This is a genomic window from Actinoplanes sp. NPDC049668 (assembly GCF_044465445.1).
GTDB lineage: Bacteria > Actinomycetota > Actinomycetes > Mycobacteriales > Micromonosporaceae > Actinoplanes.
The window spans coordinates 1-55,819 of record NZ_JBITLR010000011.1 but is presented as its reverse complement, the minus strand read 5'-3'; the positions used below and the strand labels follow the sequence as shown (position 1 = coordinate 55,819).

Annotated in this window: 51 protein-coding genes (1 of these 51 cut by a window edge); 29 read left to right on the top strand and 22 right to left on the bottom strand. The window is 73.9% G+C overall.

Annotated features, from left to right (window positions below; all coding sequences use genetic code 11):
- Positions 1–311, bottom strand: the 5' portion of a protein-coding gene (locus ACIBSW_RS37760) for a hypothetical protein (protein WP_354720226.1). Its footprint begins 211 nt before the window's first position; only the first 311 of its 522 coding nucleotides appear in the window; its start codon is at positions 309–311; its stop codon lies beyond the left edge, outside the window.
- 267 nt (positions 312–578) lie between these two features.
- Between ACIBSW_RS37760 and ACIBSW_RS37755 the strand changes: the two genes are divergently transcribed.
- Positions 579–1,094, top strand: coding sequence for a DUF1269 domain-containing protein (locus tag ACIBSW_RS37755; protein WP_354720224.1), 516 nt, complete (start codon positions 579–581; stop codon positions 1,092–1,094).
- A gap of 42 nt (positions 1,095–1,136) precedes the next feature.
- Here ACIBSW_RS37755 and ACIBSW_RS37750 read toward each other — a convergent pair whose 3' ends face one another.
- Complete coding sequence (locus ACIBSW_RS37750) at positions 1,137–3,284, bottom strand: phage holin family protein (protein WP_354720222.1); 2,148 nt, start codon at positions 3,282–3,284, stop codon at positions 1,137–1,139.
- Positions 3,285–3,393: 109 nt separating this feature from the next.
- Here ACIBSW_RS37750 and ACIBSW_RS37745 point away from each other — a divergent pair, with 109 nt between their 5' ends.
- The 3 genes from ACIBSW_RS37745 to ACIBSW_RS37735 all read left to right on the top strand — a co-directional run bounded on the left by ACIBSW_RS37745 (position 3,394) and on the right by ACIBSW_RS37735 (position 6,748).
- Positions 3,394–4,818 (top strand): DUF2252 domain-containing protein, encoded by a 1,425-nt coding sequence (locus ACIBSW_RS37745; protein WP_354720220.1) that lies wholly within the window; start codon positions 3,394–3,396, stop codon positions 4,816–4,818.
- Positions 4,819–4,931: 113 nt separating this feature from the next.
- Positions 4,932–5,420 (top strand): DUF6069 family protein, encoded by a 489-nt coding sequence (locus ACIBSW_RS37740; protein WP_354720219.1) that lies wholly within the window; start codon positions 4,932–4,934, stop codon positions 5,418–5,420.
- A 17-nt stretch (positions 5,421–5,437) separates the two neighbouring features.
- A complete protein-coding gene (locus tag ACIBSW_RS37735) occupies positions 5,438–6,748 on the top strand; it encodes a diacylglycerol kinase family protein (RefSeq protein ID WP_354720217.1) in 1,311 nt (436 codons plus the stop codon).
- 79 nt (positions 6,749–6,827) lie between these two features.
- On the opposite strand, the gene ACIBSW_RS37730 is transcribed toward ACIBSW_RS37735, so the two are convergent.
- Both ACIBSW_RS37730 and ACIBSW_RS37725 read right to left on the bottom strand, forming a co-directional pair.
- Positions 6,828–7,088 carry a hypothetical protein gene (locus ACIBSW_RS37730; protein ID WP_184995105.1) on the bottom strand — a complete coding sequence of 87 codons (261 nt, stop codon included), beginning with the start codon at positions 7,086–7,088 and terminating at the stop codon, positions 6,828–6,830.
- 77 nt (positions 7,089–7,165) lie between these two features.
- On the bottom strand, positions 7,166–9,064 hold the full coding sequence (locus ACIBSW_RS37725) for a glycoside hydrolase family 15 protein (protein ID WP_354720215.1): 1,899 nt from the start codon (positions 9,062–9,064) through the stop codon (positions 7,166–7,168).
- A gap of 238 nt (positions 9,065–9,302) precedes the next feature.
- Between ACIBSW_RS37725 and ppk2 the strand changes: the two genes are divergently transcribed.
- Together ppk2 and ACIBSW_RS37715 are read left to right on the top strand one after the other, a co-directional pair.
- Entirely contained in the window at positions 9,303–10,280 is a 978-nt protein-coding gene (gene ppk2 / locus ACIBSW_RS37720) for a polyphosphate kinase 2 (protein ID WP_354720213.1), read from the top strand.
- Positions 10,281–10,326: 46 nt separating this feature from the next.
- Positions 10,327–11,763: an aldehyde dehydrogenase family protein gene (locus ACIBSW_RS37715; protein ID WP_354720212.1), complete on the top strand. Its 1,437-nt coding sequence runs from the start codon at positions 10,327–10,329 to the stop codon at positions 11,761–11,763.
- Between the two features lie 3 nt (positions 11,764–11,766).
- Here the strand turns inward: ACIBSW_RS37715 and ACIBSW_RS37710 are convergent, their stop codons facing one another.
- On the bottom strand, positions 11,767–12,285 hold the full coding sequence (locus tag ACIBSW_RS37710) for an Lrp/AsnC family transcriptional regulator (protein WP_404799595.1): 519 nt from the start codon (positions 12,283–12,285) through the stop codon (positions 11,767–11,769).
- Positions 12,286–12,362: 77 nt separating this feature from the next.
- On the opposite strand from ACIBSW_RS37710, the gene ACIBSW_RS37705 reads away from it, so the two are divergent.
- The 5 genes from ACIBSW_RS37705 (at position 12,363) to ACIBSW_RS37685 (ending at position 17,171) form a co-directional block, all read left to right on the top strand.
- Entirely contained in the window at positions 12,363–13,454 is a 1,092-nt protein-coding gene (locus tag ACIBSW_RS37705) for a thiamine pyrophosphate-dependent dehydrogenase E1 component subunit alpha (RefSeq protein WP_354720210.1), read from the top strand.
- A complete protein-coding gene (locus ACIBSW_RS37700; RefSeq protein WP_354720208.1) occupies positions 13,451–14,440 on the top strand; it encodes an alpha-ketoacid dehydrogenase subunit beta in 990 nt (329 codons plus the stop codon). The genes ACIBSW_RS37705 and ACIBSW_RS37700 overlap by 4 nt, the downstream gene beginning before the upstream one ends.
- Positions 14,437–15,705, top strand: a complete 1,269-nt coding sequence (locus tag ACIBSW_RS37695) for a dihydrolipoamide acetyltransferase family protein (RefSeq protein WP_354720206.1) — start codon at positions 14,437–14,439, stop codon at positions 15,703–15,705. The genes ACIBSW_RS37700 and ACIBSW_RS37695 overlap by 4 nt, the downstream gene beginning before the upstream one ends.
- Positions 15,706–15,859: 154 nt before the next feature.
- Positions 15,860–16,417, top strand: a complete 558-nt coding sequence (locus ACIBSW_RS37690; protein WP_354720333.1) for a Uma2 family endonuclease — start codon at positions 15,860–15,862, stop codon at positions 16,415–16,417.
- A gap of 124 nt (positions 16,418–16,541) precedes the next feature.
- The gene (locus ACIBSW_RS37685; protein ID WP_354720331.1) at positions 16,542–17,171 is read left to right on the top strand and encodes a class I SAM-dependent methyltransferase; all 630 of its coding nucleotides are present in this window, start codon (positions 16,542–16,544) and stop codon (positions 17,169–17,171) included.
- Here ACIBSW_RS37685 and ACIBSW_RS37680 read toward each other — a convergent pair.
- The 4 genes from ACIBSW_RS37680 to ACIBSW_RS37665 form a co-directional block, all read right to left on the bottom strand.
- Positions 17,150–17,506, bottom strand: coding sequence for a nuclear transport factor 2 family protein (locus ACIBSW_RS37680; protein ID WP_354720205.1), 357 nt, complete (start codon positions 17,504–17,506; stop codon positions 17,150–17,152). The genes ACIBSW_RS37685 and ACIBSW_RS37680 overlap by 22 nt on opposite strands.
- A gap of 21 nt (positions 17,507–17,527) precedes the next feature.
- The gene (locus ACIBSW_RS37675) at positions 17,528–17,962 is read right to left on the bottom strand and encodes an SRPBCC domain-containing protein (protein WP_354720203.1); all 435 of its coding nucleotides are present in this window, start codon (positions 17,960–17,962) and stop codon (positions 17,528–17,530) included.
- Positions 17,959–18,288, bottom strand: a complete 330-nt coding sequence (locus ACIBSW_RS37670; RefSeq protein WP_354720201.1) for a metalloregulator ArsR/SmtB family transcription factor — start codon at positions 18,286–18,288, stop codon at positions 17,959–17,961. Before ACIBSW_RS37670 ends, ACIBSW_RS37675 begins: the two co-directional genes overlap by 4 nt.
- Before the next feature lie 61 nt (positions 18,289–18,349).
- A complete protein-coding gene (locus tag ACIBSW_RS37665; protein WP_354720199.1) occupies positions 18,350–20,050 on the bottom strand; it encodes an MFS transporter in 1,701 nt (566 codons plus the stop codon).
- 103 nt (positions 20,051–20,153) lie between these two features.
- Between ACIBSW_RS37665 and ACIBSW_RS37660 the strand changes: the two genes are divergently transcribed.
- Entirely contained in the window at positions 20,154–20,813 is a 660-nt protein-coding gene (locus ACIBSW_RS37660; RefSeq protein ID WP_354720197.1) for a helix-turn-helix domain-containing protein, read from the top strand.
- A 6-nt stretch (positions 20,814–20,819) separates the two neighbouring features.
- Here the strand turns inward: ACIBSW_RS37660 and ACIBSW_RS37655 are convergent, their stop codons facing one another.
- Complete coding sequence (locus ACIBSW_RS37655; protein ID WP_354720195.1) at positions 20,820–22,277, bottom strand: gamma-glutamyltransferase; 1,458 nt, start codon at positions 22,275–22,277, stop codon at positions 20,820–20,822.
- Positions 22,278–22,369: 92 nt separating this feature from the next.
- Here ACIBSW_RS37655 and ACIBSW_RS37650 point away from each other — a divergent pair, with 92 nt between their 5' ends.
- Positions 22,370–23,071, top strand: coding sequence for a ThuA domain-containing protein (locus ACIBSW_RS37650; protein WP_354720193.1), 702 nt, complete (start codon positions 22,370–22,372; stop codon positions 23,069–23,071).
- Complete coding sequence (locus ACIBSW_RS37645; protein ID WP_354720191.1) at positions 23,056–24,150, top strand: Gfo/Idh/MocA family oxidoreductase; 1,095 nt, start codon at positions 23,056–23,058, stop codon at positions 24,148–24,150. The genes ACIBSW_RS37650 and ACIBSW_RS37645 overlap by 16 nt, the downstream gene beginning before the upstream one ends.
- Here ACIBSW_RS37645 and ACIBSW_RS37640 read toward each other — a convergent pair.
- Together ACIBSW_RS37640 and ACIBSW_RS37635 are read right to left on the bottom strand one after the other, a co-directional pair.
- Positions 24,147–25,649, bottom strand: coding sequence for a glycosylase (locus ACIBSW_RS37640; RefSeq protein ID WP_404799582.1), 1,503 nt, complete (start codon positions 25,647–25,649; stop codon positions 24,147–24,149). The genes ACIBSW_RS37645 and ACIBSW_RS37640 overlap by 4 nt on opposite strands.
- Positions 25,650–25,750: 101 nt before the next feature.
- Complete coding sequence (locus ACIBSW_RS37635; RefSeq protein WP_354720187.1) at positions 25,751–26,149, bottom strand: hypothetical protein; 399 nt, start codon at positions 26,147–26,149, stop codon at positions 25,751–25,753.
- A gap of 539 nt (positions 26,150–26,688) precedes the next feature.
- Between ACIBSW_RS37635 and ACIBSW_RS37630 the strand changes: the two genes are divergently transcribed.
- The 5 genes from ACIBSW_RS37630 (at position 26,689) to ACIBSW_RS37610 (ending at position 32,106) form a co-directional block, all read left to right on the top strand.
- Entirely contained in the window at positions 26,689–27,618 is a 930-nt protein-coding gene (locus tag ACIBSW_RS37630) for a diacylglycerol kinase family protein (RefSeq protein WP_354720185.1), read from the top strand.
- A gap of 202 nt (positions 27,619–27,820) precedes the next feature.
- Entirely contained in the window at positions 27,821–29,401 is a 1,581-nt protein-coding gene (locus tag ACIBSW_RS37625) for a lectin (RefSeq protein WP_354720183.1), read from the top strand.
- A 75-nt stretch (positions 29,402–29,476) separates the two neighbouring features.
- Entirely contained in the window at positions 29,477–30,127 is a 651-nt protein-coding gene (locus ACIBSW_RS37620) for a DedA family protein (RefSeq protein ID WP_354720181.1), read from the top strand.
- Positions 30,128–30,173: 46 nt separating this feature from the next.
- The gene (locus ACIBSW_RS37615) at positions 30,174–30,821 is read left to right on the top strand and encodes a nucleoside/nucleotide kinase family protein (protein WP_354720180.1); all 648 of its coding nucleotides are present in this window, start codon (positions 30,174–30,176) and stop codon (positions 30,819–30,821) included.
- 337 nt (positions 30,822–31,158) lie between these two features.
- Positions 31,159–32,106: a hypothetical protein gene (locus tag ACIBSW_RS37610; protein ID WP_354720178.1), complete on the top strand. Its 948-nt coding sequence runs from the start codon at positions 31,159–31,161 to the stop codon at positions 32,104–32,106.
- Between the two features lie 31 nt (positions 32,107–32,137).
- Here the strand turns inward: ACIBSW_RS37610 and ACIBSW_RS37605 are convergent, their stop codons facing one another.
- Entirely contained in the window at positions 32,138–33,970 is a 1,833-nt protein-coding gene (locus ACIBSW_RS37605; protein ID WP_354720176.1) for an ATP-binding protein, read from the bottom strand.
- Between the two features lie 129 nt (positions 33,971–34,099).
- Here ACIBSW_RS37605 and ACIBSW_RS37600 point away from each other — a divergent pair, with 129 nt between their 5' ends.
- Positions 34,100–34,681, top strand: a complete 582-nt coding sequence (locus tag ACIBSW_RS37600; RefSeq protein ID WP_354720174.1) for a hypothetical protein — start codon at positions 34,100–34,102, stop codon at positions 34,679–34,681.
- Here ACIBSW_RS37600 and ACIBSW_RS37595 read toward each other — a convergent pair.
- The 3 genes from ACIBSW_RS37595 to ACIBSW_RS37585 form a co-directional block, all read right to left on the bottom strand.
- Positions 34,653–35,282, bottom strand: a complete 630-nt coding sequence (locus ACIBSW_RS37595) for an NADPH-dependent FMN reductase (protein WP_354720172.1) — start codon at positions 35,280–35,282, stop codon at positions 34,653–34,655. The two genes, ACIBSW_RS37600 and ACIBSW_RS37595, sit on opposite strands and share 29 nt — an antisense overlap.
- 29 nt (positions 35,283–35,311) lie before the next feature.
- Positions 35,312–36,379, bottom strand: a complete 1,068-nt coding sequence (locus tag ACIBSW_RS37590) for a glycoside hydrolase family 43 protein (RefSeq protein WP_404799581.1) — start codon at positions 36,377–36,379, stop codon at positions 35,312–35,314.
- Between the two features lie 88 nt (positions 36,380–36,467).
- Complete coding sequence (locus tag ACIBSW_RS37585; RefSeq protein ID WP_354720168.1) at positions 36,468–36,872, bottom strand: hypothetical protein; 405 nt, start codon at positions 36,870–36,872, stop codon at positions 36,468–36,470.
- Between the two features lie 118 nt (positions 36,873–36,990).
- Between ACIBSW_RS37585 and ACIBSW_RS37580 the strand changes: the two genes are divergently transcribed.
- Both ACIBSW_RS37580 and ACIBSW_RS37575 read left to right on the top strand, forming a co-directional pair.
- Positions 36,991–37,587 (top strand): hypothetical protein, encoded by a 597-nt coding sequence (locus tag ACIBSW_RS37580; RefSeq protein WP_354720166.1) that lies wholly within the window; start codon positions 36,991–36,993, stop codon positions 37,585–37,587.
- A 24-nt stretch (positions 37,588–37,611) separates the two neighbouring features.
- Positions 37,612–38,889: an acyltransferase family protein gene (locus tag ACIBSW_RS37575; RefSeq protein ID WP_404799580.1), complete on the top strand. Its 1,278-nt coding sequence runs from the start codon at positions 37,612–37,614 to the stop codon at positions 38,887–38,889.
- A gap of 40 nt (positions 38,890–38,929) precedes the next feature.
- Here ACIBSW_RS37575 and ACIBSW_RS37570 read toward each other — a convergent pair whose 3' ends face one another.
- Entirely contained in the window at positions 38,930–40,813 is a 1,884-nt protein-coding gene (locus ACIBSW_RS37570) for a DUF6345 domain-containing protein (RefSeq protein ID WP_354729321.1), read from the bottom strand.
- Between the two features lie 96 nt (positions 40,814–40,909).
- Entirely contained in the window at positions 40,910–43,528 is a 2,619-nt protein-coding gene (locus ACIBSW_RS37565; protein ID WP_354729323.1) for a CHAT domain-containing protein, read from the bottom strand.
- Positions 43,529–43,654: 126 nt separating this feature from the next.
- Here ACIBSW_RS37565 and ACIBSW_RS37560 point away from each other — a divergent pair, with 126 nt between their 5' ends.
- The 5 genes from ACIBSW_RS37560 (at position 43,655) to ACIBSW_RS37540 (ending at position 47,330) form a co-directional block, all read left to right on the top strand.
- Positions 43,655–44,974, top strand: a complete 1,320-nt coding sequence (locus ACIBSW_RS37560) for a S8/S53 family peptidase (protein WP_354729325.1) — start codon at positions 43,655–43,657, stop codon at positions 44,972–44,974.
- Positions 44,971–45,615 carry a sigma-70 family RNA polymerase sigma factor gene (locus tag ACIBSW_RS37555; RefSeq protein WP_354729327.1) on the top strand — a complete coding sequence of 215 codons (645 nt, stop codon included), beginning with the start codon at positions 44,971–44,973 and terminating at the stop codon, positions 45,613–45,615. The genes ACIBSW_RS37560 and ACIBSW_RS37555 overlap by 4 nt, the downstream gene beginning before the upstream one ends.
- The gene (locus tag ACIBSW_RS37550) at positions 45,593–46,069 is read left to right on the top strand and encodes a hypothetical protein (protein WP_354729328.1); all 477 of its coding nucleotides are present in this window, start codon (positions 45,593–45,595) and stop codon (positions 46,067–46,069) included. Before ACIBSW_RS37555 ends, ACIBSW_RS37550 begins: the two co-directional genes overlap by 23 nt.
- Positions 46,070–46,186: 117 nt before the next feature.
- Positions 46,187–46,777: a sigma-70 family RNA polymerase sigma factor gene (locus ACIBSW_RS37545; RefSeq protein ID WP_354729330.1), complete on the top strand. Its 591-nt coding sequence runs from the start codon at positions 46,187–46,189 to the stop codon at positions 46,775–46,777.
- A 52-nt stretch (positions 46,778–46,829) separates the two neighbouring features.
- Entirely contained in the window at positions 46,830–47,330 is a 501-nt protein-coding gene (locus ACIBSW_RS37540) for a hypothetical protein (RefSeq protein WP_354729332.1), read from the top strand.
- Between the two features lie 13 nt (positions 47,331–47,343).
- Here ACIBSW_RS37540 and ACIBSW_RS37535 read toward each other — a convergent pair whose 3' ends face one another.
- The gene (locus ACIBSW_RS37535) at positions 47,344–48,687 is read right to left on the bottom strand and encodes a S8/S53 family peptidase (RefSeq protein WP_354729333.1); all 1,344 of its coding nucleotides are present in this window, start codon (positions 48,685–48,687) and stop codon (positions 47,344–47,346) included.
- A 120-nt stretch (positions 48,688–48,807) separates the two neighbouring features.
- On the opposite strand from ACIBSW_RS37535, the gene ACIBSW_RS37530 reads away from it, so the two are divergent.
- Both ACIBSW_RS37530 and ACIBSW_RS37525 read left to right on the top strand, forming a co-directional pair.
- Entirely contained in the window at positions 48,808–51,357 is a 2,550-nt protein-coding gene (locus ACIBSW_RS37530) for a CHAT domain-containing tetratricopeptide repeat protein (protein ID WP_354729334.1), read from the top strand.
- Positions 51,358–51,366: 9 nt separating this feature from the next.
- The gene (locus ACIBSW_RS37525) at positions 51,367–51,858 is read left to right on the top strand and encodes an N-acetyltransferase family protein (protein WP_354729336.1); all 492 of its coding nucleotides are present in this window, start codon (positions 51,367–51,369) and stop codon (positions 51,856–51,858) included.
- Here ACIBSW_RS37525 and ACIBSW_RS37520 read toward each other — a convergent pair whose 3' ends face one another.
- The 3 genes from ACIBSW_RS37520 to ACIBSW_RS37510 all read right to left on the bottom strand — a co-directional run.
- Complete coding sequence (locus ACIBSW_RS37520) at positions 51,859–53,724, bottom strand: lectin (protein WP_354729338.1); 1,866 nt, start codon at positions 53,722–53,724, stop codon at positions 51,859–51,861. It abuts the gene before it with no gap.
- Complete coding sequence (locus tag ACIBSW_RS37515) at positions 53,724–54,905, bottom strand: ROK family protein (protein WP_354729340.1); 1,182 nt, start codon at positions 54,903–54,905, stop codon at positions 53,724–53,726. The genes ACIBSW_RS37520 and ACIBSW_RS37515 overlap by 1 nt, the downstream gene beginning before the upstream one ends.
- 115 nt (positions 54,906–55,020) lie before the next feature.
- On the bottom strand, positions 55,021–55,819 hold a 799-nt coding region (locus ACIBSW_RS37510; RefSeq protein WP_354729342.1), incomplete at its 5' end, for an alkaline phosphatase PhoX.

Below are 55,819 nucleotides of genomic sequence, written 5' to 3'. Positions count from 1 at the left end.
GCCGGCGGGAACGTCGCCTGCAGCAGCGGCCACTCGAGCCGCGCGACCCGAATGATCTCCGCCCCGCTGATGGTGGTGCGATGAATGCGGTCGCCGACCAGTCGGGCGAACGCGTGCGCCAGCCAGAAGACCACGCCGGTGGCGACGAGCAGCACCGCCAGCCGCACCGGCGTGGGACCGTAGCTCTGCCCGATGCCGCCGCCGACGACCACCGACGCCGCCAGCATGGAGCCGTAGATCGCGCCGGCGTAGTCCGCCTCGTTCGCCTCCGGTCGCACCATGACGCGCTCGGCGTCGTCACCCTGGGTCATGTCCGGTCCAGGTCAAGCATCAGGCACCTCCGGGAAACGGGAGTTCCATCGTGTCGCGCCGCGACCGATGGAACGTCACCCCGGGTGGGTGAGCGCGATCTCGAGGCGGGCGTCGTGCCGGCGTACCCGTGACGGAGGCTCATCCGGGCGGGATGAGCCGCCACCGCGCCGCCGTGCGATTCCCTCTGGTGGGGGTCCTGCGACTCGTGAGCAGGAACCGCTCGGGCGGCGTTCGCCGGCCGGGCAGGGAACTAGGGAAGGATCCGCATGTCCACTCTGGTCGCCATCGGGTACCCGGACGAGACGACCGCCGCGGAGGCGGCGGGTGAGGCGCGCCGACTTGCCAGGGATCTCATCATCGAGCCCGAGGCAATCGCGGCGATCAGCCGCGACACGGAGGGCAGATTCCACGTCAGCACGAGCCACCACCCCGTGACCGGCGGTGCGTCGTGGGGCATGTTCTGGGGCCTGCTGTTCGGAATGCTGTTCTTCATTCCGTTCTTCGGCATGGCCGTCGGCGCCGGCCTCGGCGCCCTGATGGGAAAGGTCGCCAAGAGCGGCATCCACAAGGACTTCCAGGATCGGGTACGCGACCAGCTCCAGCCGGGCACGTCGGCCCTCTTCCTGGTGGTCAGCCACGCCACTCCTGACAAGGCGGTCGAGGCGCTGAGCCGCTACGGCGGCACCGTGCTCAAGTCGTCGCTGTCCAAGGAGACCGAGGAGGAGCTGCAGGAGGCGCTGCACGGCTCCCCGGACGCCGCCAGCACCCCGCCGACCGCCTGACGGCAGCCGGCGCGACGGTGTTTCGGGCCGCGGTGGGGCCGGTCAGCTCCCGCCGCGGCCCTGCGGCGTGTCCAGGACCGGGTCGTCGGTGCGCAGGTCCCGGCGCTGCCCGGCCTGCTCCAGCCACCGCACCAGCTGCCGGTGCACCGCGTCGGCGCCGATCAGCGGCGATGACTCGACCACCCAGTCCCTCGGGTGCACGAGCACCGCCTCGGTCTGCCATCCGCCCAGACCGCCGTGGCACCCGACCAGCTCCTCGTACGCCGCGACCTCGTCGGTGTCGGGATCGATGGGGCTGTTGATGACGAGGTCGCCGACGTGCGCGAGGGCATCGTGACGCAGCACGTCGGCCACCGCGTGCGGGCCGAAGCCGGCGAGCGGGTCGATGCCCTCGACGCGGTCCTCGTGCAGGTAGCGGATTCCGTCGCGGCCCAGCACGACGGTGCCCTGGCCGGCGGTGCGCACCGAGACGAAACCGATCCCCGGGTGCTGGGTCAGGGCGCCGACCAGGCCCGGATAGAGCCGCTCGACGTCCTCCAGGTTCAGCCGGCCGGGCAGCCGGGTGAAGTAGATCATCGAGAGGTTGCCCGACGCGATCAGCACCAGGTTCGACTCGTGCGCGTCCTCGTCGTCCTGCGGCGCCGTGCTGAGCTCGACCTGGCCGTCGTGTGTCCTGGTCTGCAGCGCGCGCCGGGTGAGCCGGCCCGTCGGGCCGCCCTGCTGCGCGACCTGGGTCAGGAACGTGTTCACCGGGCCGACCGTCTCGTCGAGCCCGGTCGAGGCGGCAACGGTCCCGGAGCCCATCAGGCTGCGTACGAGATCCTCCAGCGGCATGCCGTGGCGCTGCAGGAAGGTCGCGCCCTGGCTCTGCCCGTGATCGGAGAGCACCACGAAGCGGTATGGGCGCGGCGCCCGCTCGGCGACCCGCTCGAGGACGCCGATGAGGTGGTCGATGCCGGCCAGCGACGCCAGCGACTCCGGCCGGGTCGGCCCGGCGTGGTGCGCGATCTCGTCGTAGTCGGTGAAGTCGCAGTAGATCGACGGTGTCCCGGCCATCATCTGGTCCGCGATCAGGCCCGTGTTCAGGTCTCTGAGCAGCACGTTGGTGACCGCGCGCAGCAGGATGTACGAGCCGTGCCGGCGGATCCGCGGCTCGACCCGCCGCACCCGCTGCAGCCGGGACTGATGGATCTCCTTGACCATCTCGGCGCAGGTGAGCACGACCGATCGGGTCAGCCCGTACGGGTTGATGAAGAACGTGGCGAACGTGCGCGACGGGCCCCGGCGACCGTTGCGGCCGGTCAGGCCGCTCATGGTCAGCAGGCTGGTCGGCGCGTCGCCGGAGAAGATGTTGGAGATGCTCACGCCGCCGTCGGCGAGCAGGCCGCGGCCGTCGCTGAGGCGGGCCTGGATCACCGCGGCGTCCCGGGGCCGGTTGGCCACCAGGAGCCGGCCGGTCTCCTTCTCATACCAGCGGAACGCCGGCACCTGGTCGCTGCCGCCGTGCAGCAGCCCCGCCTGGCTCGCCGGCGTGGTCGCCGGCAGCTGCGCGTGCCAGTCCGTCAGGCTGTGGCTGCCCGACCGGATCCACCGGCTGAGCGTCGGCAAGTCGCCCGAGCGGACAGACCAGCGAAGTAGCGGCGCCGCGAGGCCGTCGATCTGGATGAAGACCACGCCCGGCACGGACGCGGCGATCCCGGGCGCCGGATCGCCCGCCTGCTGCACCAGGTGGGTGAGGAAGGCGGCGCTGTCGCCGGCGGTCGCCATCCAGGTGACGACGGTCATCAGTAACGCGAAGATCCAGGAGGCCCAGAACGCGTTCCAGAACCCGTCGACATGGATGCCGGGGGTCAGGCTCAGCGCCAGATAGAACAGCAGCGCCTGGGCGACGACGCCGGCCAGCAGGACGCCGACCCAGCCCAGCAGCAGGGCGAACGAGGTCAGCAGCGGCCGCAGCAGCGCCGCCAGGATGCCCAGCAGCGCCGTCGCCAGCAGGACGTCGGCCGCGAGGCCGGCCGAGACGCCGGGCACGATCCAGATCGTCGCGGCCATCGACAGCGAGCCGAGGACCAGGGTGATCAGCAGCCGGCGGGTGCCGCCGAAGCTGAACCGGAGCTGCCGCAGCAGCTGAACGCCCCACCGCGCCCGGGAGCGCGCGCCGGATCCGGAGTCGTCACCTGGCTCGTCCACGCAGCAATTCGACGCGACCGGCCGCCGCGCGGGACCATCCCGGCGGGATGAACGCGGCTCATGCGCCAGGGATGATGGCAACCGGCCGCGACCGGCGCAGCGTGGTCGGATGCCGACCAACGCGGAAACGACGCCGCCCGAGGGCGTGCAGCACCTGAGCCTCGCGGAGCGGACCCGGCTGGGCAAGGCCGCCCGCAAGGTCACCCCGCTGGACGCGCAGGCCGAGCTCGGCCCCTGCGACGGCCGTGACCCGGTGGCCGTCCTCGCCGGCGAGGACGCGGACCGGCTGCCGGAGCTCGTCCCGATCCGCTACGGCCGGATGCTGGTCACGCCGCTGACGTTCTTCCGCGGCGCCGCCGTCCTCATGGCCGGCGACCTCGCCGGGACCCCGGCGTCCGGCATCCGGGCGCAGACCTGCGGCGACGCGCACCTGTCGAACTTCGGCATGTTCGCCTCCGCCGAGCGCACCCTGGTGTTCGACATCAACGACTTCGACGAGACCCTCCCGGGCCCGTGGGAGTGGGACGTCAAGCGCCTCGTGGCGAGCTTCGCGGTGGCGGGCCGGCAGAACGGATTCACCCGCAAGCAGCGCGACAAGATCGCGATCGCGGCCGCCGGCGCCTACCGCACGGCGATGCGCGACTTCGCCGCCCGCACCAACCTGGAGGTCTGGTACGCCCAGCTCGACGTGCAGACCGTGCTGGAGAAGTGGCGCACGATCCTGCCGCCGACGCAGGTGCGGCGCACCGAGGCGGCGCTGCGCAAGGCCAGGACCCGCGACAGCCTGCACGCCCTCGGCAAGCTCTCCACAGTGGTCGACGGCCACCGCCGCATCATCGCGGCGCCGCCGACGGTGGTACCGATCGAGGACCTGCTGCCCAGCGCGACGGCCGACGAGCTCTTCGAGTGGATGCGCTCGGTGATCCGCGGGTACCGCGAGTCGCTCTCGCCCGAGCGCCGGCACCTGCTCGCGCAGTACCGGCTGGTGCACATGGCCCGCAAGGTCGTCGGCGTCGGCAGCGTCGGCACCCGCGCCTGGGTGCTGCTGATGCTGGGCCGCGACGACGCGGACCCGCTGTTCCTGCAGGCCAAGGAGGCCGGCGCCTCGGTGCTGGAGGAGTACGCGGGCGCGAGCGAGTACCCGCACCACGGCCAGCGGGTGGTCGCCGGCCAGCGCCTGATGCAGGCCAGCGGCGACATCTTCCTCGGCACCCACCGGGTCCGCGGCGTCGACGGGGTGGACCGCGACTTCTACCTACGCCAGCTGCGCGACTGGAAGGGATCGGCGGTGGTCGAGGAGATGACGCCGCGCGGCATGTCCACCTACGCGGGCATCTGCGGCTGGACCCTCGCCCGGGCGCACGCGCGGTCGGGCGACCGGGTCGCGATAGCGGAGTACCTCGGCTCGAGCGACCGCTTCGAGAACGCCCTCGCCGCCTTCGGTGAGGCGTACGCCGACGTCAACGAGCGGGACTTCAGTCTGCTGCAGGACGCCGTCCGCGACGGCCGGGTGACGGTGCAGACCGGCGTCTGAGGCGCGCCGACACCCGGAGACGGCGGGATCACCCCGGCGGGGTGAGGGCAGTCGGCCCGGTCCCGGCGATGCTGCTTGCCATCCGGATCCACGCGCCCCGAGGGGATCATGCCATGACGTTGCCGAGCCGAACCCCCCGTCCGCTCGATGCCGGAGTGCTCTGGGCCGGCGGCGTGGCCGCCGCGTTCGTCGCGGCGCTCATCGTGATCGTCGGCATCCTCTTCTGCCGGGGTGTCCTGGACATACCCATCCTCGCGCCCAAGGGCGAGGGGGTCTGGGGCGACGCGGACACCGTCACATACGCCGCGGGGGCGGCCGTCGCGGCCCTGCTGGCCACCGGCGTGATGCACCTGCTGCTGCTGTCGACGCCCAAGTCCGGCATGTTCTTCGCCTGGATCGTCAGCCTCGCGACGCTCGCCGCCATGCTGGCGCCGTTCGCCGTCAAGGCCTCGCAGGAGAGCCGGTTCGCCACGGCGGCGCTCAACTTCGTGCTCGGCGTGGCGATCGGCACCCTGGTCTTCGGCTCGGCCCGCAGCGCGGTGCGCAGGGCCACGTTCGGTGCGCGGCCGCCGCTGGCGGGCCCGCCGTACCCGACCCGATGAGCACGCCGGGTGTGTCCGTGGCCGCGGAGCCGGCCACGACCGGCGCACAGGTCTGGCTGGCCCGCGCCGCGTTCGCGCTGGCGCTCGCCGCGGCCGTCGTCCTGGTGGCGTTCGCCGGGCTGAGGAGCCTGGTGATGGTGGCGGTCGCCGCGGCGGGCGTGGTGCTCTTCGTCGCCGGCGCGTACTGGGTCCTGGCCGGACGCGGCGTGCTCCGGGCGGTGGCCGCCGCGGTGGCGGTCCTCGCGCCCGTCACGGTTCTCGCGCTGCTCATCCGGGCGGGGCTGCTCTGGGTGGCGCTGCTGGTGCTCGGCCTGTTCGCGCTCGCGATCGTCGCCGCCCGCGCCGCGCTGATGGCCGGCGGCGACCGGATGACCACGTACCCCGCCGAGCCGGCGCGGCGGCCGTTCCTGATCATGAATCCCCGCTCCGGCGGCGGGAAGGTGACCCGGTTCGGGCTCAAGGAGAAGGCCGAGGCCATGGGCGCCGAGGTGGCGCTCCTGGACGGGCCGGGCACCGTCGACGTCGCCGTGCTGGCCCGGGACGCGGTGGCGCGCGGCGCCGACCTGCTCGGCGTCGCGGGCGGCGACGGCACCCAGGCGTTGGTCGCCGGGATCGCGGCGGAGCACGACCTGCCCTTCCTGGTGGTGAGCGCGGGCACCCGCAACCACTTCGCGCTGGACCTCGGCCTGGACCGGGAGGACCCCGCCACCTGTCTGGCGGGCCTGACCGACGGCGTGGAGATGCGCGTCGACCTGGGCCGGATCGGCGACCGCACGTTCGTAAACAACGCGTCCTTCGGCGCGTACGCGGAGATCGTGCAGAGCCCGGAGTACCGCGACGACAAGACCCGCACCACGCTGCGGCTGCTCCCCGACGAGCTGGCCGGCCACCGCGGTGCGCGGCTCACGGCGCGCATCGCCGACGTCACGATCGAGGGCCCGCAGGCGGTGCTCGTCAGCAACGACCCGTACGGCTCGACGGATCTGGCCGGGCTGGGCCGACGGGCGCGGCTGGATCTCGGGGTGCTGGGTCTGGTGGCGATCTCGGTGGCCAACGCCCGGCAGGCGGTCGGCCTGCTGCGGCGCAGTAGTCAGCGCGGGCTGGTGCGGCTCACCGGTGCCGAGGTGGTCGTGGAGGCCGACGTGGCCGAGATTCCCGTCGGCATCGACGGGGAGGCGATCCTGATGCCGACGCCGGTGCGCTGCACGACGGAGCCGCGGGCGCTGCGGGTGCGGGTTCCCCGCGACCGGCCCGGCGTGCCGCCGGCCAAGCCGGCCGTCGACTGGGTCCGGCTGCGCCGGCTGGCCTTCGCCCGCCTCCAGGGCTGACCCGGAGCACTGCGCTCGGCGTCGCCGCCGTCATCCCGTGCGGGTGACGGCCGCGCCGCGTGCCCCGGACGGGCGCTTCTCAGGTCGTGTCGGCGATGTCCTCGTCGGTGATCCGGCGAACCTCCAGCAGTTGCAGTCCGAGATCGTGAATGCGGACCAGGAGCCCGAACAGGGCCGACTGGTCCGGGAGCGTGCCGTAGAGGACGGTCTGTGCCGGCTCGACGGTCATGTTGACGCCTTCGAGGTCGCGAACCAGGTCCGCCGGGATCGACCCGGAGACCCTGAGCTGATACAGCGCTCGCGCCGTCGGAACGGCGGGTCGCTCGGCTGGCGGGTTCATTTCACCACTCTCTGCTCTGGTCGGCGGTGGGGGATCGTCCGGGGCGGATGGTGTGCGGAACATCGGGTGGAAACGCGCTAAACGTTCAGGTACTCGTGCCGGAACTCGACGACGATGATGCGGGCCGCCGCCTCGATCAACGCCAGGTGGGAGAACGCCTGCGGGAAGTTGCCCAGGTGCCGGCCGGTGGCCACGTCGAACTCCTCCGCGTACAGGCCGAGCGGCGACGCGACCCGCAGCAGGCGCTCCATCAGGTCGCGGGCCCGCTGCTCCTCGCCGACGACCGCCAGCGCGGAGACCAGCCAGAAGGAGCAGATCAGGAACGAGCCCTCCCGGCCCGACAGGCCGTCGTCGGTCTCCTCGGTGCGGTACCGCAGCACGAAGCCGTGCTCGGTCAGCCCGTCGGAGATCGCGTCGACGGTGGCGCGCAGCCGCGGATCGTCGTGCGGGAAGAACCCGAAGATCGCCGCGAGGAGGTTGGACGCGTCCAGCGAATCCGTGCCGTAGTGCTGGCGCAGCACGCCGGCCTCGGTGACGCCGTTGGTGAGGATGTCCTTCTTGATCTCGTCGGCCGTCGCGTGCCAGCCGGCCGCGAGGTCCGAGTCCGACCGCATCTCGGCGAGCTTGGCGGCCCGGTCGAGGGCCACCCAGCACATGAGCTTGGAGGACACGTAGTGCTGCGGCGCGCCGCGCGCCTCCCAGATGCCCTGGTCCGGCTCCCGCCAGATCGCCTCCGCGCAGCGCGCCTGCGTCTCGACCAGCGCCCACAGCCGCCGGGGCAGGCTCTGGCTGCGGCGGGTGTGCAGCAGGATCGAGTCGAGCACCGCGCCGAAGACGTCGTTCTGCCGCTGGTCGAACGCGCCGTTGCCGATCCGCACCGGGCGGGCGCCGGCGTAGCCGGACAACTCGTCGCGGGTGGACTCGGTCAGGTCCCGGCGTCCGTCGATGCCGTACATGATCTGCAGGGAACCGTCCTCGTTGGGTTCGAGGTCGGCGACGAACTGCATGAACTCGTTGGCTTCCCAGTCGAGGTTCAGGAAGTGCAGTGCCTGCAGGGTGAAGGTCGTGTCGCGGATCCAGGTGTACCGGTAGTCCCAGTTGCGCTCGCCGCCGGGCGTCTCGGGCAGCGAGGTGGTCAGCGCCGCGACCGTCGCGCCGGTCGGCATGTACGTCAGACCCTTGATGACCAGCGCCGACCGCTGGATCGCGTCGCGCCAGCGGTGGTCGGGGATGCGGGCCCGGTCCAGCCAGGCGCGCCAGCAGGCGACGGTGGCGGCGAGCCGGCGCCGGGCGTCGTCGGCGTCGGGCACGATGTGGAGCTCCGCCGACCAGGACAGCGCGCAGTAGACCTCCTCGCCCGCCGTCAGCGTGTGCCGGGCCCGGACCCGGTCGCCCTCCAGCCCGAGCGAGAGGTCGGTCTGCAGTCCGATGGTCTGGCCGGCCCCGGTCGCCTCGGCGGTGTGCCGGCGGTGGCCCTCGCCCATGGTCCACTCGGCCGGCGCCCGCCCGTAGTCGAACACCGGCTCGCAGATCAGCTCGACCTCGACCCGGCCCTCCAGGCAGCGGACGGTCCGCACCAGCAGGTGGTCGGCGTCCTCGTCGGCCGGCGGGCGGGTGTGCGGGGTCACCGCGTCCATGTCGTCGTGCGGCCCCATCGTCAGCGCGTCGCGCACCTCGATCCAGCCGCCGGGGGTCTTCCACGTGGTGACCAGGACGTTCGTGCCGGGCTCGTAGGCGCGAGCGGTCGGGTGATGGATGCCGAAGGGCCCGATCCGGAAGTAGCCGGCCTGCCGGTCGAGCAGGGTGCCGAACACGCTCGGCGAGTCGAAGCTCGGGACGCAGAGCCACCCGACCGAGCCGTCCGGCGCGATCAGGGCGCCGGTGTGGCAGTCGGAGAGGAACGCGTAGTCGGCGATCGGCGGGAACGGCGAGGGCGCGGCCGCGCTCTGCTCACGTGGTGGTCCAGGGGCGGTCACAGCGGCTCCAACTGTCAGTCCTGGCCTAGGATCGGAGATGACAGCCTCGCGGATCGCCGGGCTGCCCTACCTCATCCCGTGTGGGTGGTCACCCGCGTTGATCAGCCGGGGAACGGGCCGGTCGGCGGGCCCTGCCCGAAAGCCTGCCCATAGGGATCACCCGGGTGGGGTGAGGGGGCGTACGGTGCGTCAGGGGGATGCTCACGGGGGTCGGTGCGCGCTCTGGGGAGGAGTGACCATGACGGGAGCTGGACTTCCACGGCTTGTCGACCAGAGCGTGAATGGGAGCCGGTGGGCGCAACCGGCCGCGCTGTCCGGGTCCGACGCCCTCGTCCTGGTCGACGACCGCCTGACGCCGGTCTCGGAGGTGGTCGACGCCTATCGCGCCGCCGTCGAGGAGCTGCAGGCCCTCAAGCGCGACCGCAAGCGGGTCGCCCGCAAGCTGCGCGCCGAGACCGAGCTGCGCCCGTGGCAGGTCGAGCTCCTGAAGCTGCAGCGGCACCTCGAGAAGCACCGGATGCGCATGCTCGTGCTCTTCGAGGGCCGGGACGCGGCGGGCAAGGGCGGCACCATCCGCCGGGTCACCCGCTACATGAACGAGAAGCACTACCGCGTGGTCGCCCTGGGCGCGCCGAGCGAGGACCAGCGGTCGCAGTGGTACTTCCAGCGCTACGCGGCGCAGCTGCCGGCCGGCGGCGAGATCGTGCTGTTCGACCGGAGCTGGTACAACCGGGCCATGGTGGAGCCGGTCTGCGGGTTCTGCACGCCGGAGGAGTACCAGCACTTCATGTGGGGCGTGACCGGCTTCGAGAAGGACCTGGTCCGGCAGGGCACGATCCTGGTGAAGCTCTACTTCAGCGTCACCAAGGAGGAGCAGCTGCGGCGGTTCGCGCGCCGCCACACCGACCCGCTGCGGCAGTGGAAGTTCAGCGAGATCGATTCGCAGGCGCAGGACCGCTGGGACGAGTACACCAACCGCAAGTACGCGATGATCAAGCGTACCGGCACCGCGAGCGCGCCCTGGGTGATCATCAGGTCCGGTGACAAGCAGCGCGCCCGGCTGAACGCGATGAAGGTCATGCTCAACGCGGTCGACTACGAGGGGCGCAGCACCGAACTGGACTTCGAGCCCGACGGCGGGGTGGTGCTCTCCGGCGAGGAGGAGATCGCCCTGATGGAGGCCGAGCGCGACCGCAGCGGCTCCTTCACCAGCTGAGCCACTGGCTAAGGTGTGATCGCCACACCGTCGGCCAGGGAGACTCATGCAGCATCAGATGTTCGTGGACGGCGCCTGGATTCCCGCGCGCTCATCCGCAACCACCGTCGCGACCAGCCCGGCGACCGGCGAGAAACTGGGCACGGTCCCCGACGGCGACCGCGCGGACGCGGTCGCGGCGATCGCGGCGGCGCGGCGGGCCGCCGACGGCTGGGCGCGACTGTCCGCTTTCGACCGGGCGGCGATGCTGCACCGGGTCGCCGACGTGATCGAGACCCGTCGCGACGCCCTGGCCCGCACGCTCACCCTCGACCAGGGCAAGCCGCTGCGCGCGGAGGCGTACGACGAGGTGGACGAGCTGGTCACGTACTGGCGGATGGCCGCGGAGGACGGCAAGCGGCTGGGCGGGTTGCTGCCGAACTCGTCCAGCGCCGGGAAGCGCGCGATGCTGATCCGCCGCCCGCGCGGGGTCGTCGGCGTCATCACCCCGTGGAACTGGCCGTACACGATGCCCGCCGAGCTGATCGCGCCGGCGCTGGCCGGCGGCAACACGGTGGTCTGGACGCCGGCGCCGTCGACGGCGGTGTCCGCGATCGCGCTGGCCGACTGCCTCGCGGAGGCCGACCTGCCGCCCGGCGTGGTCAACCTGGTGACTGGCCCCGGCCCGGTGGTCGGCGACGAGATCGCCCGCAACCCGGGCACCGACGCGGTCGCGTTCATCGGCTCGACGACCACGGGCCGGCTGGTGGCCGCCGCGGCGGCCGGCAAGGCGACGCTGCTGGAGATGGGCGGCAACGGTCCGATCGTGGTGCTGGCCGACGCCGACCTCGACCGGGCGGTCGAGGGTGCCCTGCTGGCCTGCTTCCTGTGCGCCGGGCAGAGCTGCACCGCCGGCGAGCGGCTGCTGGTGCACCAGGCGGTGCGCGAGGACTTCGCCGGCCGGCTCGCCCGGGCCGTGCGGGACCGGATCCGGCTGGGCGACCCGCTCGACGCGGCCACCACCATGGGCCCGCTGAACAACGCCGCGGTCGCGGCCAAGATGGACGATCACGTCGCCGACGCGGTACGCCGCGGCGCGACCGTCCTGACCGGAGGCACCCGCGCCACCGGCTTCGCCACCGACCTCTACTGGCCGGCCACCGTCCTGGACGGCGTGCCGGCGGACGCCGCGGCCGCCACCGAGGAGACGTTCGGCCCGATCGCGCCGATCGTGGAGATCGGCTCGCTGGACGAGGCGATCCGGCTGACCAACGCCTCGCCCTACGGCCTGCTGGCCGCCGTCTACACCGCCGACCTGTCCGCCGGGCTCGCCTTCGCCGACGCGGTCCGCACCGGCTGGGTCAACATCAACGAGTCGACCAACTACTGGGAGAGCCACCTGCCGTTCGGCGGGCGGGCGGGCTCCGGCAGCGGGATCGGCCGGGTCGGCGGCGCACATCCGATGGAGGCCTTCACCGAGCTGCAGACGGTGATCATCGGCTGAGGCTCACTGTTCCCAGATGGCCGCCGCGGAGATCGGGTCGGCCTCCTCGAACACCAGCAGCGTCCGGGTGTTCACCACGCCCGGCATGCCCTGGATCACGTTGAGCACCAGCCGGCCCAGGTCGGCGTTGTCCCGGGCCCGGACCAGCAGGATCGCGTCGAACTCGCCGCCGACCCAGGCGATGTGCACGACGCCGGGCAGCGACCGCAGCTGCTCGCCGACCACCCGCCACTCCGCCTGGTGCAGGTTCACCGTGACGTACGCCGAGGTGCCCAGGCCCGCCGCGACGGGATCGATGTCGGCGCGGAAGCCGCGGATCACGTTCGCCGCGCGCAGCCGCTCGACCCGGGCGTAGGCGTTGGCCCGGGAGATGTGCAGGCGCTCCGCGAGGGTGCGCATGGACATCCGCCCGTCGCGGGTGAGCTCCGCGAGGATCTGCCGGTCGATCTCGTCGAGAGGGCTGGCCACTTGTCTCGTCCTCCTGGCTCGCGAGCCGCCGTCGCTGGACATCTGGTCGGCGATCATGCCACCACGGAATACATCTTCTCGGTTTTTTCCCACTTGTGGCGTCCGATTGGTCGGACAATCACCATGGCTCCATGACAGGTGACCTGCACCACCTCCTGCCGTCGGAGCCCGTCATGCTCCTCGACGTGCACGGGCGACCGGCCGACGCCGCCGGGTACTCGCTACCCGCCGACGCGGACCTGCTCCGGGCCTTCGACGCCCTGGTCACCGCCCGGCGGTTCAACGACCAGGCGTACGCGCTGGTCCGGCAGGGCCGGCTGGCCGTGTACCCGTCGTCGCACGGGCAGGAGGCCTGCCAGGTCGCCGCCGCGCAGGTACTCGCCGACGGTGACTGGCTCTTCCCGACCTACCGCGACACCGTGGCCGCGATGGGCCGGGGCGTCGATCCGGTCGAGGCGCTGACCCTGCTCAAGGGCGACTGGCACTGCGGCTACGACCCGAACGAGCACCGGGTGGCGCCGCACGCCACGCCGCTGGCCACCCAGCTGCCGCACGCGGTCGGCGTCGCGCACGCCGCGCGGCTGCGGGGCGAGCCGACCGTCGCCATGGCGATGTGCGGCGACGGCGGCACCAGCGAGGGCGACTTCCACGAGGCGCTCAACTTCGCCGCCGTCTTCCGGGCGCCGGTCGTCTTCTTCGTGCAGAACAACGAGTACGCCATCAGCGTCCCGCTCGCCCGCCAGTCCGCCGCGCCGTCCCTGGCGCACAAGGGCATCGGCTACGGCATGCCCGGACGGCGCGTCGACGGCAACGACATGGCCGCCCTGCTCGCGGTCCTCGGCGACGCCGTGGCCCGGGCCCGGGCCGGCGAGGGCCCGCAGCTCGTCGAGGCGCACACCTACCGGATGCAGGCGCACACCAACGCCGACGACGCCACCCGCTACCGCCAGGACTCGGACGTGGCCGCCTGGGTCGAGCGCGACCCCATCACCCGCCTCGAGGCGCACCTGCGGGACCGCGGCCTGCTCACTCCCGCGAAGCGGGACGAGTTCACGGCGCGGGCCGAGAAGGTCGCCGAGCACGTACGCGACGGCCTCAACCGCGACGTGGAGCCCGACTACCGGCGGCTGTTCGCCGACGTGTACGCGAAACCGACGCCGCAGCTGGTGGAGCAGGCGGCGCTGGTCGCCGACGAGCTGGACCGCGAAGGAGCGCAGCGATGACCGCGCACGAGAAGCTGACGATGGCGCAGGCGCTCAACCGGGCGCTGCGCGACGCGATGGCCGAGGACCCGTCGGTGGTGGTCTTCGGCGAGGACGTCGGCCCGCTCGGCGGCGTCTTCCGCATCACCGACGGCCTCACCGCCGACTTCGGCGAGGACCGCTGCTTCGACACGCCGCTGGCCGAGTCCGGCATCGTCGGCGTCGCGGTCGGCATGGCCATGAACGGCATGCGCCCGGTCGTGGAGATGCAGTTCGACGCGTTCTCCTACCCGGCGTTCGAGCAGATCGTCAGCCACGTCGCGAAGATGCGCAACCGCACCCGCGGGCGGGTCACGCTGCCCATGGTGATCCGGGTGCCCTACGCCGGCGGCATCGGCGGCGTCGAACACCACTGCGACTCCTCCGAGGCGTACTGGGCGCACACGCCCGGGCTGCACGTGGTCGCGCCGGCGACGCCCGCCGACGCGTACGGGCTGCTGCGCGACGCCATCGCCTCGCCCGACCCGGTGATCTTCCTCGAGCCCAAGAAGCTCTACTGGAGCAAGGAGGAGGTCGAGCTCGCCGCGCCGGTGCCCGGCATCGGCACGGCCGTCGTGCGCCGCGAGGGCACCGACGCCACCCTGATCGCGTACGGCCCGTCCGTACCGGTCGCGCTCGAGGCCGCCGCGCTGGCCGCGCAGGAGGGCCGCAGCCTCCAGGTCGTCGACCTGCGCTCGATCGTGCCGTTCGACGACGAGACCGTGTGCGCCGCCGTGCGCTCCACCGGGCGCGCCGTTGTCGTCGCGGAGGCCTCCGGCTTCGCCAGCGTGGCGTCGGAGATCGTCGCGCGGGTCACCGAGCGGTGCTTCCACTCCCTGGCCGCGCCGATCCGCCGGGTGACCGGGTTCGACATCCCGTACCCGCCGCCGAAGCTGGAGCACTTCCAGCTGCCCGGCGTCGACCGCGTCCTGGACGCCGTCGACGACCTGCAGTGGGAGCACTCATGAGCGAGCAGATCTTCCTGCTGCCGGACCTCGGCGAGGGTCTCACCGAGGCGGAGGTGGTGCGCTGGCTCGTCGCCGAGGGCGACACCGTCACGGTCGACCAGGCCGTGGTCGAGGTCGAGACCGCGAAGTCGCTGGTCGAGGTGCCGACGCCGTACGCCGGCCGGGTCGCGACCCGGCACGCCGGCGAGGGCGTCACGCTCGAGGTCGGCCGGCCCCTGTTGACGGTGACCACCCTCGTACCCGCGGCCGAGACCTACCGCGAGGAGGAGCAGGCGGGCTCCGGAAACGTCCTGATCGGATACGGCACCTCGGGCGCCGCGGCCACGACCCGGCGCCGCCGCCCGCGGTCGGGCACCGCTGCGGCGCACCCGGCTCCCGCGCCTTCGGCCGCCCCGCCGGCGCGCCCGGCTCCCGCGCCGAACCGTGCCCCGCTGGTGATCTCGCCGCTGGTGCGGCGGCTCGCCCGGGAGGGCGGCCTCGACCTGCGGACCGTCGAGGCGACCGGCCCCGGCGGCCTGATCGTCCGGGCCGACGTCGAGCGGGCGCTGACCCGTCCCGTCCCCGAGGCCGCGGCAAACCCGGCGGCGCCGGGCGAGCGGCGGGTGCCCCTCAACGGCTTCCGCCGGGCGGTGTCGGCGGCGCTGACCCGCAGCCGCGCCGAGATCCCCGAGGCGACCGTCTGGGTCGACGTCGACGCCACCCGGCTCTGGCAGCTGCGCGAGAGCACCCCCGGCCCCGGCCTGCTCGCGTACATCGCCCGCTTCGTGGTCGCGGGCCTGCGGCAGTACCCGATGCTCAACGCCCGGGTGGACACCGACCGTCAGGAGATCGTCGAGTTCGACCAGATCAACCTCGGCATCGCGGTGCAGGGCGACCGCGGCCTGGTCGTGCCCGCGGTCATCGGCGCCGAGGCGATGACGACCGCCCGCCTCGACGAGGAGATCCGGCGGGTCACCGCCGCCGCCCGCGAGGGCCGCGCCACGGCACGCGAGCTGGCGGCCGGAACGTTCACGCTCAACAACTACGGCGGCTTCCGGGTCGACGGCAGCGCCGCGATCATCAACCACCCGCAGGTGGCGATCCTGGGCTTCGGCCGGATCATGGACCGCCCCTGGGTCGTCGACGGCGAGATCTGCGTCCGCAAGATCACCCAGATGAGCTTCGTCTTCGACCACCGCGTCTGCGACGGCGGCGCGGCGGCCGGCTTCATGCGCAGCGTCGCGGACGCGATCGAGGACCCGGCGTCGGCCATCGCCCGCCTCTGACGACCGCCGAGATTACGGTACGTCCCGGCGTGGGTGAGCACGCCGGGCCGTACCGGAGAATCCGTCGACCGCTTCCAGGGACGCCGTGCCGCCGACGGGTGCCGTACCGTTGGCGTGAACAGAATCTCGTGAGCTGTTGGGGGTGACGTCGTCGATGAGCGTGGGAGTGGTTGACCACGTCGGTCCATGGACCGAAGACGATTACTTTGCGCTCGGCGAGACGACGAACCGGATCGAGCTGATCGATGGGAGCCTGGTGGTGAGCCCCGCGCCGAGCATGGGCCATCAGCGCCTCTCCCGCCGCCTGGCGAACGCGCTGGAGGAAGGCGCCTCGCCGGCTGGGCTCTTCGTGTACGAGGCGATCAACGTCCGGCTGCACACCGGCCGGATCGTGATTCCCGACCTGGCTGTGGTGGACCTGGACGAGGAGGCCGTCACGGCTGACGCCTCCGGGGTACGCCTGATCGGTGAGATCGTTTCGCCGAGCAACGCCGCCATGGACCGTGTGCTCAAGATGCAGCTCTACGCTGCCGCCGGCATCGGGTGGTATCTCCTGGTAGAGCACGAGGCCCCGGATTCGCTGACGCTGCGGCTCAACCGCCTCGATGGCCAGCACTACGTCGAGGAAGCCGTCGTGAAGGACGGCGCGAGCCTGACTTCCGAGCGTCCGTTCCGGTTCGAGCTCGACACCCGGTCCCTCGTCCGTCGCTGATCGGCTCCCAAGCGGCGGCAACCCCGCGGTGGCGGCCGCTATGGTCGGGTCAGGATCGATCGATCGGGGCGGCCATGGCGACAGCGGCATACGACGAGATCGCCGACTGGTATGAGCACGACTCCTGCCCCGGCAGGCGGACGGGGATCCACTCGGTGTCCGGGCCACTCTGGCGGACCTGCTCGGCCCCGGTAGCGGCGGCACCTGCCTGGAGATCGGTTGTGGTACCGGCATCAACGCGGACCAGATCCGAGGCCTCGGCTGGACCCCCGTCGGCGTGGACATCTCGGCCGGCATGCTGCGCCACGCCCGCGGCCGCCTGCTCTCCGCCCGCGCCGACGCGGCCCGGCTACCGATCGCCGATGACGCTGTCGACGCCGTGGTGAGCATCATGGCGCACACCGATCTGCCCGGCTATCCGGCCGTGCTGCGTGAGGCCGCCCGGGTGCTGCGCCCCGGCGGCGTTCTCGTCCACGTCGGCGTCCATCCGTGCTTCTGCGGCGGCTTCGCCGACCGGGCCGACGCGGACGCCATCGTGATCCGGCCCGGCTACCGCGACGGCCGCTGGACCAGACACTCCTGGACCGACCAGGGTGTCCGGGACAAGGTCGGCGCACACCACTGGCCGCTGCCCGACCTGCTCAACGCCTTCCTCGCCGCGGGCCTGACCGCCGAGCGCTTCGCCGAGGGCGGGTCGCCGACGCCGATCGTGCTCGGCGTCCGTGCCCTGGCTCAGCGCAGTGGGACGACATAGGAGTCGACGCGGGCGATGAGCCCGTCGCGGAACGTGAACAGGTCGTTGAAGGCGAAGCGGAACGGGCCGTGGTCGACGCTGACGCCCCGGCCCTCGCCGGTGGTGACGACGACGGGTCCGTCCTCATGGACGCGCTGCACGTCGAGTCGAGGGCTGCCGGTGAAGGCCGGGTTCTCGATCTCACCGTCGAACTCGGCCTTGCCGCGGGTGGTCCGGTGGCCGTGTATGACCCATTCGACGTCGTCGGTGAGGGTGGCGAGGATCCGGGGGTGGTCACCGGTCCGGAATCCCTCGAAGTACTGCGCGACGAGGCGCCGCTGTGCCGTGTCCGTCATGGGATTCTCCAGCCTGAGGGTTCAGCGCCGCAGGTACGCGGCGAGGGCGTCGAGGATTCCCGCGAGCCCGTCGGCCGCCTGTCGCGTGCGCAGCTCGGGCGGCAGTCGTCGCTGATGGACGGTGAGGTCGGTGCCGTCGCGGGCGGGCCTGATGGTGACGGTCGTGCGGAGCCCGGTGACGGGCTCGTCGAACACGAGCTCGTGCGGAGCGGCGAGGCTCACGTAGACGAACCGGAGCCGCCGGGTCGCGCCGTCCGGCGCGCGGGTGTCGAGCGCGAACTCGCCGCCGGCGCGCAGGTCGACGGTCACCGACTCGGCCGCGACGGTGGCGTGCGAACCGCCCCAGAACGCGGCGATGCCCGCCGTCGTGGTGAACGCGGTCCAGACCCGTTCGGCGTCCGCCGCGAGGTGCCGCTCGGCGATGAGCTCGTCGCCGTGCGGCCCCGCCGCGGTCAACGCGCCGCTCCGTCCGCGCTGAGGTGCCGGTCGAGGGCGTCGAGCCGATCGACCCAGGCGCGGCGCTGGTCGTCGATCCACGTGCTCAGCAGCGCGAGCTGATCGGCCTTGAGCCGGCAGGGGCGCCGCGTGCCCTCCCGCCGCTGCTCGACCAGGCCGCATCGGCGCAGGACGCCGACGTGGTGGGAGATCGCCTGCTGGGTCAGGTCGAAGGGCTCCGCGAGCTCGCCCACCGTGGCGTCGCCGTGGGCGAGGCGGGACACCAGCGCGCGGCGGACCGGGTCGCCGAGGGCGGCGAAGGCGAGGTCGAGCTCTGCGGCGGGCACCTCGGCACCTTATCGCAAATCAGTGTTTGTACAAGCAGTCGCTTGTGAATGGCCCGCCGGATCAGTGTGCGATGACCGGCGCGGCGTCCGGGTCGACGGTCAGGGGGCCGTTGCGGAAGAGCAGGGCGGAGGCGACGGCGCAGGCGGCGTAGAGGCCGGCCGCCCACCAGAAGACGGTGTTGAAGGCGCTCATCGAGGCCAGCGCCGCCGTCCGCGGGCCGGGGGTGTGGCCGCTCAGGTAGTCGGCGGCCGCGGTGGCGGCGAACGAGCTGAGCAGGGCGGTGCCGATCGAGCCGCCGATCTGGGACGCGGTGTTGATCATCGCCGAGGCGACGCCGGCGTCCTGGTGGGCGACGCCGGACGTGGCGGTGTTCTGGGTGGGCGAGAAGATCAGGCCCATGCCCAGGCCCATGAGGATGAGGCCGGGCAGCACGCCGGTGGCGTAGCTGGAGTCCAGGTCGAGGCGGGTCAGGTAGAGCATGGCGGCGGCAGCGGCGAGCGCGCCGACCGGTACCAGCGGGCGCGGGCCGATGCGCGGGGTGAACCTCGAGCCGATGGTGGTGGCGGTCAGCATGACGCCGCCGAGCATCGGCAGGAACGCGACGCCGGTCTGCACCGGGCTGAAGCGCAGGACGTTCGTCAGGTAGTAGGTGAGGAACAGCATCACGCCGAACATGGCCGCGCCGGCGATGGCGATGGCCGCGTACGAGCCGCCGCGGTTGCGGTCGAGCACGACCCGCAGGGGCAGCAACGGGTTGGCGACACGGCGTTCGATCGCGACGAACGCGATGAGCACGACGACGCCGGCGCTGACGAAGCCGTACGTCTTCGGGTCGCTCCAGCCGGCGGTCTCGGCGTTGCCCAGGCCGTAGACGAGGGCGACCAGACCGCCCACCGCGGTGACGACGCCGGGCAGGTCGAGGCGGCCGCGGGCGCGGGCCGGCTCCTCGTGCAGCTTGCACAACGCGCCGAGCACCGCCGCCGCGGCGATGATCAGGTTGACGTACAGGCACCAGCGCCAGGACGCGTACTCGGTGAGCACGCCGCCGAGCAGCAGGCCGACGGCACCGCCGGCGCCGGAGATGGCGCCGAAGATGCCGAAGGCCTTGCCGCGCTCGGCCGGGTTCGTGAAGGTCGTCGACAGCAGGGACAGCGCCGCCGGGGCGAGCGCGGCGCCGAACGCGCCCTGCAGGACGCGGGCGGCGATCAGCAGCTCGATGCTCTGCGCGGCGCCGCCCAGCGCCGAGGCGACGGCGAAGCCGACGAGGCCGATGAGGAACATCTTCTTGCGGCCGAGCGAGTCCGACAGGCGCCCGCCCAGCAGCAGCAGGCTGCCGAAGGCCAGCGCGTAGCCGGTGACGACCCACTGCCGGCCGGAGTCGGAGAAGGCGAGGTCGCGCTGGGCGGTGGGCAGCGCGATGTTCACGATCGTCGCGTCGAGGACCACCATCAGCTGCGCCGCGGCGAGCACCACGAGCGCCCACCAGCGGCCCGCGTGCCGGTCCGGCGCGGGAGGCGCCGCCTCCGGCGCGGCGTCGGGCCTGGGCGGCTCGACCGTGGCGACGGCGGTGGGCTCGGGGCGTTCGGTCTCGATGACTGTGCTGGGGATGCCGGGCTTGGTGGCGGACCTGTGTCGTTCGGTCTTCGCGCCCGGCTTGGGTCGCTTGGCCTTGGTGCGTGGTTTGCCCTGCTTCGCCTTGGTGCCGTTCTTGGGGCGTTTCGCCTTGGCGCCGGACCGTGATCGGCCAGTGGTCGTCGTCATCGTGGTCCTTCGCGGCGGCGGCAGGGAAGTTGAGGTGCTTGCTCCGTATCGGACCGAGGTCAAGAAAGCTGAGAACTAATCTCCACTTGTTACCCTGAGTCACATGGCCACCACCGACGGGCGTGCGGTGCCGGGCGCGGCCCGGCCGCTGCGCCGCGACGCGGAGCTCAACCGCCGGCGCATCATCGAGGCGGCCCGCGAGGTGTTCGCGACCCGCGGCCTCGCCGCGACGCTCGACGACGTGGCGCAGCACGCCGGCGTCGGCATCGGCACGGTGTACCGGCGCTTCCCGACGAAGGAGGCCCTGGTCGAGGTGGCGCTCGAGGACCGGCTCGAGGAGCTGGCCGGCCTCGCCGAGGCGGCCCTGCTGGCGCCGACGGCGTGGGAGGGCCTGACCATGCTGATCTGCCGCATCACCGACATGCACGCGGCCGACCGCGGGCTGCGGGACGCCGCGCTCGGCGGCCGGCGCCGGGCCCGCGTCGGCGAGCGGATGGCGCCGCCGGTACGGCGGCTCGTCGAGCGCGCGCAGGCCGAGGGCACGCTGCGCGGCGACTTCGACGTGCACGACGTTCCGCTGCTCATGATGATGGTCAGCGAGATCGCGCACCACAGCGAGCGGTTCCGGCCGGACACCTACGTCCGCTACCGGCAGCTGCTGCTCGACGGCCTGCGGGCCGCACCCTCGACCGGGGACCTCGGCGAGCCGCTGACCCTGGAGGACGTCGACGCCATCGTCGGCCGGTGGCTGCCGAACCCCTGAGGGCGGTCAGCACACCGCCGCGACGCCGTCCGCGCGCGGGTCGCTGCCCGCGTCCGGCACGCCGTCGCGCAACCGGGCCAGCTGGACGTGCCCGGCCCGGTCGTGCGGCGCCGCAGTGGTCCTGACCGCCAGCCCGAGCGCGGCCGCCTCGGCGGCGAGCCCGTCGGCGCCCGGCACGCCGGGCTCCAGCACCAGGACGGGCCGGTCGCCCCCGTCGATGATCCAGCGCGGCCGCCTCACCACGGCGGCGAGGTCGGTCGCGGTCAGCGCGTCCGCGGCGACCTGGGCCAGGATCCACGGCTGGGACAGGCCGCCCTGGCAGCCCAGCGCCACCACGGTGTCCCCGGCGACGGCCACCGTGGGGCACAGGGTGTGCGGCGGCCGGGCGCCGGGCGCGAGGCGGCCCGGGTGCGCCGGGTCGAGGCTGAAACTCGAGCCGCGGCTGTGCAGGACGATGCCGGTGTCCGGCTCGAGCAGGCCGGCCCCGAAGCTGTCGAACACGCTCTGGATCAGGCAGACCGCGGTGCCGTCCGCGCCGACGGCGGTGACCGCCACCGTGTCGCCGGTCGGCCGCCGGCCGGGCGCGACCCGCGCCGGCGGGCCGTCGCGCAGCAGCAGCCCGGGCAGGTCGACCGGGCCGGTACGCGGGTCGCCGAGCAGCGCGTCGCGGGCCAGCCGGGCGCGCTGCGCGGCGGCGAGCGGCCGGTCGGATCCGAGCACGGCCAGGAACGTCGCGCCCTGGCTGGGCGGGGGAGCCGCGGCCCACTCGGCGCCGTGCGCGTACCCGGTCAGCGGCTCGGTGGTCTCGGCGCGGTGCGCGGCGAGGTCCGCCGCCGACAGCGGGCCGCCGAGCCGGCGCAGTCCGGCCGCCAGGCGCCGCGCCAGCGGCCCGGTGTAGATGTCGGCCCAGTCGCCGGCCAGCGCGAGCAGCGACCCGGCCAGCGCCGACTGCGCCAGCGGGATGCCCTCCCGCGCGCCGCCGAACACGGCCGAGAGGCCCGGATCGGCGTCGATCACGGCGCGGCCGCCCCGGATCGCCCGGGCCAGCCCGGCGCTGACCGGCGCGCCGTCGCGGGCGAGGGCGATGGCCGGGCCCAGCCGCTCGGCCCAGCCGAGGCGGGCGCCGAGCGCGGCCACCGCGGCCCAGCCCGCCACCACGCCGGGCACGGTCACGGTCAGCGGGCCGATCTCCGGCATCGCGGTCGCGCCGCCGGCGCGCAGGGCGTCGACATCGATCGCGGCGGCCGCGGCGCCGAGCGACAGCACCGCGCGGGGCCGGCCGCCGGCGGGCCGGACCACGGCGGTGAGGTCGCCGCCGATCGAGCACTGGTGCGGGTAGACGATGGTCAGGGCGGCGGCCGCGGCCAGCGCCGCGTCGAGCGCGTTGCCGCCCGCGGCGACGGCCGCCCGGCCGGCCTCGACGGCCGCCGGATGCGGCGCGGCGAGCGCGACATCACCGCTCATCGGTAAACCGTACCCGGGCGGGTGCTGAACGGTCATCTATGCGCCACCGCGCCGGGCTGGGAAGATGACCATCATCGGGCGAAGGGGGACGGATGACACGCGAACGCCGGGCGCTGGTCGTACGTGGAGGATGGGACGGCCACGAGCCGGTCGCCGCCACCGGGCTGTTCATCCCGTACCTGCGCGGGCAGGGCTTCGCCGTGCAGGTGGCGGACTCGCCCGCGCCGTACGCGGACCCCGAGCTGATGAGCGGCGTCGACCTGGTGGTGCAGTGCGTGACCATGTCGACGATCGCGCCGCCGGAGATCGCCGGCCTGGTGGCCGCGGTCGAGTCCGGCACCGGCCTGGCCGGCTGGCACGGCGGGATCGTCGACTCCTACCGCGCCAGCGCGGACTACCTGCAACTCGTCGGCGGGCAGTTCGTCGCGCACGCCGCACGCATCGGTCCCGGTGAGAGAACGGACGACGAGTCCGACAACTACGTCGCACACAGGATCACTATGACGCCGGCGGCCGCGGAGCATCCGATCACCGAGGGCATCGCCGACTTCGACCTCGAGACCGAGCAGTACTGGGTCCTGACGGATGACTACGTCGACGTCCTGGCCACCACGACCACCGCCGTGCGTCCGTGGGCGGCCTGGCACCGGCCGGTCACCGCGCCGGCCGTCTGGACCCGCCGGTGGGGCCGGGGCCGGGTCTTCGTCGCGACCCCCGGCCACAAGGTCGAGGTGCTGCGCGACCCGAACGTGCGGACGATCGTCGAGAGGGGCCTGCTGTGGGCGGCACGTTGAGGGTCGGCATCGTGGGCGCCGGCAAGATCAGCGGCCAGTACGGCGCGACGCTCGCCCGGCTGCCCGGCCTGGCGGTGACCGCGGTGGCGGACCTGGACCCGGAGCGCGCACGAGGGCTGGCCGATCAGCACCCCGGCGCCCGGGTGGCCGACGTGACGGAGCTGGTCGCGGCTGGCGACGTCGACGTCGTCCTGAACCTCACGACGCCGGCCGGGCACGCGCCCGTCGCGCTCGCGGCGATCGCCGCCGGCAAGCACGTGTACGGGGAGAAGCCGTTGGCCGCGGAGAGCGCCGACGGCCGGGCGATAGCCGAGGCGGCGGCCGCCGCCGGGGTGCGTGCCGCGTGCGCGCCCGACACCGTGCTGGGCACCGGCGTGCAGACGGCGCGGGCGGCCCTGGACTCCGGCGCGATCGGCACCCCGCTGGCCGCGACGGCCTTCATGACCGTGCCGGGCCATGAGCGGTGGCACCCGGACCCGGAGTTCTACTACCAGCGGGGCGGCGGGCCGCTGCTGGACATGGGCCCCTACTACCTGACCACGCTGGTGCACCTGCTCGGCCCCGTGCGCCGCGTCGCGGGCATGTCGTCGCGGCCGCGCAACGAGCGGACCATCGCCGACGGCCCGCGCGCCGGCACGTCGTTCCCGGTCGACGTCGACAGCCACGTGACCGGACTGCTGGAGCACGAGGGCGGCGCGCTCACCACGATGATCATGAGTTTCGACATATGGGCCACCCGCCTGCCGTACATCGAGGTCTACGGGTCGTCGGGCTCGCTGTCCGTGCCGGATCCCAACCGCTTCGCCGGCGACGTGCGGCTGCACCCCGCCGCCGCGGAGCACTGGACCACCCTGGAGCCCAGCGCGGGCTATGCCGGCGCGGGCCGCGGCGTCGGGCTGCTCGACCTGCACCAGGCCCTGTCCGAGGACCGTCCGCACCGCACCGGCGTCGACGTCGCGCTGCACGTCCTGGACGTCATGGAGTCGATGCAGGCGAGCGCGTACAGCGGCAGCTCGGTCGCGGTGGCCACGACCTGCCGCCGGCCGGAAGCCATCGACGGCGTCATCGAGCTGGCCTAGCGATTCACCGGCGTCATCGCGGCGAGCAGGGCGTCGACCTCGATGGTGGCGAAGCCGACCCGCGCGTCGCCGGCGCCGTACGGCAGCCAGAGCAGGCCGGCGTGGATCAGCCCGCCGCAGGAGTAGATGACGTTGGGCACGTAGCCCTCCCGTTCGTTGCCGCCGGGCGCCAGCAGCGGGTAGGTGAGCTCGGCGACGACCCGCTCGGGGTGGCGCAGGTCGAGCAGGATCGCGCCGATCGCGTACCGGCGCATCGTGCCGACGCCGTGCGTCAGCACCAGCCAGCCGGCGTCGGTCTCGATGGGCGAGCCGCAGTTGCCGGTCTGGGTCAGCTCCCAGCCGCGGCGCGGGCCGTGCAGCGCGACGGGCTCCGTCCAGCGGGCGTCCGGCCCGAGGACGGTCAGGCCGATGGTCTCGCCGTCGGTGCGGCACAGGGCGAGCCGCCGGCCGGCGACCGGCCGGGGGAACAGCGCGACGCCCTTGTTGCGCGCGCCGGGTCCACGCATCGGCTCGATCTCGAAGCGCCGCAGATCCGTGGTGCAGAGCCCTCTGGTGGCGATGGCCAGGCCGTCGTACGCGGTGTAGGTGGCCTGGTAGACCGGCACGCCGTCGTCGCCGACGAACCGAACGAAGCGGGCGTCCTCCATGCCCCGGCTCTCGATCGCGTTGGCCGGCCAGAGCACCCGCTGGTGCAGCAGGGTGTCCGCGGGGAAGTCCGTCGCGTAGCTGCCGGCGTTCATGCGGCGCAGCTGTTCGAGGGTCTCCATGGCGTTCTCGCGGGCGAGCAGGTCGCTCGGCAGCTCGCTGATGATCCCCTCGAAGGCGGCGTCGTCGAAGTGCTCGGGCAGCGCGCCGAGCACCGTGGCCGACACCTCGTTGTCCCAGCCCTCGTCGGCCATGCCCGCCGCGAGCAGGTCGCGCCGGTGGCGCGCCTCGGCCCGGTCGCCGGCGACCAGCGGCCCGGTCCGCTCGGTGACCGTCAGGTCGGTGCCCGGCCCCAGGACCGCGGTGACGAAGCCGATGGATGACAGGTGCCCCTCGCCGATCTGGCGAACGCTGACGGCGGCGCGCAGCTGCCCGGCGCCGAGGCCGGACTGGTCGGGGTGCGCGACGACCGACGGGTTGCACAGGGCGGCGGCCTCGACGGCGTACTCGTGGGTGAAGTAGGCGCCGACCAGTAGCCGGTGGTGCGGTGACAGCTCGTCGACGTTCTCCGCGCGGTGCCGGACCAGGTCGAAGTGGTGCCGGAACGTGCTCTCCAGGTCGCGATGACGCCCCGCGAACTCCGCGACGGTCTCGCCGAGCAGCTGCTCGACCTCCTCACCGGGCAGCTCGGCGATGCGGTCGATGAGCGCGTGCGCCCGGGTGCGTACCACGGCGGAGTCCTCGCCGGGCACGAACAGTTTGATGATCACGCGGCCCGGGTCGGGGGTGAGCACCAGGCTCTGCCGCTCCGCGAGCGGGGCAGCCGGACGCCGGGAAACGGGACTGGACACCATGCCGGGCCTTCCGATGGTCGATCGCGGTACATGGCACCGGCCCGTGTTGCTGCGGCAGGCGTGTTTACCGTACCCAGCGGTCCCGCCGTTCGCCGGAGCTTTCAGGCCTCCGCGCGCGGAGACATCCGTGCCGCGGCGCGGCACCGGGCGCCGAGGTCGCTCAGCCGCGCGCTGTCTCGCGCGGAAGCCTCCAGCGCCGCCCGCGCGACCGCGGCGGCCTCGCGGGCCGCGGCGCGGGCGGCCTCCCGCGCCGCCTCGTACGCGCCGTGTGCCTGGTCGGCCCGCGCGACGAGCCGGAGATCGCCGGGGTCGGCGCGGCGCGCCTCGCTCAGCGCCGACCAGCGCTCACAGGCCCGGCGCTCGGCGTCGTGCGCGGCGCGCTGGCGGGCGATGGCGGCCTGGGTCGACGCCGCCCGCGCGGCGTCGAACGCCTCGATCGCGGCGCTCAGCGCCCGATGGCCGGCCCGCAGCGCCGCGGGGTCTCCGGTGGCCTCTGCCATGATCGTTCGCCTCCGTCGTCGACTGTGACGGGCTACCGGAATCCTACCGGCGGAACACCGTCGAGGGCCCCGGCGCAAGCGCCGGGGCCCGGGTTGATCGGGTCTGAAACACCATTTGCCGACAGTCGCGTCGGTTATCGGGTCCGCACCGGTCCTGTGCAACGGTTTCGGTGCGGGGATCGCTCAAGCGTGACCGGAGACCACCTCCTATGACGGAGCCGACGGGCGGGCGATCCAGAAACGGTGTCGGACCTCCCTTTCCTCGGTTCTCTCGGGACGTTCCCCCTTGCGCCGGTGACGGCGGCGGGTCTGCGGAGCCGGGTGGCGCCCTCCGGGGGCGTGGGCCCCTCCTGGCTCCCGGTGGTGCCCGTCGTGACCACACGGCCGGGCACCGCGTCCGCGTCGCGATATTCCTGTTCGATACGAAAAACGCTAACTTCCCCGGATCGGGAAATCCAGGAACCGACGCACAGATCCCCTGCCCGCGCGGGTCATTCCCGCGTACGGGTGACGGGCCGAATTCGATAGGGTCGGCGGCAATGCGAACCAAGCGGCAGCTCGGCGACGACATCCGCGGTGCGCGGCGCGCGGCGCTCGTCGTCAACGCGCACGCCCGCCGCGGCCGCAAGCTGTACGAGGCGGCCCGGTCCGGGCTCCTCGCGGCCGGCTTCACTCTGCTCGGCGACCACCCGGTCGACCGGCCCGCCGAGCTGGAGCGGATCCTGCGGGACGCGGCCGGCTCCGGGGCGGACCTGGTCGTCGTCGGCGGGGGAGACGGCACGATCAGCACGGCCGCGCGGGTGCTCGCCCACCGCGACCTCGCGATGGGGCTGCTGCCGCTGGGCACCACCAACAACTTCGCCCGCACCGTCGGCGTCCCGCTCGAGCTCGGCGACGCCCTCGCCACGCTGGCCGGCGGCGAGGTGGTCGACGTCGACCTGGGCGTCGCCGGCGACCTGTTCTTCACCAACCACGTCGGCGTCGGCCTGTCGGCGGAGGTGATGCGCCGGGCGCCGCGTCCGCTGAAGCGGATCGCCGGCCGGCTCGCCTACCCGATCACCGCGCTGGCGCTGCTGGCCCGGCACCGCCCGCTGCGCGCGGTCGTGCGCGCCGGCGGGCGCGAACACGAGTTCCTGACCCATCAGCTCTACGTCGCCAATGGCGGCTTCCACGCCGGCCGGCCGATCACGGCGGACGCGCACGCGGACGACCGGCTGCTCGTCGCGTACCCGGTCGGCGGGCCGGCCCGGCGGGCGCTGCTGCGCGAGACGGCCCGCAACGCGTCCAGCGGCGCGCGCCGCACGCTGTGCGACGAGCCGTTCATCGCGGTCGGCGAGCTGTGGCTGGAGACCGACCGGCCGGCCCGGGTCGAGGTCGACGGCGAGCCGCGCGGCACCACCCCGATGCGGATCGGCCTGGCGGCCAACGCCCTGCGGGTGATGGCGCCGGCGGGCACCCCGGACCACTGAGCGCACCCCCCGGCGTGGACGTAACGCAAGATATCGACTATTGTCCCTGCAACGCCGTTGCGAGTTCTTCCCCCGTGGAATTCGCAGCGGCGTCCTTATTTTCCGGGCGGCCCGGCAACTGCCAACACGGTTGACAAAAGACCGAAACGGATAGACCTTCATCTATAGCTCCCGCGCCGGGAGCGGTGGACGGAGGTGTCCGATGCGTACGGGCCGGATCATCGTCTCCCTGCTGCTCGCGGCGGCGGCCGCGGTCGTCGGGCCGGCGGCGCCCGCGCCCGCGGCCGCCCTCGACAACGGGCTCGCGCGGACGCCGCCGATGGGCTTCAACAACTGGAACTCGACGCAGTGCCGGGCCGAGTTCAACGAGGCGATGATCAAGGGGATCGCCGACATCTTCGTCGACCGCGGCCTGAAGGCGGCCGGCTACCAGTACGTCAACCTGGACGACTGCTGGGCGCAGCGGCAGCGGGACGCGCAGGGCAACCTCGTGCCGGACTACGTCCGGTTCCCCAACGGCATCAAGGCCCTCGCCGACTACGTGCACGGCAAGGGGCTCAAGTTCGGCATCTACACCAGCGCCGGCACCGCGACGTGCTCCTCCATCGGATTCCCCGGCGGGCTAGACCACGAGGACCAGGACGCCCGGCTGTTCGCCTCGTGGGGCGTCGACTACCTCAAGTACGACAACTGCAACAACCAGGGCCGCGACGCCGTGCAGCGCTACACCCGGATGCGGGACGCGCTCGCGGCCACCGGGCGGCCCATCGTGTTCGCCATCTGCGAGTGGGGCGAGAACCGGCCGTGGCGCTGGGCCGGCGGCGTCGGCAACCTGTGGCGCACCACCGGCGACATCGAGGACAGCTGGGGCTCGGTCCTGAACATCATCCGGCAGAACAGCGTGCTGGCCGCGTACCCGGGGCCGGGCGCCTGGAACGACCCCGACATGCTCGAGGTCGGCAACGGCGGGATGACCGACACCGAGTACCGCACGCACTTCTCGCTCTGGTCGATGATGTCGGCGCCGCTGCTGATCGGCGCCGACCTGCGCGGCGCCTCGTCGGCGACGCTGAGCATCCTGACCAACGCCGCCGTCATCGCGGTCGACCAGGACCCGCTGGGCCGGCAGGCGTACGTGGTGCGCAACGGCGGCGGCCAGTGGGTGTTCAGCAAGGTGCTGGCGGGCGGGGACCGCGCGGTGGCGCTCTTCAACGAGAACGGCACCGCGGCGACCATCACCACCAGCGCCGCGCAGGTCGGCATGAACGCCGCGCCCACCTACGCCCTGCGCGACCTCTGGAGCGGCGCCGCGACCACCACGACGGGCGCGATCACCGCCACCGTCCCTGCGCACGGCACGGTCGTCTACCGGGTCTCCGGCGGCGCGGCGTACGCCGGCACCACGCTGGTCGGCCAGGGCTCCGGCCGCTGCCTCGACGTGCACGACAACGTCGTGGTCAACGACGCGGCCGTGGAGATCTACACCTGCAACGGCGGCGCCAACCAGCGCTGGAACCTCACCGCCGCGGGCGAGCTGCGGGTCTACGACGGCACCCGCTGCCTGGACGTCTCGGGCGGCGGCATGACGGCCGGCAGCCGGGTGATCCAGTGGGAGTGCCACGGCGGCGCCAACCAGCGGTTCCGGCTGAACGCCGACGGCACGATCACCGCCGTGCAGTCGGGGCTGTGCCTGGACGTCTCGGGCGCGTCGACCGAGCCCGGCGCCGCGGTCATCGTCTGGACCTGCCACCACGGCGCCAACCAGGTCTGGACCCGGGGCTGACGGCGGGCACCGATCAGGGTTTTCTCGGGGTATGGCCCGATGGCCCCCGCGCGGCCGGCCGACGAGGCTGGAGGGGTGATCGCAGACCTGATGGATGCCGCGGCGTCGCTCGTCGACCGGCTGGCCACCCTCGACGAGTGGTCGGTGCTGCTGGTCACCTTCCTGACCGTCGCGGTCGAGATGACGTTCCTGCTCGGACTGCTGGTGCCCGGCGAGTCGGTGGTCATGCTGGCCGGTTCGCTGCCGTCCGGCCCGGTCGGCTTCGCGGGCGCGATGGCGGCGGGCACGGCCGGCGCGCTGCTCGGCCAGGTTCTCGGGTACGCCGTCGGCCGCGTCTTCGGCGCCCGGCTGCGCGACACCGCGCTGGGCCGCAGGATCGGCGCCGAGCGCTTCGACCGCGCCGAGGCGTACCTGAGCGAGCACGGCGCGCCGGCGCTGGTCGCCGTCCGGTTCGTCGCGGTCATCCACGCCGTGGTGCCGATCGTCGCGGGGATCGCCCGGATGCCGTTCGGGCGCTTCCTGGGCTGGTCCGCGCTGGGCACGGTGCTCTGGGTCGGCGCGTTCTGCGGCGCCGGGGCGGTGACCGCCGGCGCGGACCCGACCGGCGGCGCCGCGGTGCTGCTCACCGCGGTCGGCGCGACCTGCCTCGGCGTGCTGCCGCTGTGCGTGCGCCTGGTCCGCCACCGCCTCGGCCGGATCTCGGCGGCGCCCGGCTGGGCCCGGTAGTCTCAGCGATCCGTCGCCACGGCGGCGCGGACGCGAGGAGGCGGCGATGAGGCCATCCGATTCCCCCGCGGTCGAGCTCGGCGCCGGCGAGCTCGTCGAGCGGGCCCGGGCGCTGGCCGCCGACGGGCGGCGGCGCATCCTCGGCATCGCCGGCGCGCCCGGCGCCGGCAAGTCGACGCTGGCCCGGCAGGTCGCCGACGCGCTCGGCGGCCGGGCCGCGCTGATCGGCCTCGACGGCTTCCACCTGTCCAACGCCGAGCTGCACCGCCTCGGCCGGCACGCCCGCAAGGGCGCGGCCGACACCTTCGACGCCGCCGGATACACCAGCCTGCTGCGCCGGCTGCGGCCCCAGCACGACGAGATCGTGTACGCGGCCGAGTTCGACCGCGCCCTCGAGGAGTCGATCGCCTGCGCGGTGCCGGTGCACCGCGACGTCCCGTTGATCATCACCGAGGGCAACTACCTGCTCGTCGACGACGACCGGTGGGGCGGCGTCGCCGAACTGCTCGACGAGTCCTGGTACGTCGAGCCGGGCGAGGACGTGCGGCTGGAGCGCCTGATCGAGCGCCACATCCGGTACGGCCGCAACCGCGCGGACGCCGCGGAGCGCTCGTACGGCTCCGACCAGCGCAACGCGGAGCTGATCGCGGGCACCCGGCACCGGGCCGGCCTGGTGGTGCGCGTCGCCGGGTAGCGGCGCCTCCACGTCGCACAAACCCACCAATGAGTTAAGCCTTTTCAGTGCGATTTGTCGTTCTCCAGATGGTCGACAGTGGTGCTTTTGCGCCGATGTTTGGTCTCGTTGACGCATGGACACCTCCGCGGTGTTCGCGACCGGCCCGACCATGATCTGGCGGGACAGCCGCGGGGGAGTCCAGGCCGTCGGCGAGAGCAGCCCCGTCCCGGCCCCGTCCGCCCGGTAACCGGGGTCCCGCCGGTTTGAAATCCGCACACGCGCGATCCACAGCGGACCGTCGTGCCCGGATGAGGCCAACACCACCGTGCACTGTCAACACCCGCGGAGGGACGTAATGCATGCTGCCCTGACGATCGCGCTTGTGCTGGCCGGCTCGCCGGCCCCGGTTCCGGAGCCCGCAGCGGCCCTGGACCTGCCGGCCTTCGCCGTCGGCGCCACCACCTCGGAGAACGACGTCATCGACGACGCCAACACCTGCGCCGGCTTCCTCGAGGAGCGCGCCAACCTCGGCGAGCAGCTGGGCATCCGCCGGGTGTTCGCCGCGCGAGGGCTGCCGCCGCCCGACGACGCGGTCGACTGCCAGCGGGAGTACGGCGCGCGGCTCTGGTACTCGTTCAAGACGACCTGCACGCCCGCCGGGGTGGCCGCGGGGTTCTGCGACGGTGAGGTCCTGTCCGTCGCCGCGGCGATGCCGGACGACGGCATCCTGACGTACTTCCACGAGCCCGAGGACGACATGACCGGCGTGCGGTTCGTGCGGGCCTTCACAAGGGTGTACAGCCTGGCCAAGACGATCAATCCGGCGATCGACGTGGTGCCGGTCTACATGGGCTACCAGTGGCGGCCGGACTCGTCGCTGGTCACCAGGAACGGCACCGGCGGCGACCGCGAGGTCCGGGACTGGGTCGTGCCGTCCGAGTACGCCGACGCGTACGGGATCGGCCTCTACTGGCAGGCGAGCGCCCGGGGGTCCGAGCCCGACGACCCGGTCAGCATCGGGCTGGACCCGCGGATGCGGCGCTGGTACGCCGCGTTCGGCGGCCAGTCCCGGCCGCTGGCGCTCGCCGAGTGGGGAATCGACGACGACCTCGGCGTCCGGGCGTCGCGGGGACCCGCGATCCGGGCCTCCGGCGCCTGGCTGAGGTCGCACGGTTTCCAGATCGTCTGCTACTGGCAGCACGGCAACTGGTACCTCGGCACGTCGGTCACGCCGCCGGGCGGGTACCCGGATCCGGACGGCGTCGCCGCCTACCGGGAGTTGGTCGCGGCGGCGACGCCGTGAGCGCCGAGTGCTCCGGCGACCGCGGGTGGGCTCAGGCGCCGGATGATCCGGGCCGGGGCACCTCGCACCGCGCCGACGGGAGGGAGAACCAGAAGCGGCTGCCGCCGCCCGGGTTGGCGGCGACGCCGACCTGCCCGCCGTGGCGTTCCACGACGCGGTGCACGATCGCCAGGCCGAGGCCGGTGCCCTGGTAGCGCTCGCTGCCGCGGGCCCGGGTGAACGCCTCGAAGATGGTGTCGACCTGGTCCCGCGGCACGCCGATGCCGTGGTCGGCCACCTCGATGTGCCATCCGCCGCCGTCCACCGGGCGGCCGGTGATCTCTATCCGCGGATCCTCGCCCGCCGGCGTGTACTTGAGGGCGTTGCCGATCAGGTTGTCGACGACCTGCCGCAGCATGGTGGCGTCGGCCTCGACGCTCGGCAGCGGCCACACGACGATCTTGGGCTGCGGCACGCCCTGGCCGTTCACCCGCTCACGGACCACCTCGGCCACCACCCGGTTGAGGTCGACCTCGGTGGTGACCAGCTCCCGGTTCTCGGCCATCGCGTAGTCCAGCAGGTCGTCGATCAGCGACCGCATGTCCTGTGCGCCGGCGTACAGGCGATCGAGGTAGTCGCGGTGCACGCGGTCGAGCCCGGGCCCGGCCTCGTCCCGGAGCAGGTCGGCGTACCCGGTGATGCGCGCGAGCGGGCTGCGCAGGTCGTGCGCGACGACGCCGGCGAAGCCGACCAGCTCCGTCTCGCGCTGGCGCAGCTGCAGCTCGACCGCCTCGCGGCGCTCGATGTCGTCGCGCAGCGCGGCGGTCGCGGCGTCCACCCGGCGCAGCGCGCGGTTGCGCGACGTGATGACCGTGCCGGTGAGGGTGGCGAGCAGCAGGGTGATGAGCCCGCCGACCACCCAGGCGACGAGGTCGAGGTGCAGGTCGGCGCCGGGCAGCAGCCGGTCGGTCGCCGCGACGGTGACCGCCCATCTGCCGTGCGGCACCTCGATCGCGACGGTGCGGGCCGCCCGGTCCGGGTCGATCGGGGCCGCCGGCCGCCACCAGGCGAACGGCGTGTAGCCCCCGGCCGTCTCGTCGGCCAGGGTGACGGCGACCGTGTTGCCCGCGGTCCGGCCGATCGCCTCGCTCAGGAAGCTGCCGCCGCGCACGCCCATCATCATCCAGCCGCGGAACCGCCCGCTGTCCGGCGCGCCGGGCGAGGTGGCGAAGACGGGCGCGACCAGCACGAACGACAACTGCTGCCGGTGCTCGGGCAGGTGCGCGTCGCGCAGCAGCCGGTAGGTGGAGCTGATCGCGACCTGACCGGTGGCCCGCGCCGTGCGCAGGGCCGCCGTGGCCTGCGGCGACGCGATCATGTCCTGGCCCACCGCGTCGCCGGTGCCGTCGATGGGGTGCGCCATGACGACGAAGAGATGCTCGTCGCCCCGGGCGGGCCGCAGCCGCAGGCCGGGATTGCCGGCCTCGCGCCAGAAGCTCTGCACCGCGGCGATCTGCGCGTCACCGGCCGGCACGACGAACGCGACGCCGGTCGCGCCGGGCAGCCGCTGCCGGTTGGTGGTGGCGGTGATCGCGTTGAACTCGGCCGCCTCGAGCCGGCTCTGCGCGCCGACGGCGCCGGCCAGATCCTGCAGGGAGGTGCTGTATCGGCGCATCTCGGCCGACAGCGCCCGCTCGACGGCGGTGGTCTGCTGGTCCAGCGCCCGGTCCACGCGGTCCTGCTCGGTGCGGCGCAGGGCGATCGCGGCCAGGGCCGTGCCGACCAGCCCGAGCGCGATGATCGGAACGAGAACCCGCAGCGCCCGTCGGCGGAGTCGTCGAGGCTCGCCACCGGGTGAGAAGTCCACCGCCGGAGCCGGTCTCACCCGTTGAGGCTACGCCGCGGCAACTGCGCGGAGCGCCCATTCGGCGATCCCCGCCCGACTCCGGGCAGCGGCGGTGGCGGGCGCAATGTCGCTGCGTATCCGGATAAGTCCCGTCGCGTTTGGTGGGGCATGGCACCAGTAGCGGCCGCGCGCCGCCCGGGGTTACGCAGGTGGGCCGTCAGCGTCGCCGCCACCGCGATGTCGGCATACGCCCTGGACGCCGGGGCCACCGCGGCCGGCGTCTGCCTGGTCGCCTCCGGGCTGCTCGGCGGCCTCGGCCACCGGTGGACGGTGGTGTTCCTGGTGCTCAGCTACGCGGTCTGGGCGCTCGGGCTGCGGGCCGGCGTGCGGGCCAACGGCGCGCTCCTGGCGGCGACCGGCACCAGCACCAACGTGCTCTCCAAGGCGGCGTACGACCTGACCCGGCGCCGGACGGCCGGCCCCCGGGCGGCCCGGCTGGCCGCGGCCGCCGGGTACGTGGTCACGGAGCTCGTCAAGGAGGTGCCCTATTACGGCGGCGCCTTCGGCGCGGTGCTGATCAGCGACTCGATCACCTCGAACGACGCCCTGGTCTTCCTGGCCGGTGCCAACCTCGGCGCCGCGGTGTACGAGTACGGCCTCGCGCGGCTCACCGGGCTGGTGCTCCGCCGGCGCCGGGCGCTGCCGCCCGGCAACCGCGAGGTCAGGACGGTGCGTGACCGTGGCGGGTGACCGTCGGGTCGCGCCGCAGCACCACCGGGTAGACGCTCGAGTACGTCTGCCAGGACGGCTGGTCGCGCTTGTCCGGCACCGCCAGCAGCCGGTCGAGGGCGCGCAGCGTGTCCGTCAGCGCCAGGCGCAGCCGCGGGTCGTCCACGATGCCCTGCGCGTCGACGGCGTTCGGGCTCACCGGGGTGCGGATGCAGGCGGCGCGCAGGATCCGGGCGCCGCCGTGGGTGAGTACGGTCTCCAGCGTCGAGCGGGCGCCGTCGTCCTCGCCGGGCGGCGCGACCGACAGCCAGGCCGCGGCCTTGCCGACCAGGTCGCCGCCGGCCACCAGCCAGTCGAGCAGGTTCTTCAGCGTGCCCGGCAGCGAGCCCGCGTACGCCGGGGTGCTGAACAGCACGGCGTCCGCCTCTGCCACGGCGCGCCGCAGGTCGGCGACGGCACCGGGCAGGTCCGGGTCACCGGGGACGAACGCGGGCAGCCCGCGCAGGCCCTCGTACAGGATGGTGGTCATCTCGGCGGGCGCGAGCCGCGCCGCCGTGCGCAGGGCGGAGGTGTGCAGGGATCCCTCGCGGGTGCTGCCGGAGATCAGCAGGATGCGGGTCATGGCGCCGACCCTACGGCGTGGCCGGGGCACTACTCGAAGAACTTGAGGCTGAATCCCGTGTCGGTGTTCGCGCCCGGCACGTTGGCACGCCGGTAGGTGCTGTTTCCCCACCACAGGAACGTTCCGGTGTACCAGTGGCGGTTCGCCCACGAGTACGGCGTGCCCTTGGCGACGGCGTGGTACATCAGCGGGAACCGTGAGCCGGCCGGCGGGCTGGTGCCGATGTCCCCGTTGAGCAGCACGAAGCTGTGGTGCCCGGGCCCGTTCACGTAGAGGGTCGGGTCCCAGCCGGCCATCATGGTGGCGCGGTTCGAGCCGAAGAGGCAGCCGTTGGACTTGTACCAGTCCCAGACGTAGGCCGGGTCGCCGCCGGCCCGCAGCCGCAGGTCGGCGAGGCAGTACTGGTCGCTCCAGCTGCCGTTGGCGGAGTAGAACACGTGCAGCTGCCCGTTGGGGTCCCGGATCGGCTCGGGGCCCTCGTTGATGAACGGGTTGCCGACCACGCGCTCCCAGGGTTCGCGGGGCTGGGAGATGACGTACCGGCCGCCGGTGGTCGCGCTGGGGCTGATCATCCGGGCGACGTACAGGTTCTGCTCGACGTTGGTGTCGCCGGCCCAGCCGGACCAGACGAACCAGCGCTGCCCGTTGTGGGTGAACATGCTGCCGTCGATGGCCCACTTGTCGTCCGGCAGCGCCATCCGGGTCTCGGCGGTGTAGCCCGAGTCGGCGGTCGCCGAGCTGATCACGTACATGCGGTGGGCGGAGCCGCGTCCCGCGGTGAAGTGGATGTAGTAGCGGCCGCCGTCGAAGGTGATCTCCGGTGCCCACACCTCGCCGAGGTTGCGGGCGTCGGTCCACACCTGGCGGGTCGGCGCGGCGGCGAGGGTGTCCAGCGAGGAGGCCTGCCGGACGGCGATCCCGCCGTTCAGCGACTGGACCGAGACGTACCGGGCGCCGATCCGGATCACGCTGGGGTCAGCCGCGCGGATGCCGGTCTGCGCCAGCGTCGACGGTGGCGCCGCGGCGGCCGGCCCGGGCGCGAACGCGCCCGTGAGTGCCAGGACGGTGAGGGCGGCGAGACGGCGGGAGTTCATCATCGTGACACTCCACGGTCGGCAATGAGAGCGCTCTCCCGAGCATCGATGCGCGAAACAAGATTGTCAATATGTTGACAAGTATCAATCGCTAGCGGTCGAGCGCCTCGTCGAACGGGATCACGCAGTTGGCGCCGGACAGGGTCGTGGACTCCACGACCACCCGGTCGTCGACCCAGATGGTGCAGGTGATCGCGCCGCCGGCGGGCGACAGGGCGCGCAGCCACAGGTCGCCGGAGGTGTCGCTGATGTCGGCCGACTTCGACCAGGGCGTGGCGGCGGCGTTGCCGACGTCCTTGCCCAGTTGCTTGTCGCCCGAGCCGTAGATGATCGAGGAGACCTTCTCGCCGCTGGAGGCGACCTCGAACGTCACCTTGTGCGGGCCGCCGCCCGTCGTCAGCACGAAGACGATCGCCGCTACCGCGAGGACAGCGGCCACGGTCAGGGCGGTCCACAGCGCCGGGCGGGGCCGGCGGGCTGACTCGATCTCGTTCACGGGCGGAGCGTAGCGGCGCGCCGACCGTTCCGGATCATCCTCTCGGTCGACTTCAGGCCGGTTAACGACGTCATACGGCCGCTTTGTGAAGTTTGCCGCGGCTGGGTATAACCAGCGCATGGACACTGACGAACTCGCGCGGGTGATCGCCGAGGTGCCCGGCCCCGAGGTGTCGATCGAGGGCGGCCTCGTGGTCGCGCGGGTGCCGGCGATCGGCGACGCCGTACGGATCTCGGCCGCCGACGTGCTCGACTACGAGTACCTGATCGCGCCGACCGGGGTACCGGGCGTCGAGCTCGAGATCCGGCGCGGGCACGAGAAACTGCCGTTGATCATCACCGTCGACGACGTCGTGTTCATGCCGTCCTACGCGGCGGACCTGGTCGCCGGGGACGGGCCGCTGAAGGTGCCCTTCGCGCCCGGCATGGTCGCGTACTCGGAGATGCACCGCGACGTGCGGGCGCTCGGCCGGGCGATCGACGACCCCACCCTGGAGCTGGATCCGGAGACCCTCGCGGCGACCCTGCTCGCGCACCGCTGCTTCCTCGCCGGCGCCGTGCGCGTCGGGCTGTGGCCGGTGCGGGTCGCGGCGTGGTGGGAGTACATGTGGGCCCGGGTCGGCAAGGGCCTGCCGGCCGCGCCGTTCCGCGAGGACCCGGCCTGGGACCGGCTGATGGCCGACGTGACCCTGGCCCGGCGGCACCCGGCGCCCTGACCCGGGGACGGCTATGGTTCGCGGGTGCTCGACACCGCCCCCGCCGTCCGCGCCCGGCCCGAACCCGCCCCGGGCTCGGCGGCCGAACGGATGGCCTGGCTGGACGGCCTGCGCGCGGTCGCCGTCCTCCTGGTGCTCTACGCGCACCTGAGCCGCTACCTGTTCCACGGCGTGCGGGGCATCACCGGCGAGTGGCTGCACGCCGGCACCGCCGGGGTCATGCTGTTCTTCCTGGTCAGCGGGTACATCATCCCGGCGTCGCTGGAGCGGCACGGCAGTCTCCGGTCGTTCTGGGTGAGCCGGATCGCCCGGCTGGCGCCGCTCTACCTCGTGGTCACCGTCCTGGTGCTGTGCCTCGGCGCGAACGGCCTCGTCCCGACGGACCCGGAGCTGGCCGCGCACCCCGCGACCGCGGCGGCGGCACACGCCACGATGCTGCCGCACCTGCTCGGCGTACCCCTGGTCACCCCGGTGTTCTGGACGCTGACCTTCGAGATGGCGTTCTACCTGCTGGTCAGCGCGCTTTTCGCGCTGCGGCTGCACCGCCGCGGCGGCGCGGTGGCCGTCCTGCTGGCGGCGATCTCGGTGCTGGTCGTGCCGCTGGCCCCGACCCTGCTCCCCGCGACCCCCGTCACGGTCGCGGTGGCGCTCGGCCTGGCGGCCGGCCTGCCCGCGGTGGCCAGCGGCCGGCGCTGGGCCGTCGTCGGCGGCGCGCTGCTGCTCGCCGCGATCGCCCTCACCCTGCTGGCGGCCAACCAGGACCCCGCGCACGTCTGGGACGGGCTGCTCATCGTCGCGGTCATGTTCGTCGGCACCACCGTCCACCGCGCCCAGCACGGGCAGACCGGCTGGTGGCGGGCGGGCACGGTCGCGGCGGCCGTCGGCGCCGCGCTGATCTTCACCTGGTACGCCGAACTGGACGCGCTCGGCGCGCCGACGGCGACCTACCGGACCCGCTCGGTCGTCACGTTGCTGGTCTTCGGCGGTTTCTTCGCGCTCGGCCTGCTCGCCCGCGCCGCGCGCACGCCGCGCCCGCTCGCCTGGCTGGGCCGGATCAGCTACTCCGTCTACCTCGTGCACTTCGTGCTGCTCCAGCTGTTGAGCCCGGTCCTGACCCCGGCCGGCGACCGGCTGCCGGTCCTCGCGCAGGTGCCGGTCGCGCTCGGCTATCTCGGCCTGCTGCTGGGCCTCTCCTGGCTGACGTACCGGTTCGTCGAGGTGCCCGGCCAGCGGCTCGGCCGCCGCGCCGTCCGCTGGATGACCGCCCGCTGGGGGTCCGACTCCGCCGCGCCGGCGCGCTGAACCGCGGCGGGCGACGCCCGCCGCGGTCCGTTCGGTGCGCTCAGACGGTGCCGGAGATGGACCACTGCCCGGTGTTCGGGGTCAGCGGGATGTCCGGGCCGGTCGGCCCCTGGCCCCAGAAGTAGTCGCCGATGTTGGTGGTGCCGTCCGGCCGGACCAGCCCGGTCGAGCGGTACTTCACGCCGGACGGCTCACGGTCGATCGCCATCGCGGCCCAGGCGCTCTGCACCCGGTACGCGGGCCGCAGCTCCCACCACAGGAACTTCTTCGGGAACAGGTAGCTCGCGAACGTCGCGCCGGTCCCACCCCCGACGCAGTACGCGTTGGTGTCGAAGCCGTTCATGATGTGCAGCCCGGCGAACGCCTGGCGCCAGCGTCCGAAGTAGTCGTGGTGGCCGTTGGTGTCCCGCAGCACCTGGCAGGACTCGAGCTGGAGCCACTCCAGGTCGCGGTTGCCCCAGCGGGCGTCCGACGGCGTGATCGCGGTGTCGGAGTTGTTGCCCTTGAACGTGAAGCCGCCCGGCCAGCCGTGCCCGGTGTACCAGGTCGCGTCGACGTCGTCGACGTACGAGCTGTCGATGCCGCCGAGCGACGGGTCCTTGAAGTCCTTCTCCCAGGCGCTGGCGCCGCGCCAGTCGAACTGGGTGCCGACGCCGTGCGACGCCATCACGTTGCGGAAGCCGTTGCCGCTGTCCTGCGCGCACTGCCACTCGTCGATGGTCTGCTCGATGCCGACGTCGTTCGGCCCGATGGCGAGCGCGCCGAATCCGCCGCCGCCCGGCTGGAACTCCGCCGTCGCGTCGCCGTCGCCCGGCAGGTCGACGTGCGCGGTGGCGGCCAGGCCGTCGGCGTCGGTGACCTCGACGCTGAGCCGCTCGGCGCCGTCGTCCTCGCGGCCGCGCGGGGTGCGCTGGTAGCTGATCGACTCCCCGTCGCCGCCGTCGGTGGGCAGCACGGTGGTCGACGACGACCAGCGGTAGGTGTACGGCGCGGTGCCGCCCTCGACGGACACGGAGGCGGTCACGGTGTCGCCCTTGCGGGTGGCGCCGAGCTTGCCGCCGGGCGCGGCACCCTCGACGGCCGGGACCAGCCGGTGCGCCTGTGCGCCCGCGCCGCCGACCGGGTTGCAGGTGTACTGCGGCGCGATGGTGGTGACCCGGCCCTTGCCGTCGGCGTCGGTGGCGGTCAGCTCCGGGAACTGGTAGCCCAGCGTCGGAGCCTCCTGCTTGACGTCCTGGCCGTACAGCCGGGCGCACGCGTCGAGCGCGGCCCGCTCGCCGATCACCTTGACCTCGCCGCGGCGCTCCACCCCGCGCAGCGCGTGTGCGAGCTGGGTGACGGCGCCGTCGGGGCCGACCGTCAGGCGCAGCTTGGCGCCCTGCCCGCTCACCGGGAGCCCGCCCAGGTCCAGCTGGTAGCTGACCACGGTGTCCAGCGGGTGCACCTGCGGCCTGCCGTTCTCCGCGTCGGTGAGGGTCAGCTCGGTGTGCGACAGCTGCGGCCGGGCGGTCAGGTCGGGGCTCAGCCCGGCCAGCTCGATCAGCTGCCGGCCCTGCCGCAGGGCCTCCTCGTCGGCGACCGGGCTGATCTTCTCCAGCGCGGCGCGGTCGATCGTCTGTGCCCGTACCGCGCGGCCCGACTCGTCCCTGGTGGCCCGGCCCGCGGCGGTGAGCGGGACCTGCCCGAACGCGGCCGCGTCGACGTAGCCGAAGTATCCGTTGCCCTGCAACGCGTTCGGCACGCCGAAGGCCTTCGCCAGCTCGGCGCCCTGCCCGGCGGTGAGGCCCTCCTGCACCACGGCGTACACGGGTACGGTCTGCGGCTCCTCGGCGGCGGCGGCCGCGCCGCCGAGGGCCGGCGCGGCGAGCAGGCCGGCGGCCCCCACCGCGATGATCCGGCGCGTGGCCGGTCTGTCGACGAACATTCTGGTCCCCCTGTCGTGTCCGGGACACGTCAGCTGCGTGTCCCGCACCAACCCCAGAGGGGCACAGCGAGGCTCGAATACATTTTTGTTTTCCGCTCAGCCCGCGCCGATGCAGTGGAAGGCCGCGGCGGTGGCGTGCGCGAGGGCGTCGCCACCGGCGGTGAGCTCCCACTGCGCGGCGGCGAGCGCCGCGGCGGGCCGGGCGCCCCCGCGCAGCCGCGCGTGCAGGTCGAGCATGAGATCCGCGGTGCGGTCCGCGGGCACCGGCAGCACGCTGGCGATCAGCGTGCGGGTGCCCGCGCCGAGCAGCACGGCGCCGAGGCCGAGCAGCTCGTCGCCGGGCTGCACCGCCGAGCGCCCGGAGTCGCAGGCGGAGAGCACCACGACCCCCGGCGGCCGGCGCAGCCGCTCCAGCTCGTACGCGGTGAGCGGCCCGTCCGCCAGCTCCAGGGTGGACAGCAGCGGCGCGTCGGCCCGGAACACGCCGTGCGCGGCGATGTGCGCGAGGCGTGCCGACTCCATCGCCGCGGTGACCGCCGCCGCGCCCGCCGCGTCGCCGGTCAGCACCACCGCCCCGGTGTCGGCGGCGGCCAGCGCGGCCACCTCCTTCTCGCCCTCCGGCAGCCGCGGACCGGCGACGAGCACGGCCGGACCCGCGGCCGGTTGCCCGCCGGTCGCGGCGCGCAGCCAGGCGGCGGCCGACGGCACCACCGTCACGGCCCGGCCCGCGCAGGACGGCAGCGCCGCCCAGGCGAGCGCGTGCAGGTCGCCGATCGGCGCGATCACCAGCGGCCGGTCGCCGATCCGGGTACGTAGCGGGGCGAGCAGCTGCGCGTCGAGCTCGCCGGCGGCGTGCCGTGCCGCGGCGCCCGCGGCGGCGGGATCGTCCAATGTGATCAGCCTGCGCAGCGCGAACCGGTGCTGCCGCGAGCGCCGCCGGGCCGCGTCGAGGTCGCCGAGCCGGTGCAGGCTGGCCCGGCCGTCGCGGACCACGACCGCGAGGATCCCGCCCCGGTGCGCGACGAGCTCCACCAGCACGGCGTCGCCGAGCGCGGCGGCCAGCGCGGCGACGCCCGGCGGGCGGGCGAGCGCGCCGGCGCCGTCCGCGCACCGGGTCAGCTCCCGCACGCGGTGCTCCAGCCGCACCTGCCGGCGCTGCTCCGCGGCGGCCGGGTGCCCGGCGAGGGCGGCCGCGTCGACGGCGGCGCAGACGCCGCGCAGCTCGGTCAGCACCGCGGAGAGCTCCGGGTCGGCGGGCGGCGTCACCGGGGTCATCCGCAGGGCGGTGGCCCGCCACAGCTCGGCCCAGGCGAGTACCTGGGCGGGGCGGCCGGTGCCGACCGCGATGTCGAGTCCCTCGGCGGCGAGCTCCCGGCCGTGCTCGCCGCTGCTGGCGCGCAGCTCGGTGGCGCCGTACCAGCTGCGGTGCGTCTCCTGCACGGCCAGGCCGTCGCGCAGCGCGCTCAGGGCCCGCCGGTCCGCGCCGCCGAGGCGATGCCGCAGGGCCGCGGCGAACCAGCCCTGCGTGCGCCGGTCCGCGGTGCCGCCGCGGCGGGCCCGGGCGGCGACGGTGAGCAGCTCGCGGGCCTGCCCGGTGCGCCCGAGGGCCGTCGCGACCCGGGCGGCGTCGATCCGGGTGGCCAGCGCGGTGCCGGGCCAGCCGGTCTCGTCGAGCCGGGCGGCGTTGCGCACCATCGCCGTCAGCGACCGGGCGGTGCGCGTGCCGGCGCGGAAGTCCGCCCGGAGCGCGACGCTGCGGGCCAGCGCGGCCCAGGCCGGGCGGCCCTGCCGGCGGAACGCCGCACCGGCCCGCCCGGCGGCGGCGGTCGCCGCGGGGAGATCGCCGGCGAGCAGCGCGGCCCGCGCCGACCCGAGCAGCGCCTCGGCCTGGTCCGAGGCCATGCCGCGCGCGCCGAGCTCGCGTACGGCGGCGGCGGCCGTCTCGGTGGCCTCGGCCGGCAGCGGCACCGAGAGCAGCAGTTCGAGGCGGTCGAGCCGCAGCGCGGGGCGGGGCACGCCGAGCTCGCGGTAGCGCCGGTCCGTCTCGGCGAAGACGCGCAGGGCCTCCGCCACCTCGCCCCGGCGGGCCGCGGCGGTGCCGAGGTTCCACCGGGTGTCGGCGGCCGCGAGGTCCAGCCCGAGCGCGGTGAAGATCTCCTCGGCGCGGCGCAGGTCGTCGCCGCCCCGGGCCATGCCGCGCCGGGTCTGCACGAGCCCGCGGTTGTTGCGGGCCCGCGCCTCCAGCAGCGGGTCGCCCTCCTGCCGGGCGATCTCCACGGCCGCGGTGTAGTCGCGGGCCGCCTCCTCGTAGCGCCCGGCGAAGTGCAGCACCACCCCGCGCTGCATCCGCGCGCGCCCGGCGTCGCGCCCGGTGAGGTCTTCCAGCGCGGCCGTGACTTCCCGCAGCGCGGCGACGTTGCGGCCGCTGTTGGCCAGCGCGTAGCCCAGGCTCATCCGGGCCAGGGCGGTCAGCTCGGCCGAGGCGCCGCGGCGCGCCAGCCGCACCGCCCGGCGCAGCTGCGTCACCGCGGCGCCCAATTCGTTCAGCTCCCGGTAAGCCAGCCCCACCGCCCGCGCGGCGATTGCGCGGGCCCGCGGGTTGTCGGACCTTTCCAGGACCGACTGTCCGATCTCGATCGCCTGACGGGGGTCGCGTTGTACCGCGCTCAGGGCGTCCTCCGCCCGGATTTCCCAGGACTGTCCGCTACCTGCCACTCCCGCATCCTGTCCGCTTCTTGCTAGTGCGACCGCGGGGAGTCTCGCTAAGTTTCTCCCGATTCGCCCGGCGGCCCGCCAACGGTGGGACCAGCCTCGCACCCAGTGGTCGTTCCGGAGGGCATTGTGTCAACTGACCGATTCAAATCGGGATCATCGCGCCCCGGCCGGGGCCCGGACGCGGTCCCGCTGACCCGCCGGGGACTGCTGCGCTGGTCCGCCGCGGCTGCCGCGGCGGCCGCCCTGCCCGCCTGGGCGGCACCCGCCGCTGCCGAGGAGGACGGCGGCTACGGTGCCGCCTTCATGGCCGCGGTCGCGCAGGACCGGCGGATCCGCGCGTACACCGAGCCGGGCCGCGAGTTCTGGTACCGGCCGGGCGAGCTGCTCGCCGGCCGGGCCGACGCCCGCCGGGTCGCGGCCTGGCTGCGCGAGGCCGGCGTGCCGTTCCGGGGCGGCAAGCCGTTCGGCTCCGTCGAACGCTTCCTGCTCGGCGCCGGCGCCGACGTCCCGGGGCTGGTGGCCCGGCTGCGGGAGCCCGGGCAGTGGCCGGGCGGCGTCGCGCCGGCGGTGCAGCCGCACCACGTGCTCGTCGGCTTCGACAACATCATGGGCAACCCGGGAACCGGCCCGGTCGCCGTCGCGGCGCCGAAGCCGCCCGCCCTCGGCTCGGGGGCCGGCAAGGGCGTGACCGTCGGGATCTGCGACACCGGCATCTGGCGCGACGCGGCGAGCTTCCACCCCGACTGGCTCGGCAACGCCTATCTGCCGGAGGCCGACGACGAGGACGCCCTCTACCAGTACGCCGACGTGCTGGCGCTGCAGGCCGGGCACGGCACGTTCGTCGCCGGGGTGCTGCGCGAGGCCGCGCCGGACGTCCGCTTCGACCCGGAGGTCGCCCTGTCCGGCATGGGCATCGGCGACGAGGAGACGCTCGTCGCCGCCGTCGACCGGCTCGACCGTCGCGTGTCGATCATCAACCTGTCGCTGGGCTGCCGGACGCAGGACGACGTGGCGCCGCTGCCGGTGGCCGACCGGGTCGCCGCGCTGGGCCGCGAGGTCCTGGTGGTGGCCGCGGCGGGCAACTCCGGCGGATCCCGCCCGGCCTGGCCGGCCGCGCTGCCGGGCGTTCTGGCGGTGGCGGCGGTGCGGGCCGGCGAGGAGGGCCCGGCGCCCGCCGGGTACAGCAACTTCGGGTCGTGGGTGGACGCCTGCGCCGACGGCACCCGCGTCAGCACGTACGTCACCGGGGTGCTCGACGTGAAGGGCGCGAATCCGGAGCGGTTCGAGGGCTTCGCGCGGTGGTCCGGCACCTCGTTCGCGGCGCCGTACGTCGCCGGGCGGATCGCGGCGCTGATGAGCGAGAAGGGCCTGACCGCGGCGGACGCGGCCGACCACCTGCTGAATCAGCCGCCGTGGCACCCGGACTACGGGGTGCTGGTGCCATGACCGTTGCCGTGACCGATTCGACGATGTGCCTGGTGCGCGCCGCCGCGGGCGGCGACGAGCAGGCCTGGGGCGCGCTGATCGACCGCTACGGACCGCTGGTCATGGCGGTGATCCGGCGCTTCACGCTCAGCCGGGCCGACGCCGCCGACGTCAACCAGACCGTCTGGCTGCGGCTGGTCGAGCACCTGGACCGGATCCGCGAACCGGAGGCGCTGCCCGGCTGGATCGTGCGGACCACCCGCAACGAGTGCCTGCGGGTGCTGCGCGCAGGCCGGAGCACCTGGCTGTTCGACCCGCTGGACGGCGCCGCGGAGACCCTGGTCAGCACGGCCGCGCCGGAGCACGGCGACCTCGACGAGCGGCTGCTCGCCGAGGAGCGCCACCAGGCGCTGCGGGACGCGTACGCCGAGCTGCCGCCGCGCTGCCGCGAGCTGGTCGGGCTGCTGCTGGTCGACCCGCCGCTGAGCTACGAGCAGATCGGCGAGCGCCTCGGCGTGCCGATCGGCAGCATCGGCCCGACCCGCGGCCGCTGCGTGCACCGGCTGCGCACCTGCCCGGCCCTGATGGCGTTCCTCGGCGCCGGCCGATCCGACAACCACGTACGCAAGGAGGCCCGCCGTGACGCTGCCGCAGTGGGATGACGATCCCGCCCTGGTCGCCGACCTGCGCGAGGCGCTGGCCCCGCGGGAGGCGCTGCCGCCGGACTTCGCCGCCGCGGCCCGGGCCGCGTTCGCCTGGCGCACGGTCGACGAGGACCTGTTCCTCGCCGAGCTGGCGTTCGACAGCCTGGCGCCGCAGGGCGCCCTGGCCACCCGCGCCTCCGCCACCGGCACCCGGCTGCTGGTGTTCGACGGCGGCGGTTACCGCATCGACGCGGAGATCGACGAGTACGGCGACGCGATCGGGCAGGTCAGCCCGGCCAGCGGCGGCACGGTGTGCTGCCAGACCCCGGACGGTACGTTCGCCGAGGCGCCGATCGACGAGTCCGGCTGCTTCTGCGTGCCCACCCCGGCGGCGGGCGCGGTCCGGCTGCGGCTGCGCGCCGGCGGCCGTCCGGTGTCGACAGACTGGATCAATCTCGGCCGCCGGCGGTGAGCGGGTCGAGACCGGAGCGCCGTCCGGTTGGTCTATGGTAAATCGGTACATCTACGGCGGACGATGGGCGTGAACCCGGCTGCCTGTGGGCTCCGGGCCGCGACATCGGAGGCGATGATGACCGACACCGAGCCGTTCGACGACGTGTCCCTGCTGGTCACCAAGGCTGCCGGCGGGGACCAGGCGGCGTGGAACGAGATCGTCGGGCGGTTCGGCCGGCGGGTCTGGGCCACCTGCCGCGCCTACCGGCTCAGCCAGGCCGACTCCGCTGACGTCTTCCAGCAGACCTGGCTGCGGGTGCTGGAGAACCTCGATTCGTTGCGCGACCCGGCCCGGCTGGGCGCGTGGATCGGCACCACCTGCCGCAACGAGGCGCTGGTCGCGCTGCGCCGGGCCAAGCGGGCGATGCCGGTCGGTCAGCCGTGGCTGCTGGACCGGCCCACCGACCCGGAGGACGACCCGGACCGGCCGTTCCTGGTCGCCGACCGCGACGCCGAGCTGTGGCACGCGTTCCGCCGGTTGAGCGCGCGCTGCCAGCAGGTGCTGCGGGTGCTGGTGGTGGAGGCCGAGGATCGGCCGTCCTACGAGCATGCGGCGGCCGTGCTCGACATGCCGATCGGCAGCCTCGGCCCGACCCGGGGGCGGTGCCTGACGTACCTGCGCCAATTCTTGACAGAAGGTATCAGCGGCGGCGAAGCGGGATCGTGAGTGTGATGAATGCGCCACGCAACGCATTTCCCAATCGGTGTGAGGAGACACGGTGAACGATCCGATGACACCGGACGACGGCCGCCTGCTCGCCCGGCTGGGCGCGCTGCTCAACGACGCCGAGGATCCGCCGGCGGACGTGATGGAGCTGGCGCGGCAGAGCTTCATGCTGCGCCACCTGGACGCCGAGCTGGCCGCGCTGGTCGAGGACTCGCACGGCCCGGCCGCCTCGGTGCGCTCCGTCGCCGTGCGCGGGTCGGCGCGGGAACCGCGGCAGCTGACCTTCCAGATCGTCGACGAGCAAGGCCGGGACGAGCTGATCATCGCGGTGCAGGTCGAGTCCGTCGGCCGGCGGCGCCGGCTCACCGGGCACCTCGCGCCGCAGGGCCCCGCCTACATCGAGGTGCGGCAGCCGACGGTCCCGAAAGCACGCGGCGTCGACGCGGACCGTCGCGGCCTGTTCGTCATCGACGACGTGCTTCCGGGACCGATGAGCCTCACCTGCCGCCGGGCCGGCGGGGTCGCCGTGGCGACACAGTGGACGCTGCTCTGACCGGCCGCCCCGATCAGATGGGCGTGCCCGGCAGCAGGTGCACCACCGTGCCGTAGTCGTCCAGCGTCGGCCGGCCCGCGATGAGCTGGTCGAAGGCGGCCGCCGGCGTCACGGCGCCGTCGTCGCCGCAGAGCGCGGCCACCGCGCCGGAGATCTGCGGCGCGCTGAACGAGGTGCCGCTCCACGTCGCCCAGGAGTCCGCCGGGAAGTCGACGTCCGCGCCGATGCCGGTCTCGGGCGGCAGCTTGCCCTCGACGAACGTGGACACGACGCCGACGCCGACCGCCGAGCAGTGCACCCAGTCGCCGTGGTTGGAGAAGGCCGCGGCGCTCAGGTCGCTGTTCAGCGCGCCGACCGCCTTCACGCCGGGGAACGCGGCGGGGTACAGCGGCCGCGCGCTGCCGTCGTTGCCGGCGCTCGCGACGATCAGCGCCTTCGGGTACGTCTCGGTGATGTAGCGCACCGCCTCGCGCATCGCCAGCGGCGGCACGCCGTCGACGGCCGGCGCGCCGAACGACGCGTTGATGATCACCCGTTCGCCCGCGGCGTCGTCGGCCGCCTGGATCAGCATGTCCGCGGCCGCCTCGTCGGTGCCGAGGCCGTCGGTGCTGGTGTACCGGTAGACCACCACCTCACAGTCGGGGGCGATCTGCCGGACTATGCCGGCCGCGAACGTGCCGTGGCCCGCGAACCAGTCGATCCGGTCCAGCGGCGCCAGCACGTTGACCGGGTCCGTTCCGTTGCGCACCACACCGGAGTCCCAGGCGTCGGTGCGGGGCGCGGCGGTCAGTCCGGTGTCGACGATCGCCACCCGCACCGGTTCGCCGCCGCCGCCGCCCGCGAACGCGGCCGGGGCGACGGTCGGTCCCGGGTACGAGTCGCACTTGACGATGTAGCCGAGCGGCACGACCGCGTTGACGCCCGCCATGATCTTGTGTTCGTCCCGGAGCCGCTTGGCGTCGCGGCGCAGCGCCTCGAGCGTGCCCTTGTTCGGGCCGCGGAACACCCGGGTGCGCCGGCGTGGGTTGCGGCCCGCGCGGTCGGCCGCCGCGTAGCCGGCGAGCAGCCCGCCGAGGCGGGCGGCCTGCGCGGCGTCGGCGTCGACCACCAGCCGGTTGTCGGCGCAGAGCACCGGGCCGGAGCCGTCGGCGGGGTGGTACAGGACGAACGGGGTCGCCTGATCACCCGCGGTGAGCTGGCGCCGGCGGATCCGCTCCACGACGGCGTCGGAGTCCCGCCGCGCGGCCTCGTCGCCGTTCGGCGAGACGAGCTTGGAGACCTGAGCCCGTACGGCCGCGGCGTCCCGCTCGAGCTGTTCGGCGCTGCGATGGTCCGATATCGGCCAGTTCTGGGTCATGGCTTACTGTCCCTCTCGATCGGTAGGCTGACTTCGATTTCCACCCGGGAATCGGGGCGGTGCGAATTGGACGAACAGGTGAGTTTCCTGTGCGAGGCAGAGGCCGCGTACAGAAGAGTCGTGCTAGATCCAGCCAGATACGCCCCGCAGGCAGAAGAAGTCGTCCGGGCGGCGCGGGCCGCCGGGGACACCGAGGCGCTCGTCGTGGGTCTGCGCGCCCAGGCGTGGGCGCGGCACGTCGCGCTCGACAACGACGGCGCCAGAAAAATACTCGATCAGGCCGTCCGGCTGGCCGACGGCCTCGACCGGCCGGGCCGCCTCGGCGACCTGCTGGTCACCCGGTCCGTCGCCCTGCACGAGCTCGGCCGCTACGGCGCCGCGGCCCGCGACCTGCGCCGGGCCGAGCCGCTGATCGCCGCGCAGGAGCGCCCGGACCTGCGCCTGCAACTGGCCGTCCTGGACCACAACCGGGGCCGGGTGCGCGCCGCCGAGCTGGCCTACCGCGAGCTGCTCGACGACCCGGACTGCCCGCCGCTGGTCTGGGTCAAGGCGGCCAACAACCTGGCCAACGCGCAGACCCAGCTGGGCCGCCCGCACGAGGCGCTCGACCACCTCGACCACGCCGCGGAGCTGTGCCGGGACCTGAGCCCGCGGCTGCTGGCGGTGATCGCCAACAGCCGGGCGTGGTCGACCTTCCACGCCGGACAGCTCGCCGAGAGCGTCCGCCGTTTCGAGGAGGCCGGCCGCCTGCACGCCGCGGCGAATCTCCCGCTGGGGGAGCACCAACTCGAGTACGCCGACGTCCTGCGTGACTTACGGCTGCTCGACGAGGCCATGGCCGCGGCCCGGTCGGCCGCGGTGGAGTTCGAGCGGCACGGCGCGCGGCTGATGGCGCCCGAGGCCCGGCTGCGCTGCGCCCGGCTGGCCCTCGAGCTGGGCGACGCCGCCACCGCGCTGACCGACGCCGCGGCCGCCGCCGACGACTTCCGCCGGCAGCGCCGCCCGGCCTGGGCGGCCCGGGCCGCGGTCACCGAGGCGCAGGCGCAGGCCGCCTGCCACGGCTACTCGCCCGAGGTGCTGCGCCGGCTCGGCGCGGCCGCGGCCACCCTGCAGCGCATCGGCCTGCGTACCGAGGCGGTGTACGGGCACCTGGCGGCGGGCCGGGCCGCGCTCGCTCTGCGCAAGGCACCCGCCGCGCGCCGGGCGCTGACCCTGGCCGGCGATCTGGCCCGCGACCAGTCGCTGCTGGTCCGGCTGCGGGGCAGCCTCGCGCGGGCGCTGCTGGCCGAGTCGGAACAGGCCGGCGGCGTCGTCGCCGAGTGCTCCCGCGGCCTGCGCGACCTCGCCCGCCACCGCGCCGCGCTGCCGTCGCTCGAGCTGCGGGTGCTCGCCGCGGGGCACGGCGCCGAGCTGGGCGCGCTCGGGCTGCGCCGGCTGCTGCCGACCGCGTCGGCGGGCCGGATCCTGGAATGGCTGGAACGCACCCGGACCGCGGCGCTGCTGCGCGTGCAGCCGCCGGCGGCCGGCGTCGACGAGGACGTCATCGCCCTGCGCGGCGTCGAGCAGGAGCTGCGCACGGCCCGCCTGGAGCGCGGCAAGGAGCCGTCGTCCCTGCTGGCCCGGCAGAGCGCGCTGGAGGCGCGGATCAGGCGCCGCTCCTGGGCCGGCGAGGACGTCGGCGGCGAGGCGGCCGCGCTCGCCACCGCGGCGGACCTGCGGCGCGCCGTGGACGGCCGGTGGATGGTCGAGTACGCCGTGGTGGACGGGCAGATCCTGGCCGTCGTGGTGGAGCCCCGGCGCACCCGGATGGTCGACCTGGGACCGGTCGCCCCGGTCCTGCAGGAGGCGGACGCCGCGGCGTTCGGCCTGCGCCGGCTGCTGCACGGCACCCGGTTCGCGGCCGCGGCCCGGACCGCGGCGCAGGACGCGTTCGACGCGCTGTCCCGGCAGCTGACCGTGCCGCTCGGCGTGCCGGCGGACGTCCCGCTGGTGGTGGTGCCGTCCGCGCTGCTGCTCGGCGTGCAGTGGTCGCCGCTGCACCCGGCGCCGGTGTCGGTGACGCCGTCCGGCGGCCTGTGGGCGCGGGCGAAGCGGACCGTCGACGTCGACGGCCCGGTCCGGGCCGCCGTGGTGGCGGGCCCGGGTCTGCCCGGCGCCGTCGAGGAGGTGCGGGTGGTGGCCGCCGAGCACGAGGAGTCCGTCACGCTGCTGCCGCCGGAGAGCACCGTCGACGCCACCCTCGAGCTGATCGCGAAGGCGGACCTCGCCCACCTCGCCTGCCACGGCCTGTTCCGGTCGGACAGCCCGCTCTTCTCGGCGCTCGAGCTCAGCGACGGCTCGCTGACGCTCTACGAGATGCTGGCCCGCGGCGTCGCGCCGCGCCGGGTGGTGCTGGCCTCCTGCGACTCCGGCACGCACCAGCCGTACGGCGGCGACGAGATGCTCGGTTTCGTCAGCGCGCTGATGTCCAACGGCAGCGCCGGCATCGTGGCGGCCGAGGTGCCGATCCCGGATGGCGTCTGCGCGGCGCCGATGACGGCGCTGCACCGGCGGATCGGCCGCGGCGACACCCTTGCCTCGGCGGTGTGGCACGCCCGCGCGGAGCTCGCGGACGGCGGCCCGGAGGAGTACGTGGCGTGGAGCGGCCTGACTGCGTACGGGCCGGGTTAGGGTGGCGCCGTGACCGAGGCGCAGGAGGCCGACCTGGAGTCGATCGCCGAGATCTACGGCCACTATGTGCGGCATTCGCTCGCCACGTTCGACGAGGTCGCGCCGTCGGTCGACGCGTGGCGGGACAAGCTGGCCGACGTCCGCGCCCGGGGCCTGCCGTTCCTGGTCGTCCGGGACGCGGGCGCCGTGCTGGGCTTCGCGTACGCGGCGCCGTTCCGCCCGAAGCCCGCCTACCGCTACACGGTCGAGGACACCGTCTACGTCGCGCCGGGCGCGGGCCGGCGGGGCATCGGCCGGCTGCTGCTCGCCGACGTGATCCGGCGCAGCGCCGAGGCCGGGATGCACCGCATGATCGCGGTGATCACCGACGTGGGTGAGCCGGCCTCGGCGCGGCTGCACCGCGGGCTCGGCTTCACCGAGGCCGGCCGGCTCACCGCGGTCGGCTACAAGCAGGACCGCTGGATCGACACGGTCCTGCTGCAGCTCGACCTCGCGCGCTGATCAGGGGCGCTGCCAGGACTGGTTGCCGCCGCCGTTGCAGGTCCACAGGATCACCGCGGCGCCGTTCGCGGTACCGCCGCCCGAGACGTCCAGGCACTTGCCGGACTGGTCGCCGGTGATGATGCCGTTCGCGTTGAGCTGCCACTTCTGGTTCGCGCCGCCGTTGCAGGTGTAGATGACGGCCTTGGTGCCGTCCGCCGTGCCCTGCTGGTAGGCCTCCAGGCACCGGTCGCCGTAGACCCGCAGCTCGCCGGCGGCCGTGTGGGTCCAGGCCTGGTTGGCGGCGCCGTTGCAGGTCCAGACGTCCACCGCGGTGCCGTTGGCGGTGCCCGCGCCGACCACGTCGAGGCACTTGCCCGACGCCGTGCCGATCAGGGTGGTGCTCAGGGCGGTGCCGGCGCTGCCGGACTGGTTCAGCACGTACGTGGTGATGCTCCTCGCCGGCAGCGAGGTGCTCAGCGTGCCCGCCGAGAGGGACGGCGCGGCCACCGAGGCGAGGCTCTCCGTGGCGCTGGTGCGCCGGGCCGACCCGAAGGACACGTTGTTCTTGGCGTTGAGGTGCAGCGACAGCGCGGTCGCGCTCGAGTTCTGGTTGGTGACCACCAGGGTCCACTGCCCGCCGCGGTCGAACGCCGTCACCTGTACGCCGGCCGGTGCGCCGGTCACGTTGTGCCGCACCGCGCCCGGCCGGACGAAGCGGCTGAACTGCGCGAGGGCGTAGTACCGCTTGGTCAGGTACAGCGCCTGGCTGCCGTTGGCGGCGTACGCCGGGTCGTAGTAGATGAGCCCGTCGTTCCAGCCGGCCGAGTTCGCGGTCGTCGCGCAGCTGCCGGAGCTCGGCGCGCAGCCGAACTCCGACGACAGCGCGGTCCACCAGTGGAACGCGGTGTCGTAGGTGACCGAGAGGTCGCGGTGGACGATGCCGGCGAGCCCGAGCGCGCCGCCGATCGTCGGGTCGTAGCCCTGGCTCCAGCCGCCGGTCGCGCCGAAGCAGCAGATCTCGCTCGCCCAGGTCCGCTTGCCCGCCGCCCGGCCGACGTTGCGCGCGGCGGTGCGCGCGGTGTCGCTGGGGAAGTCGTAGGTGTGGTGCGCGAGGTTGGCGACGTACTGCGCGGTGCCGGACTGGTTGATCCACTGTGGCACCTCGGAGTTGAAGGCGCTGACCGAGGTGGACTCGTCGGCGCTGATCCGGGTGGACAGGCCGCGGGCGGAGAGCGTCGCGCCGAGCGTACGGACGACGTCGTCGCGCTGCGCCGTCGGCACGAGCATGCCCTCCTGGCCGCAGGAGTCGAAGCTGTTGGTCGGCTCGTTCATCGGGCTCAGGTAGTCCAGGTGCGCGCCCTGACCGTCGAAGTGCGCAGCGATGTCCGCGAGGTAGGTCGCGAAGGCCTGGTTGTCGGCGCCGTCGAGGGTGCCGCCGCAGCTCTTGGCGTTGCTGGTCCACACGGCCGGCGCGCTGTTGACGAAGCCGATCAGGTCGGCGACGCCGTACTGGCTCGCGTACCTCAGGAAGGTCTGCCCGCCCGGGTCGCGGTTCCAGTCGTAGCCGCCGGCGGCGGTCCGGAAGGTCTGCGCGGCCCGGGCCGGGGTGGTGACGCCGGTGCCGCCACCGCCGATGTTGTAGCGGTACGCCGAGAGCGCGAGCCCGTCGGCGCCGAACAGCAGGTCGGCGACGCGCTGCTGCACGGCGGGCGCGAAGTTGGCGAGGTCGTTGACCCACCAGGCGCCGGACGCGCCGATGGCCTCGATGGTCTGCGCGGGCGCGGGGGAGACCTCGGCCCGGGCCGAGGCGGCCACGGCGGGGGAGGCGGCGGGTACGGCGAGGGCGGTGCCGAGCAGCAGCCCGGCGGCCAGAGATCTGAGCATTATCTTCCTCCAGTGAGAAAGCCTTCCAGCGCGAGCGTCGCCGCGCCGAGACTGACCGGATTGCCGGTGACGGTGGAGAGGACGATCTCCGTGTCGCTGAGCGGGCGGCGCAGCGCGTGCTGCGCCACCACGGCCCGGACCTCGTCGAGCAGCGGCACGCCGAGGCGGTCGGCGACCCAGCTGCTGAGCACGACCAACTCCGGGTTGATCAGGTTGATCAGGTCGGCGACCGCGACGCCGAGGTAGCGGCCGGTCTCGGCGTTGACCTTCGCGGCGACGGGGTCGCCCGCGGCGAGCCCGGCGGCCAGCGCGCGCAGGGTGGCGGTCTGGTCCTCGGGGTGCAGCAGCGCGCAGGCCGGTGCCAGGTCGCGCAGCGTCTGCATGATGCCGGGCGCACCCACGTACGCCTCGACGCAGCCGCGGCTGCCGCACCGGCAGAGCCGGCCGTCGAGCACCAGCGTGGTGTGTCCCCACTCGCCGGCGGTGTTGCTGGTGCCGCGGTACAGCGCGCCGCCGAACGCCAGCCCGGCGCCGACGCCGGTGCCCAGGTTGATGACGGCGACGTCGTCGCGGCCGCGCGCGGCGCCGGACCAGAGCTCGGCGACCACGGCGGCGCGCAGCGGGTTGTCCAGGTGCAGCGGCAGCTCCAGCGAGCGGGCGAGCAGGTCGCGCAGCGGCACGTCGTGCCAGTCCCAGTTCGGGGCGAAGACCGAGACGCCGCCCTCGCGGTCGACCTGCCCGGGCACGCTGACCCCGGCGCCGAGGATCCGGCCGCCGGCTCCGGCCATGACCGTACGCACGCCGCTGACGATGTGCGCCAGCACCTGCTCGGGCCGCCGCTCGCCCGGGCGCAGCGCCTCCTCGGTCCCGGTGAGCCGGGTGAGGGTGGCGTCGAAGAGATCGACGTGCACGTAGGTCTCGGCGACGTCGACGCCGATCAGCAGCCCGCCCCGCGGGTTCGGCGTGACCAGTCCGCGCGGGCGGCCGCCGCCGGAGTCCTCCCGGCCGGCCTCGGTCAGCAGGCCGAGCGCGGTCAGCTCGCTGACCAGCGTCGCCACGGTGCCGAGGCTGAGCCCGGTCGCCGCGGCGATCCGCTGCCGCGAGGTCGTGCCGGCGGAGATCACCTGCTGGACGACGCCGAGCCGGTTGGCGGTTCTGATGTCGCGAGACGTCCGTGCCATGCCTTATCGCAACACTTGCGAAAAGAGTTGGCAATAGACGTACGCGAATGTCTCGATATCCTGTCGCGAACCCGGCCCGCCGCGGTGGCCATGCCGCGGCGGGCGGGGGCGGCGGTCAGCCGCCGACCGGGCCGCCGTCCAGGCGCCAGGTGACCACGACCGCCGGCTTGGCGAAGTCGCCGTCCGGCCAGGTCGAGGCCGGCTTCTCCACGCTGGCGCCGGTGATCTCGCCGGGGTGCTGGACCGCGACGAAGACCGAGCGGTCGTCGCCGGTGATGAACGGCCCGCAGGTCTCCGCGCCGTACGGGACGGTGAGGAACTGCTTGAGGTGGCCGCGCTCGGAGCCCTCGATCGCGGTGGCGAACAGGCCGTCGTTGCCGCCGAGGGCGTTGCCGTCGGTGGAGATCCACAGGTTGCCGGCGCTGTCGAACGCGACATTGTCCGGGCAGGAGATCGGGGAGACGGCGGCCTTGTCGTACCCGGCGAAGTAGGTCGAGGGGTCGGCGGGGTCGCCGCAGACGATCGGCAGCGACCAGGTGAACGTCTCGGCGGTGTTGTCGCCGCGGTCCTCGACGAGTTCGAAGATGTGCCCGTGCTTGTTGGCGTTGCGCGGGTTGGCCTCGTCCGGGCCGGGGTTCGTGCCGACGCCGCGGTTGGTGTTGTTGGTCATCGCGGCGTAGACCTTGCCGGTGAGCGGGCTGGGCTGCACGTCCTCCGGCCGGTCCATCTTGGTCGCCTGCACCGCGTCCCCGGCCAGGCGGGTGAAGGTCAGCACCTCGGCGGCGGTCATGCCCGGCACGTAGGAGGTGTTGCCGGAGACCAGCTTGATCCACTGCCCGGTGCCGTCGAAGGCGCCGTCGGACGGCAGCCTGCCGCTCCCGTCGATCTCGGACGGCGGGCTGTCGCCGGTGACC

Excerpts from the sequence above, each read along its gene's own strand:
- ACIBSW_RS37755 (WP_354720224.1), top strand. The coding sequence starts at position 579 with ATGTCCACTCTGGTCGCCATCGGGTACCCGGACGAGACGACCGCCGCG.
- ACIBSW_RS37745 (WP_354720220.1), top strand. The coding sequence starts at position 3,394 with ATGCCGACCAACGCGGAAACGACGCCGCCCGAGGGCGTGCAGCACCTG.
- ACIBSW_RS37740 (WP_354720219.1), top strand. The coding sequence starts at position 4,932 with ATGACGTTGCCGAGCCGAACCCCCCGTCCGCTCGATGCCGGAGTGCTC.
- ACIBSW_RS37730 (WP_184995105.1), bottom strand. The coding sequence starts at position 7,088 with ATGAACCCGCCAGCCGAGCGACCCGCCGTTCCGACGGCGCGAGCGCTG.
- ppk2 (WP_354720213.1), top strand. The coding sequence starts at position 9,303 with ATGACGGGAGCTGGACTTCCACGGCTTGTCGACCAGAGCGTGAATGGG.
- ACIBSW_RS37715 (WP_354720212.1), top strand. The coding sequence starts at position 10,327 with ATGCAGCATCAGATGTTCGTGGACGGCGCCTGGATTCCCGCGCGCTCA.
- ACIBSW_RS37705 (WP_354720210.1), top strand. The coding sequence starts at position 12,363 with ATGACAGGTGACCTGCACCACCTCCTGCCGTCGGAGCCCGTCATGCTC.
- ACIBSW_RS37700 (WP_354720208.1), top strand. The coding sequence starts at position 13,451 with ATGACCGCGCACGAGAAGCTGACGATGGCGCAGGCGCTCAACCGGGCG.
- ACIBSW_RS37695 (WP_354720206.1), top strand. The coding sequence starts at position 14,437 with ATGAGCGAGCAGATCTTCCTGCTGCCGGACCTCGGCGAGGGTCTCACC.
- ACIBSW_RS37690 (WP_354720333.1), top strand. The coding sequence starts at position 15,860 with ATGAGCGTGGGAGTGGTTGACCACGTCGGTCCATGGACCGAAGACGAT.
- ACIBSW_RS37680 (WP_354720205.1), bottom strand. The coding sequence starts at position 17,506 with ATGACGGACACGGCACAGCGGCGCCTCGTCGCGCAGTACTTCGAGGGA.
- ACIBSW_RS37665 (WP_354720199.1), bottom strand. The coding sequence starts at position 20,050 with ATGACGACGACCACTGGCCGATCACGGTCCGGCGCCAAGGCGAAACGC.
- ACIBSW_RS37660 (WP_354720197.1), top strand. The coding sequence starts at position 20,154 with ATGGCCACCACCGACGGGCGTGCGGTGCCGGGCGCGGCCCGGCCGCTG.
- ACIBSW_RS37655 (WP_354720195.1), bottom strand. The coding sequence starts at position 22,277 with ATGAGCGGTGATGTCGCGCTCGCCGCGCCGCATCCGGCGGCCGTCGAG.
- ACIBSW_RS37650 (WP_354720193.1), top strand. The coding sequence starts at position 22,370 with ATGACACGCGAACGCCGGGCGCTGGTCGTACGTGGAGGATGGGACGGC.
- ACIBSW_RS37640 (WP_404799582.1), bottom strand. The coding sequence starts at position 25,649 with ATGGTGTCCAGTCCCGTTTCCCGGCGTCCGGCTGCCCCGCTCGCGGAG.
- ACIBSW_RS37635 (WP_354720187.1), bottom strand. The coding sequence starts at position 26,149 with ATGGCAGAGGCCACCGGAGACCCCGCGGCGCTGCGGGCCGGCCATCGG.
- ACIBSW_RS37630 (WP_354720185.1), top strand. The coding sequence starts at position 26,689 with ATGCGAACCAAGCGGCAGCTCGGCGACGACATCCGCGGTGCGCGGCGC.
- ACIBSW_RS37625 (WP_354720183.1), top strand. The coding sequence starts at position 27,821 with ATGCGTACGGGCCGGATCATCGTCTCCCTGCTGCTCGCGGCGGCGGCC.
- ACIBSW_RS37615 (WP_354720180.1), top strand. The coding sequence starts at position 30,174 with ATGAGGCCATCCGATTCCCCCGCGGTCGAGCTCGGCGCCGGCGAGCTC.
- ACIBSW_RS37610 (WP_354720178.1), top strand. The coding sequence starts at position 31,159 with ATGCATGCTGCCCTGACGATCGCGCTTGTGCTGGCCGGCTCGCCGGCC.
- ACIBSW_RS37600 (WP_354720174.1), top strand. The coding sequence starts at position 34,100 with ATGGCACCAGTAGCGGCCGCGCGCCGCCCGGGGTTACGCAGGTGGGCC.
- ACIBSW_RS37595 (WP_354720172.1), bottom strand. The coding sequence starts at position 35,282 with ATGACCCGCATCCTGCTGATCTCCGGCAGCACCCGCGAGGGATCCCTG.
- ACIBSW_RS37590 (WP_404799581.1), bottom strand. The coding sequence starts at position 36,379 with ATGATGAACTCCCGCCGTCTCGCCGCCCTCACCGTCCTGGCACTCACG.
- ACIBSW_RS37580 (WP_354720166.1), top strand. The coding sequence starts at position 36,991 with ATGGACACTGACGAACTCGCGCGGGTGATCGCCGAGGTGCCCGGCCCC.
- ACIBSW_RS37570 (WP_354729321.1), bottom strand. The coding sequence starts at position 40,813 with ATGTTCGTCGACAGACCGGCCACGCGCCGGATCATCGCGGTGGGGGCC.
- ACIBSW_RS37555 (WP_354729327.1), top strand. The coding sequence starts at position 44,971 with ATGACCGTTGCCGTGACCGATTCGACGATGTGCCTGGTGCGCGCCGCC.
- ACIBSW_RS37545 (WP_354729330.1), top strand. The coding sequence starts at position 46,187 with ATGACCGACACCGAGCCGTTCGACGACGTGTCCCTGCTGGTCACCAAG.
- ACIBSW_RS37535 (WP_354729333.1), bottom strand. The coding sequence starts at position 48,687 with ATGACCCAGAACTGGCCGATATCGGACCATCGCAGCGCCGAACAGCTC.
- ACIBSW_RS37520 (WP_354729338.1), bottom strand. The coding sequence starts at position 53,724 with ATGCTCAGATCTCTGGCCGCCGGGCTGCTGCTCGGCACCGCCCTCGCC.
- ACIBSW_RS37515 (WP_354729340.1), bottom strand. The coding sequence starts at position 54,905 with ATGGCACGGACGTCTCGCGACATCAGAACCGCCAACCGGCTCGGCGTC.